Genomic DNA, 57428 nt, shown 5'->3' on the forward strand with positions numbered 1-57428 from the left:
GAGCAAAGACAAAAAAAGTGAAGATGAAGTCGGCCGCTGGATGACTTCCGTAACGAAACCAGTAGACAACAGGAGCCGTGAAGAGATTCTGGCGCGTCTGAAAAACGATCCCCGTCTGAAACGGCCATCACCAATCCGAAAGTGGTTTCCGGCCGGAGTGGCCGCTGCGGCGCTCCTGGCTGCCGGCATACTTATCCCTTCGATGATGGATGAAGGCCGGGATATGAGCATCCAGGACGCGGCAACCGAGCATTCAGAGGATGCGGCACAGATGACTGCTGAATCGGATAGCCGGCCGGAATCCGGTGCAGTGGAAGAAAACAGTGCGTTGTCGGATAAGGGACCGGAAGAAACGGCTGATCTTTACAGTGCGAACTTGTCCATGTCCGGACCTGTCATCGGAGCGGTTTATCCTGATAAATTGGAAGGTCTCGTTCCATTCCGTATCGGCCTTGTCGAAGCGGCGAATGTGATACCCGTGACATTCCTGATCTCAGAAGAGACGATAAAGTCGGATTTCGGCGGTGATATACCCGGACAGGTCGACCTCTATAACCGGTATGCACCACAGATTGATGAAGAGGGCCTTGGTTTTGATGACTACCATCCGTATGACGGAACGATCAGTGGCGTGGATGGGGAAGTGACACTGAACCTGACCGACACACATTCCTACGACATCGCAAGCGCTGCAATCGGGGCATTCACAGAGTCGGTGCAGGCTACGTTCAGAACTGAAAAGTCGGTGTTCCTGATGGAGGACGGAACTCCTGCAGAATTCGGCCAGGTCGGCCCGCTGCCGGAAATTCCTCCGGATAAGGAGGGGGCAGTGTACTTCGCCTATGAGAAAAGTGACGGCTCCACTGTCCTTGCACCGGACCGGCACCTTGACGCTGCTGATGCAGCCGAGGCGATCAGCCTGATGAAGGACCGGACAAATGATCTGTATAAGCCGGTCGTTCCGGAAAATGCCGATTTTACAGTAGACCTGCCCGTTGATGCCGATGTTCTGACAGTAAGCTTCAAAGAACCGTTTGATTTCAACGGGATGGAAGAACAGGATGCCGCAAAGATGATCGACGGCATGGCATTGACCGCGGCAGAATATGATCTCCGTATCCGCTTTGAGAATGCCATTAATCCTCCTGGCGGATACCGCCTTGAAGAAACGCTTCCGCTTCCTGCTGGTCCAAACGGAATAAATTTGAATATAGACAACTGAAACGAGCACGTTTTCCATTATTATTTGCTTAATTTAGGACAGAACAGTTTACAAATCATTTGCTTTTTCGTATGATAGGTTTGTAATAAAAAATAACCATATATGATTCATCTTCGGGGCTGGGTGAAATTCCCGACCGGCGGTGATGGGGCATATGCCCCTAAGCCCGCGAGCCGCAAGGCAGGATTTGGTGCGATTCCAAAGCCGACAGTAAAGTCTGGATGGGAGAAGGTGAAGGCACGGCCGTTTCTGTCTGTATTTTATACGGATAGGTAACGCCTATTAAGCTTGCCTTTCTCCCCTGGACGGATTACCGTTCAGGGGTTTTGATTTGGGGCAGGTGTTTAGGAGCCGTCGTCCTTCCTTCGTTGAAGAGGATCAACAGAAGGAGAGAAAGTGTCATGAAGAAAAATTTGCGCCTGCGGTCCATGATCGCGATCGCCATGCTGAGCAGCATTTCGTTTGTGCTCATGCTGTTCAACTTCCCGCTGCCGCCGTTCCCTGCATTCCTGCAGGTCGACTTCAGTGAAGTGCCGGCCATTATCGCGGCAATCACAATGGGACCGGTTGCCGGTATCCTCGTTGAACTGCTTAAGAACGTCCTCGACTGGCTTTTCTCGGGAAGCCCGACAGGTGTACCCGTCGGCCATATGGCCAACTTCGCGACAGGCGTCCTGTTCATCCTGCCGGTCTGGTGGGTGTACCATCGCCTCTCGAATGCAAAAGGCATGACCACCGGCCTGATTCTAGGCACGATTTCGATGGCGGTCGGCATGAGCCTGCTGAACTACGTGCTCTTCCTCCCGCTGTATGTGAAGTTCATGAACTTCCCTGTTATGTCGGGTGAGGAGCTTTACCAGATGATCGTACTCGGAATCCTGCCATTCAACCTGCTGAAGGGGATTATCCTCGCAGCCATCATCCTGCTGCTGTTCCGCAGCATGCATCGGTGGATCGAAAAACAGCGCGCCGTTTACCTGGGGTAATCCTCCTGAGCGGCCAGCATCAACTTTACCTAATCAAGGACTGATCCGGATAACACCGGATCGGTCCTTTTTCATTTTGACCGGGTGATCTCCCTGAACCCAAGCGAGAAGAGGCGTGCCCTCAAGTTTGCGTACGAAACCGGGAAGTTCGCGTACGAAAAGAGGCGAGCCCTCAAGTTTGCGTACGAAACCGGGAAGTTCGCGCACGAAAAGAAGAGTGCCCCTCAAGTTTGCGTACGAAACCGGGAAGTTCGCGCACGAAAAGAAGAGTGCCCTCAAGTTTGCGTACGAAACCAAGAAGTTCGCGTACGAAAAGAGTTGTGCCCCTCAAGTTTGCGTACGAATCCAAGAAGTTCGCGTACGAAAAGAGTTGTGCCCCTCAAGTTTGCGTACGAATCCAAGAAGTTTGCGCATGAAAAGAAGACCACTCCATGTTTGCAAATGAAACCAAGAAATAGTTTGCATACGAAAATGAAAACTGCAGACAAAGGAGGGATACTCACTTTGTCTGCAGTCTGCCGGGATATTCGGGTCAGTCTTCGTACTTAAGCGGATCGCCGTCAAACGGGGCATCCGCAATCTTGATGGAATCTGTCGGACAGCCGTCGAGGGCGTCTTCCATGTCCTCGATGAGCAGCTCTGGCACTTCGGTTGTGCCCGTGTTATCATCTAGGATAACAAATGACAGGCCCATATCATCATAGTCATATATATCAGGGGCGGCTGCGCCACAGGCCCCGCATGCGATGCACGTATCCTGATCGACGATCGTGTATTTCGGCATATTGGGTCTCTCCTTTTATCAGTTGAATCTTTTGTCCCACGATTCACGGGACAGTTTTTGCTTTAAACTAATCATAACACTTTATCCAGCGGAGGCGTGCCATGAGCTTTGATGACATTTTATTGAACATCATCAGCCGGCTTGACGGCGAGCGTTACAAGCATGCCGCCTTCCATCTGATGAAGGGCAAGCGTTCCGGCCAGACGCTGCAGGATACGGAATATTACGGGCTGCATCCGTTTTTCGGGATGCTGCCTTCTTTGCATGCAATGGATTTTGACCGGGCCTACCGCAGTCTTCTTGACTCGGGATTCATCGAGGAAAAAGAGGATCGCTCGGTTTTCCTGACCCCATCAGGCAGGGGCCGGGCTTCAGAAATGTCCCCGACCCGGCTGAACGGCTGGGCCTACAGAGGGATGGAAAAAGTATTTTTCGCAAGGCTCGCGCTCACGGTTCAGACTGTTTCACATCTGTCTGCGGGCGATAAGACGTTCATGCCGGTGTCCGCCGATCCGGCCGTCCAGCGCGACGTCAGAAGACTCTTTACATCCGTCCTGAAAGGGATCAAGCCTAAAGACATCGCTTTTGAAATCCGCTCATCGCTGGAGACCACCGGAATGGAAGAGGCCAGGCTTGCCAGGCTGGTGGCGCGCCTCACCGGCAAGGGCATGTCGGGCATGACGTGGCGCCAGCTGTCCGAGGTTACGGGCATGACTGAGATGGACCTGAAAGTCGAGTGTGTGGAATCCCTACATATATGGCTGGATACGATCTTCGCCCATCCGTCGCCATTGCTGTCCGAACTCGCCAAAGGCGTCAGGACTAGCAGCCCGCTCACCGGTTCTGCCGAAAAGACGGCTGAGTTGTACCGGGCGGGGATGACAATGCCTGAAATCGCAACGCGCAGAAATCTCAGAATGAGTACGATTGAGGACCATTTCGTCGAAATTGCGATTAACGATTCTGATTTTCCATTGCATCATTTTGCAGCAGACGAAGAGGTCAAGGCGGTCAGACAGGAAGCGGACCGCCTTTCCACCCGCAAGCTGAGCGTTCTGAAAAAGGCATTTCCGGAGTTAAGCTACTTCCAGCTTAGGCTGATCCTGGCGCGGCTCGGAAAGGAGGGGAATGAAAGTGAACGAGATGATTCAGCAAGACCTGACCGCCCTGCTCAAACGGGTAACCGGATTTGATGCATTCCGCGAAGGGCAGGAAGAGGTGGTCCGTTCGGTGATCAACGGGCACGACACCATCGCAGTGTTGCCGACCGGAGCGGGGAAGTCACTTTGCTACCAGCTGCCTGTCCATGCAATGGGCGGAACGGTGCTGATTGTGTCTCCACTCCTTTCCCTCATGGAGGACCAGGTTGCCCAGCTGAAGATGAACGGTGAAAAGCGGGTCGCGGCATTGAATTCCTTTCTGGCGCCCAAGGAAAGATCTGCAGTTTTAGCCAACCTGGGCAAATACCGCTATCTCTTCACCTCGCCGGAAATGCTGGTACAGCCCCATATTTCCGACCGGATCAAACAACTGGAACTGGCTTATATCGTTGCCGATGAGGCGCATTGCATCTCTCAGTGGGGCTTCGACTTCCGTCCGGACTATCTCAGGATGAGGGAATGGCTCGGGTCTCTCGGTGAACGGCCGCCTGTGCTTGCCCTCACGGCTACTGCTTCCGAAAAGGCTATTCAGGATATCGCGGACTATCTCCTGATGAAGCAGCCAAAGTTATTCATCCACCCGCCTGACCGGCCGAATATCGCGATGGAACTTGTCCGTCAGGAAAGCCGTGAGGAAAAGACAAAATGGATCCTGAATGCCCTTACCGGATGGAAAGGGCCCGGCATTATTTATGTGCAGTCCAGAAAACGGGCCGAAGAGCTCGCTGAACTGCTGAGGCTCCGGAATATCCGGGTTGCAGCATTCCATGCGGGCATGGAGGGCGAAGACCGTATCCTAGTCCAGCAACAGTTCCTGACCGGAGAACTTGAATGGATTTGCGCAACGAATGCATTCGGCATGGGCATCAATAAGCCTGATATCCGGTGGATCATTCATGATCAGCTGCCCCCTTCGGCGGCCCAGTATATTCAGGAGATCGGCAGGGCCGGAAGAGACGGAGGCCAGTCACTGGCAACGCTCCTATACACGGAGACCGATGCAGATAAAGCGGCTTTTATTGCCTTGGATGACCTTCCTGAACCGGAGACAGTCCGTTTTATCGGCAAATGCATATCGGAAGGCATGGAACTCAAGGAAGCCGGAGACCGTGCCGGATTGTCGGATACCGCTTTGCGTGTCGTCTCTTATTGGCTGGGCAGGCTCGGAACCGATAAAGCGGCAATCCAGATGGAGGAGCTGGCTGCAGGAAAACGGAAAGAGATATTCTCGATGGTCCGCTTTGCGGAAGGGGGAGGGTGTATCCGTTCCCGTATTCTCGCACTGTTCGGTTATGCCCCGGCCACCCGGCCAGTCCACTGCTGTTCAGATTGCGGATTTGTGGCCGATCAATTTCTATCCGCAAGGACAACTGTCGACAACGCTTCGGGCCTGCTGGGCTGGAAAGAGCGGATCGACGGTTTACTGGGAGTGGGAGAATAACGTTTACTTTTCCGACAGCATTCGGCATAATATGTGTACGTACCTTTTATTGGAGGGTGACGGCCATGACGAATGACGATTTCAGGCAGAAGTTCGAGCAGCACCGCAAAGAAATCGCGGTAACTGATGATGCGGATGACTTGGACAAGCCGGTGACAAGAGCAGAACTGCACGGCCGCAAGGAACCGTCAGCCAAGAAAAAACAAAAGGCCGGTAAAGCGACGGGCAAGAAAAAAAGGCCAAAAGGCAGCACACTGATCAATACGCTCCTTATTTTATTCATGTTGATTCCCATTTCGCTATTTATCTATGTTTATAAATTCTATGACCCTATTGAAGGCGGCAGCGCGGCTGAGCTCGAGCAAAATCTCGAGATCGAGACGTCCATCGCGGGTGATGGAGCCGAGCCGCCTGAAGAGACTTCCGCTATCGCAGATCAGGAAGAAAAGCAGAAGCTCGAAGAACAGAAACAGCAGGAAGACCAACAAAAAATCGAGGAACAGAAAAAGCTCGAGGAACAAAAGAAACTGGAAGAACAGAAAAAACTCGAGGAACAGAAGAGACTCGAGGAGCAGAAAAAACAGGAAGAACAAAAACGCCTTGCTGAACAGCAGCGTATTGAAGAGCAAAAGCGCAAAGAAGAGCAGGCCCGAATTGCCGAACAGAAAAAGCGTGAAGAGCAGGAACGCCAAGAGAAGGAAAAACAGCAGGCCAGTCGCGGTTCGCATACCGTACAGCCGGGTGAGACTCTTTACCGGATTTCCGTGAATATTTACGGTTCCGGTGATGGCGTGGAAAAGATCAAGCGCGCGAACGGCCTTTCTTCAAACGAAATTTCGGTCGGACAAACACTTATCATCCCGTAAATAGCCGGGATTAAAGGAATGACCGGCCCATCTGACGAATAAAAATAGCCAGGAAACAGATTCCATGAGGATGAGGTGGGACAATGTTTGTACGAAGCGTTATGATTCCAAAAGAAAAATGTGTGACCGTTCAGATCGGCGAATCGCTCGAAAATGTCCTTCAGCTGCTCCGGCGCGAGGATATCGATGCATTGCCGGTGCTGGATGGTGATGAATACAAAGGCATTGTCAACCAATATCTGACGTACGAAGCCTATTTCCATTCCGGAAAAGATAAGGAATCCTATCTTGCGGAGACGACTCTGAACGATATCGCCATCCGCAAGGACATTACACTTTCGATTGATGATGTGTTTGAAAAATCATTTGTTGAGATCAGTGATTTTCCGATCATCGCAGTTACCGAGGGGGAAAAGTTTCTCGGAATTGTCACACGCCCAGACATTGTAAATCAAGTGAAAAGTGCATTCGGCATGCGGCGGAAAGGGGTCCGAATCACATTCACTTCTGTCGAGACGGAAGGCCAGATTGCCCGGCTCGGAGAACTGCTGCACAAATACCATGAAACGGTCATTTCTCTGATCACCTTTGATGAAACAGACAAGCTTGTCAGGCGGATTGTCCTTAAGGTTGAACAAAATGACAATCTGGGACAGTTTATGAAGCAACTTGAAAAAATCGGTTTCCGGGTACTGCACATCCATGAGGAAGACTGAACGAATTTCATAGTAACCGGCAGTGGCCTGCGGTGAAGCGACCCGAGCCATTGCCGGTTGCTTTTTTTATCGGGCCATTGTGGCAGAAAAAGCAGTGCGCAGAACAACTGCGGCCTGTTTTTTTGCATACTTTAGCAATATGAAATAAGGGCTCCGGCAGCCAGCGAAACAGGAAACAACTCCGGGAGTTGATGTATATGGAACTAAAGACTGCGGCAGCTATTCTGGCAGCAATGGCGGGCGCTGTGCTCGTGCCGATGTATGCCAGCGCCAAATGGGCTGTGCTCAGGAAACATGAGGCCATCATCCATGCTGATAATGATGATGTGGGGCCTACCCTATTCTTTATATCGGATATCCATCGCCGGCGGGTTTCCAGAAAACTTGTCAGGCAGGCAGGAGGTCCGTTTGACGCGGTGATCATCGGCGGCGATCTGGCAGAAGGCGGCGTGCCGGAAACCCGGATCCGCAACAATATCAAACGGCTATCTGCTCTCGGACCGATTTATTATGTCTGGGGGAACAACGACCGTGAAGTTGGAGAAGCTTTGATCCGTGCCGCTGTCTCCGAGGCGGGCGGAATGGTGCTGGATAACGAGTCTGCAGAACTGATGGCCGGTTCTGTCCGCTGGATGATTGTCGGAACCGATGATACCTCGTCCCATAATGTAGATGTCAATAAAGCATTCCGGGATGTGCAGCAGGGAGATGCGGTCGTTTTCATCTCACACTCGCCAAAAGTGTTTGAAATGCTCGGTTCCAAGAATCCGGAAGTGCGGATGGCCGGACATACCCACGGCGGACAAATCCGGCTCGGGCGGTTCGGGATGCTTGAAAAGGGCCGCTTTCGGTCGGATAATGGACAGGTGGAGCTCGTGAGTAACGGCTACGGGACCTCCCTTGTGCCGCTCAGGCTTGGTGCGCCTGCTGAATGCCATATCATCAGGCTCCGGGCAGAAAAGAAGGAAAGTACTGGAGAGTTGTAATCATGAATCAGGAAGAAGCAATTATCATCGGGGGAGGGCCATGCGGAATTGCCGCCGCAATCGCACTGCAGGATCAAGGCATCCGGCCTCTCATCATAGAAAAGGGCAATGTGGTCAATGCCATCTACAATTATCCGACCCACCAGACCTTTTTCAGTTCGAGCGAAAAGCTTTCAGTCGGAGACATCCCATTCATTACGGAGCGACTGAAACCGAAGCGGAACGAAGCCCTTGTCTATTACCGCGAAGTCGTCAGGAGAAAGCAGTTGCGGGTCAACCGTTTTGAACTGGTGGAAAGCGTTGGAAAAGTGGAAGGCGGGTTTGTCATTAAAACCGATAAAGCACATTATCGCACCCCCGTTGCGGTTGTTGCGACAGGTTATTACGACAATCCGAACTACCTTGGCATCCCCGGGGAAGAACTTCCGAAGGTATTCCACTATTTCAAGGAAGCGCATCCGTTTTTCGATACGGATGTTCTGGTCATCGGCGGCAAAAACTCCGCAGTCGATGCAGCGATTGAACTCAACAAGGCCGGAGCCCGGGTTACGGTCTCCTATCGAGGCATGGACTATTCCCCGAGCGTCAAGCCTTGGGTGCTGCCCGAGCTGGAGGCACTCGTCCGGAGCGGCGCTGTCGATATGCATTTTGGTACGGCTCCTGTCCGCATTACCGATGGCAGTGTGGAACTTCAGGACAGTGAGGGCAACGTAAGCGCCTTGCCGAATGACTTTGTGTTCGCCATGACGGGTTACCATCCTGACCATGCGTTTTTGCGGGATATGGGCATCGGGATCGACGAAGAGACCGGTCGCCCGCAATACGATCCTGAAACGATGGAAACGTCGGTGCCCGGTCTTTTCATTGCCGGCGTTATTGCCGCAGGCAACAACGCAAATGAGATCTTTATCGAAAATGGCCGGTTCCACGGAGGCCTGATCGCCAGGAAAGCAGTGGAATATTTAAAATGAAATACCGGTCTGCATGGGTTCTCCCAAGCAGACCGGTATTATTGTTACTTTATAATATTGTTATGTAAACTAACCGCGAGCTGCTTTGTATCCTACCTGACAGATTCAGTCAATGACCCTTAAATGATTCGGCTATCTCTTCCGGGGTGATACCGGACGAAAGAGCAAGCAACAATTGGATCCGCGCTTTTTGTCCGCTGAGGCCATGAGCGAAAATGACACCCTCTTCATGTAACATTCTTCCACCGCCTTCATAGCCGTATACCGGTTGGGCAATGCCATTGAAGCAGCGGGAGACGAGTACAACAGGAATTTCGTCAGTGAGGAGCCGTTGGAGGCCGGGCATGAGAGAAGGTGGGACATTGCCCTGCCCGAGCCCTTCAAGAACGATTCCTTCATAGCCGGCATCTGCCGCATGAAAGAGGAATTCAGAATCCATTCCGGCATACACTTTCAGGAGTGCCACCCGACCGCCCAGCTTATCAACATTGAAACGGGTGCGCATCAGGGGAGCATGATGATAATGGATATGTCCGTTTGTCACGATCCCAATCGGTCCGTACTGCGGACTCTGGAAAGTCGAAACATTCGAAGTGTGGGTCTTCGTCACATTTTGTGCGGTATGGATTTCATCATTCAGGACGACAAGGACCCCTTTTCCCTGTGACCCGTCATCGGAGGCGACACGGATGGCGGACAGGACGTTATGGACACCGTCCGACCCGATTTCATCCGCGCTCCTCATGGCGCCGGTCAACACGACAGGTATCTTCAGATCAAGCGTCAGATCAAGAAAATATGCCGTCTCTTCAAGCGTATCCGTACCGTGAGTGATCACCACGCCGTCCGCCGGCTGCTCAAGGATTGTACGGGTGATCAGCTCTTTCAGCTCCAGCATGTGCGCAGGGGTGATGTGAGGGGAAGGTAGGTTGAACGCATCGATTTCGATGATTTCATCCGCCAGCCCGAGTTTGTTGATCTCGCCCAGAAGAGGGTTGTGCAAGCCGGGCATCACGGCGCCCCGTTCATCGGTAGTCATAGAAATCGTTCCGCCCGTATGGAGCAGCAACAAGGTTTTTGTCATTTTGGTCCTCCCGGTAGATTTTGTCATGTTAAAATAGGATGATGGAAGTAGTTCGCAAGGAGGGGTAGACGCCCATGTTTATGCTTCTGACGGTGGCGATCGCCCCGGGCCTCGCGCTGTTCAGTTACTTTTATCTGCGAAAGCAAATCCATAAAGACCCTTCGCGCAGCCTGCTGCAGACCTATGTTTATGGCATGATGCTGACATTCCCAATCCTCTTCATCCAGTATGTATTCGATGAAGAAAGGGTTTTTGGGTCCGCTTTTATCAATGATGTCCTTTTCACCAGCGGACTGGAAGAGTTTTTCAAGTGGCTTGTCTTGCTTGTTGTCGTCTATTCACATGTGGATTTTGAAGATCCCTATGACGGAATTTTGTTCGGTGCATCTGTGTCGCTCGGGTTCGCCACAGTCGAGAATATTCTTTTCCTGCTTACATTCGGCATGGACGAAGCACTGATCCGGGCGCTTCTTCCCGTCTCCAGCCATGCGCTGTTCGGTGTCGTGATGGGCTATTACCTCGGGCGCGCCAAGTTCGTCGAAGAATCGGGAACGAAGCCGATGCTTTTCCTCTCATTTTTCGCCGCATTTGGCCTTCACTTTGTATATAACTCACTCGTCATGGCCGGGAATTTCAGAATGTACTTATTGATTCCGTTTATGCTCTTTCTCTGGTGGTTCGCGCTGAAGCGCGTCAAGCGTGCCCATACGCTGAGTGTTGACCAATACATCCAAAAACAGCGCACCATGCGCTAACCCGGCCAACCGCCGGGTTTTTTTGTGTCTGTAAAGGGCAGAATTTTGATGGCAGAAAAGGGATGTATTCGTCTGTTGCAAACTGAACTTCCATGATTTATGTGCTGCCTGTTTATAATCCCCCTATTTTTGCACACGCTATGCAAAAGACCCTTCCGTAAAATTCCGGACTGGGCGATGCAAAACACACAGGAGGGATACATGTGCAATTGAAATCGGCGCGCCGAAAGCGCAGGCCCGTCCTGGCGGTGCTGGTTCTGGTCATGGCGCTGTCCGTCCCGGCCGGCAAGGACGCATTCACTGCGCAGGACATCGGTCGCGGGGCTTTCGGGGATGATGTCATCGAGCTTCAGGCCCGCCTGCAATGGACAGGCTTCTACGACGGGAAGATTGACGGGAAGTTCGGATACGGAACTTACTGGGCGCTGCGCAATTTTCAGCAGGCATACGGTTTGCCCATTGATGGCGTTGCCGGTGCCGGAACAAAAGAGAAATTGGTATCTGTATCAAAATATCACAAAGACTTTGTCATGGACAATATCGCTGCGGGCAAGGCATTCACTCATTACGGCGGCACCCCGCTTGACGCGCAAGTCAAGGGCGGAGGAGGCGGTGGCTCCGGAGGTGGAGGACAGGCTGCCAATACACCTCCAGGATACAGTGATCAGGATATACAGCTGATGGCCAATGCGGTTTACGGCGAGGCGCGGGGAGAACCGTATGAAGGCCAGGTCGCCGTTGCTGCGGTCATCCTGAACCGGCTGGAGCATGCGGACTTTCCAAATACCGTGAGCGGAGTCATCTTCCAGCCGCTGGCCTTTACCGCCGTGGCTGACGGCCAGATATGGCTCACTCCTAATGAGCGGGCAAAGGAAGCCGTCATCGATGCCATCAACGGTTGGGATCCTACGGAAAACGCCATCTACTACTTTAATCCGGTAACAGCAACAAGCGAATGGATCTGGTCCAGGCCTCAGATCAAAAAAATCGGGCAGCATATCTTCTGCATGTGAGGGGTTCCCATGAAAAAATTGATATTTATACTTGCCTATACTGCTGCAGCCCTGGCCATCTTCTCCTGGTCCGCCTCGGCGAAAAATGAAAGGCTGACCCTACTTCTGAATGGCCAGTATACTGACAAACTGACCGAAGCGACCGAGCAGATGAACGAACTGGAACAAGAAGTCAGGAAGGTTCTTCTATACCAAGACCATACGGCAGCCGAGGAACCGCTGGGCAACATCTGGCGATTGTCTTCCGAGATCAGGAATAACATTTCATCCTTGCCGCTTGACCGGGAGTTTTCTTCAGAGTGGATGAATTACCTGACACGCCTCGGTGATTATGCTGATCTGGCATCGACAGGAGCGATTCCGCAAGAAAAGTGGGGGAAGGCGCTTGGAAATGCTGCGGCCAATCTGGACCAGTTTTCCACTGAATGGTCATCTGCGACGCAGGGGATGTTCGCCGGCGGCACGGGTCCCGAAAACTGGTTTGCCCAAGTGGAGAGTGAAAAGCCCGATAAAAGGTGGGCGGATCTCGGGCAGGCCGTCAAAACCTATTCTGAGAGTGATTTCCCGCTGACCGCCAGTGAGCATGACGAACAAAAGAAAAAGGATCTGGAACATCTGGAGGATCAGCCGATCAGCCGTGATGACGCACTCAGCCGTTTCAAGAAACTATTCCCTGAATACGAGGGCGCCACTGTACATGTAAGCGAGAGTGAGCCGGATGCACCATATCCGTTCTATCATATCCGCTTCCAGGACGGTGCCAGGATCGGATATGCCGACTTTACCGTGCGCGGCGGGCATCTCCTTTCCCTTCTTGTGGAACGTCCGTCAGGGAAGGGGACGATGCCAGAAGCGGAGATCCGAAAGCTTGCCGAGGATTTTCTCCGCCAGCTGGGTTATGAAGATCTCGTTTATGAGGAATCCAGGGAAAACAGTCATTTCTGGCACCTTAGCTTCGTGCGGATCGATCCGGATACCGGCGGTAAGGTATTCGCAGATGGGGTCCAGGTGAAGCTCGCAAAGGATAACGGAGAAGTGCTTGGCGTCAATGCGATGGAATACATTCAGAAAGAGGTGCTCGAGGCTCAGCCGGTCAAGCCGTTTGATCCGGAGGAATTCTTCACGGACGGGACCCAGGTCCAGTCTGAAGAGCTTGGATACACGGCCAACCGAGAGCTTGTCCAGAGGCTTTGCCACCTCCTGGTCGTCACGAAAAAGACCGGAGGCAGAACTGACACCTACCGGCTCATGGTCGATACGGAGACCGGGGAAGTGCTCAAGAGCGAATTGCTGCGCTAAACTGTTGAAAAGTCCCTGCCATCGGGGGCTTTTCATTTTTTGTTATGGTACAATGGGGTCGAATTGACTTGAGGAGAGTTGGAATACATGAAGAACGAAATCCGCATTGCAATCGACGGACCCGCCGCAGCGGGAAAAAGCACAATTGCGAAGTTAGTAGCTGAAAAATTAGGCTATACATATATCGATACGGGCGCAATGTACCGGGCGCTGACGTATAAAGCGATTGGAGCGGGCATAGATTTGGACAAGGCCGCCGAAGTGGAAGCTCTCCTTCCGGGGACCGAAATTGTCCTTAAGGCCGGTGCCGATGGACAAACAGTCTGGTTGGATGGCAGGGATGTTTCAGCTGAAATCCGCACAGATCCTGTAACGAACGGCGTTTCCGCCGTCTCGGCACATGCAGGGGTCCGTACCTATATGGTCGATGCCCAGCGCCGGATGGCGGAAGAGGGAGGTGTCGTCATGGATGGCCGCGATATCGGAACGGCCGTGCTGCCTGATGCGGAGCTGAAGGTCTTCATGACGGCAAGCGTAGAGGAACGGGCGCGCCGCCGACATGCGGAGAACCTGAGACGTGGATTTGACTCCTCCCTTGAACAGCTGGCGGGTGAAATCGCACTACGCGACAAAAAGGACAGCGAACGCGAAGTGTCACCGCTTGTCCAGGCTGAAGACGCCGTGCTCCTTGATACGACCTCGCTGTCGATCAATGAAGCTGCAGATGCCATCCTGGAACTTGTCAGGGAGAAGGTGGACTGATGGACTTTTACCATTTCGCCAAGTCAGTCGTCTATGGCGTACTGAAGCCACTGTACCGGCTGGACGTGAAAGGAACCGAACACTTCCCGAGAGAAGGTGGGGTCCTCGTCTGTGCGAACCACATCTCCGAGCTGGATCCGCCGGTAGTCGGGATCACAGCGCCGCGTCCAATTAACTTCATGGCCAAGGCGGAGCTTTTCGAAGCCCCCATCCTGAAAAACCTGCTGCCGAACCTTCATGTCTTCCCGGTCAAACGGGGACTCAGCGACAGGAACGCGATTCGTACGGCGGTCGGTCTGCTGAAAGACGGACAAGTTGTCGGCATGTTTCCTGAAGGAACCCGGAGCAAGGACGGCACCCTCGGCAAGGGCTTGTCCGGAGCCGGCTTTTTCGCATTAAAGGGCGGCGATGCGGTTGTCGTTCCCTGCGCGGTCATCGGCCCGTACCGGCCGCTTCGGAAAGTCAAGATCCGTTACGGCAAGCCGCTTGATATCACTCCGTTCAGGGATCGGAAAGCAGGGGCCGAAGAAGTAACAGAAGCGATCATGGAAGAAATACGCCTGCTGATTGAAAAAGAAAATTCCGGCAAATAAGCTTAATATTTTGTTTTTACAGGCGTTTTCTAATAAAATGGGGTCAGGAACCTTTATGGAGGAGGACTTAGGCATGAGTGAAGAGATGAAAAACATGGAGCAACATATGGAAGAGCAAGAGATCCGCGATTTCAAAACAGGAGATCGTGTAACGGGGAAAGTCGAAAAGATCGAAGATAAATCGGTGACGGTCACGATCCCCGGAGCACCGTTTGACGGTGTCATTCCGATCAGCGAACTGTCAAGCCTCCACATAGAAAAGGCATCCGATGCAGTCCAGGTTGGCGACACCCTGGAACTCATCATCCTCAAAGTAGAAAACGATAATGAGAACTTTGTTCTGTCGAAGCGCAAAGTCGACGCCGAAGCTGCTTGGGATAGCCTGAAGGAACAGTTTGACAACAATGAAACAATCACTGCCGATGTAAAAGATGTCGTCAAGGGCGGTCTTGTGGTGGATCTAGGAGTCCGCGGCTTCGTACCGGCTTCCCTTGTGGAAGACCATTATGTGGAATCCTTCGAAGATTACAAAGGCCGTGAGATGACGTTCAAGATCGTGGAAATGGACAAGGAGAAAAATCGCCTCATCCTTTCCCACCGTGCTGTCATCGAGGAAGAAAAGAATGCCCAGAAGGGTGAAGTCCTGAGCAACATCCAGGAAGGCGATGTCATCGAAGGGACTGTCCAGCGCATTGCATCATTCGGTGCATTCGTCGATATCGGCGGTGTAGACGGGCTCGTCCATATTTCCCAAGTCGCACATGGTCACGTCGAGCAAGTGAGCGATGTCCTGTCAGAAGGAGATAAAGTGAATGTCAAGGTCCTGTCCGTGGACCTGGACAACGAACGCATTTCGCTTTCTATCAAGGAAACCCTTCCCGGACCATGGGAAGACATTGAAGAAAAAGCACCTAAGGGCTCCGTGTTGGACGGCGTCGTGAAGCGCATCGTTTCCTACGGTGCTTTCGTAGAAGTACTCCCTGGTGTTGAAGGGCTCGTCCATATTTCCCAGATGGCCCGCCACCATATCGGAACTCCTCACGAAGTTATTGAGGAAGGCCAGACCGTGCAGGTGAAAGTCCTCGACGTCAACAAACAGGACAAGCGTCTTTCCCTCAGCATCAAGGAAACACTTCCTCGCGAAGAACGGTATGAGGCACAGCCTGAAGAATACGACATGCCGGAAGAATCCAAAGGCTTCTCGATCAGTGACGTGATCGGTGATCAGCTAAAAGGTTTCCGGGACTGAGTTTAAGTCAATCCAGTGAATAATCCGGGCGGTGATGGCGAACTTTATGCCATCACCGCCTTTTTCAATGAAACGGAACCTTAGCTGAACCCTGTTTTATTTAGCATCACAATCAGCATTGCTCCTCTTCCCGTCTGACGTCCGTAACATAAAAAACAGTCCCGCGTGCCAAATGTACAAAAAAGCTGTAATATCAAGGTTCTGTGACACCGGATGTTATCATCTGTTTACTGAAACGTTTTATTGTATAATGACACAAGAAGAAACCGGAAGGGTGGAACTGATGACCAAACCGATTGTAGCGATCGTCGGGCGGCCGAACGTCGGCAAGTCAACGATCTTTAACCGCATCGTCGGAGAACGTGTCTCGATCGTCGAAGATGTCCCTGGAGTGACGAGAGACCGGATTTATAGCGCCGCAGAGTGGCTGAACCACGAATTCAATATGATTGACACGGGGGGCATCGACATCGGGGACGAGCCGTTCCTCGAACAGATCCGTCAACAGGCGGAAATTGCGATGGACGAAGCTGATGTCATCATCTTCCTCGTTAATGGACGCGAGGGAGTGACAGCAGCGGACGAGCAGGTGGCGAAAATCCTGTACCGGACCAAAAAGCCGGTTGTCCTCGGGGTCAACAAAATCGATAACCCGGACATGCAGAGCATGATCTATGATTTCTATTCGCTCGGTTTCGGCGAGCCATTCCCGATTTCCGGTTCCCATGGTCTTGGCCTGGGGGATTTGCTGGATGAGGTCGTCCGGAGTTTCCCTGATCCGGAGGAAGAAAAGATTGAGGATGACGTCATCCGATTTTCCCTGATCGGCCGGCCGAACGTCGGAAAATCCTCGCTGACAAACGTATTCCTCGGCGAAGAAAGGGTCATCGTCAGCGATATCGCAGGCACAACGCGTGATGCGATCGACTCCGATTTTGTCCATGAAGGCCAGAAGTATAAGGTCATCGACACAGCGGGCATGCGCAAGAAAGGCAAAGTTTACGAAACAACAGAAAAATACAGCGTCCTCCGAGCGCTCCGTGCGATCGAGCGCTCCGATGTCGTCCTGGTCGTCCTCAACGGTGAAGAAGGCATCCGTGAGCAGGACAAGCGGATCGCCGGCTATGCGCATGAGGCAGGGCGCGGTGTCATCATCGTCGTGAACAAATGGGATGCCGTCGAGAAAGACGAGAAGACAATGAACAGGATGACTGAGGAAATCAGGAGCCACTTCCAGTTCCTTGATTATGCGCCGATCGTCTTCGTATCTGCGAAAACGAAACAGCGCGTATTCGGCATCCTTGAGACGGTCGACATGGTTAGTGAGAACCATGCGCTGCGCATCCAGTCCAGTATCCTGAACGAGGTAATCGAAGATGCCGTGACGCGGAATCCTGCTCCGTCCGATAAAGGACGCAAGCTCCGGATCTATTACATGACACAGGTCCAGGTGAAGCCTCCGACATTCGTCGTATTTGTCAATGATCCGGAGATCATGCATTTCTCCTATGAGCGGTTCCTTCAGAACAAGCTCCGAGAGGCATTCGGTTTCGAGGGGACGCCGATCCGCCTCATCACAAGAAAACGCAGCTGATGACGGAAAGGATTTGAACGCAATGACCAAAGTCGCCGTGCTTGGAGCCGGCAGCTGGGGCACCGCCCTCGCCGCCGTTCTCGCTTCCAATGGGCATGACTGTACGCTATGGTCCCGCCGCGCGGAACAGGCGGAAGAAATAGCAGAAAAACATACAAACGAGCAGTACCTGCCGGGGGCTGTGCTTCCGGATACGCTGAAGGCTGACCACAATCTGGCCGGAGCCGTGGCCGGAGCTTCCATCATCGTCATGGCCGTTCCGACAAAGGGCATCCGGGGAGTTTGCCGGGACCTGAACAGCCTCCTGGAAAAACCGGTTCTTTTCGCCCATGTTTCCAAGGGGATCGAACCGGATACGCACAAGCGGATCAGCGAAGTCATGGAAGAGGAGCTGGACGGGGAATTCTGCCAAGGCATCGTCGTCCTCTCCGGCCCGAGCCATGCCGAAGAAGTAATCCGAAACCAGCCCACAACCGTAACCGTTGCTGCCAAAAACACGGAACACGCGAGAAGAGTTCAGGACCTGTTCATGAACCAGTCATTCCGCGTCTATACAAACGATGACGTGGTAGGTGTGGAAATCGGCGGTGCGCTGAAAAACATCATTGCTCTTGCGGCGGGCGTGACCGACGGACTCGGCTATGGCGACAATGCCAAAGCTGCCCTCATTACGCGCGGCCTTGCCGAGATTACCCGTCTCGGAGTGGCGATGGGTGCCAATCCGCTTACTTTCTCCGGCCTTTCCGGCCTGGGTGACCTGATTGTCACCTGTACGAGTGTCCATTCCCGAAACTGGCGGGCCGGCAATATGCTCGGCAAAGGCAAGAGTCTCGATGAAGTGCTCGACAGTATGGGAATGGTCGTCGAGGGTGTCCGGACCACAAAGGCCGCTCATCAGCTTTCCAAGGAATGCGGCGTGCCGATGCCGATCACGGAAGCCCTTTACGCGGTCCTGTTCGAAGGCCAGAAGCCCATCGATCGGGTGGAACTCCTCATGGGCCGCATGAAAAAACACGAAACAGAAGATCTCGCCGGTTGGTCCTGAAAACTGACCGGTCCTGAAAGGTGGACCCGTTTTGTCATCCCTGGATAAAATGTGGCTGTCATTTTACGCGATAGGAGCCATGTTCGTCTGCATACTCCTCGTCACGATCAGCCGCAACAAGATTAAAAACAAATTGTTAAAATTCATATTCAGTGCCACTGCATTCCTGCTGCTTCTCTTCGGATTCTTCTCTATGGTCTACCTCGTATTCAACGGACCGACGGGAGGATGAGCGGCATGAAAAAAACATGGCTACTCCTTATTGCCGCAACAGTGGTCCTGCTGTCCGGATGCATGCTTCCGGACAGTGAGAAGGCTGCCGGCACTATCCCTTACGAAGAGCAGTTGAATTCCGTACAGTCCGCGGTCGAGCAATACCGTGAGAAGAGCGGGGGCCTGCTGCCGATCAAAACACGCGACCAGGACGTGGACGCGTTTATCAAGTATCCGATTGATTTCTCCAAAATTTTTCCGGCACATCTTGAGAAGATTCCCTCAAACGCTTATGAGACCGGCGGGATTTTCCAATATGTCCTGATGGATGTTGAAGAAAATCCCACAGTCAAGCTCGTGGACCTGAACGCTCCCGAGCGGATTCGTGAGTTGAATCTCAGGAAGGGCGTAAACGGACATGTGCCGATCGAGGAAATGCTTACAGATCAGGTGTTTCTTCCGAACTTCTCCGCAATGGGCCTTCGTGAAGCACCTAAGGTGAAGAGCCCGTACAGTGACCGGGAATTGCCGATTGTACTGTCCTCGGACGGCAACTTCTACATTGACTATACAGCCGACCTCCATGACGCGATCTCGGCAGGTGCTGCCGATGTCGAACCTGGAGAGGATATCCGGCATATTCTTTATGACAAGAACCCGATCCTTCCGGCGTACAGCCTGCCTTATACGGTGGATGAAGAAGGAAATGTCATCTTCATGACCGAGAAATAGTCCGAGCGCTTCGTGCATCTGCATGAAGCGCTTTTAGTGTGCATACAATGAATTGCGCAGAAAAGGAGGGCGAAAGGTTTGAGCGAAGCATTGTATGAAGAATTGGCAAAACGAACCGATGGGGATATTTATATCGGCGTTGTCGGCCCGGTGCGGGTCGGGAAGTCGACGTTCGTAAAACGGGTCATGGAAGAAGTCGTCATTCCGAACATGGTCGAGGAAGGGGACAGGACCCGAGCGCAGGATGAACTGCCCCAGAGCTCCCCCGGCCCGGTCATCATGACTGCCGAGCCGAAATTCGTCCCGGCACGGGGGACAGGCATCTCGGTCGGTGACGGTGATCTGACGTTCCAGATCCGGCTTGCAGACTGTGTCGGCTATGTGATCGACGGGGTAAAAGGGCATATGGATGAGGACGGGCCGAAATACGTCCACACTCCATGGCACAACGAACCCATACCGTTCGAAGAAGCCGCGCGCATCGGGACTGACAAGGTGATCCGTGATCATTCGACCATCGGCATCGTCATGACGACAGACGGAACGGTGAACAACATCCCGAGGGCTGCCGCGCTCAAGGCGGAAGAGGAAATCGTCGGCAAGCTCAAAGAGATCGGCAAGCCATTTGTCATCGTCCTGAACAGCCGGATGCCGGCCCACTCGGAGACAGTGGCTCTCCGGGATGAGCTGACGGATAAGTACGGAGTGCCTGTCATCGCCATCAGTGCCGACCAGCTGAATGCGAATGAGATTCAGCTGATCCTTCAGGAGGCATTGTTTGAATTCCCGATTTCCGAGATTGAGCTTCAAAAACCGGAGTGGATGGATGTCCTGGCGGATGACCATGATCTGAACACGGCAATCCGAAGCCGCCTGGACGAGGGGCTGACTGCCGTATCCAAGATCCGTGATGTCCAGCGGCTTGCCGCCTCCATCCAGGAAGAAGACTTTGTCCGCCGTGCAGAGGTTGTCAGTGTCGATGCCGGACAGGGCAAAGCGAACATACGCGTCGAAACCGAGGACGGTATCTTCCACGAAGTGTGCGATGAGATGATGGGCGAGCCGATCCGGACAAAAAAAGACTGGCTGCTGTTCATCCGGGATGCGGTCAAGTCGAAGGAAGCTTTTGGCCAGTATGAAGACGCCATCGAATCCGCCAAGAAAACCGGCTACGGCGTCACCCTTCCAGTCATGCAGGACTTTGAACCGACACCTCCTGAGCTCATCAAGCAAAACAACTTTTTCGGTGTCCGGATGAAAGCCAAAGCCCCTTCGCTCCACATCATGAGGATCGACATGGAGGCCGAATTCTCACCGCTCATCGGATCCGAATTCCATAGCCTGCAGCTTCTCAAGGACCTGAAAGAGGCCTATCTCAATGACAGGGAAGCCCTGTGGTCGACCCAGCTGTTCGGCACACCTCTGCATGAGGTGATGAAGGAAAGCATTCGCTTCAAGACAACTGCGGTACCGGAACGAGCCAGAAACCGGATTCGGGAAACAATGGAACAGATGGTCAACGACGGAAACAAAGGTATGGTCACGTTCATTCTCTGAACTCATCCCGGCACCCATGGAGGTGCCTTTTTTGAGTTGGACAGATCCCACCCGTCCTGATAGAATGTCAGTCTTAGGCAAAGGGCCCGGCAATCGGCGTCTCTACTGCATTCCGGGCATTGTTTGTGTCATTTTTTGAACGAAAAATGACAATCGGGCAGTTTAGCAGCCCTGATTCGGGGGAAGCATGAAAAACAGGGCCGCCATTGGCCCGGAATGCCCGTGAAACCGGTTGCGGTGCGGGTTTCGATATGATACAGTTTGAACATGCTTAAGCAAACTTTCTCTTTGGGAGGAGGTGAATGGTATGAACAAGACAGATTTGGTGAACTCTGTGGCGGAAGCGACAGGTCTCTCCCGCAAAGATGCGGTCAATGCTGTTGAATCCGTATTCAGCACAATTTCCGATGCACTTGCTAAAGGCGAGAAGGTCCAGCTGATCGGTTTCGGCAACTTCGAAGTACGTGAACGTGCTGCCCGTAAAGGACGCAACCCGCAATCGGGTGAGGAAATCGAAATCGCTGCGAGCAAGGTTCCTGCGTTCAAACCAGGGAAAGCTCTCAAAGATGCGGTAAAATGATATCCTGACTACATAGGACGGTCCCACTCTTCCGGTTCCGGAAGAAGGGGGGCCGTCCTTTTAGTTTGGTATAAAAGGCGGGTATGAAGTCCCGCATTCCGGCTGAACCGGCGAATTGTACCCGGACTCCGGTTGTGCTAACATTTAGGAATGATGCGGAGAGGAAGCCGGTGAGGCTTCTGCGCCGTTTGCGGCGAGAGTGTTTCCGTATATGGAGGGACGAAAATGGGAAAAGTGGACCATGGCAAGATCGAGGAAGCGGTCCGGCTGATTCTTGAGGCGGTCGGGGAAGACCCGGAACGCGAAGGTCTGTTGGATACGCCGAAACGTGTGGCCAAAATGTATGAAGAAGTGTTCTGGGGCATTGGTGAAGATCCAAAGGAATATTTCAAAACAGTTTTCCACGAGGATCACGAAGAGCTGGTCCTCGTCAAAGATATTCATTTTCAATCAATGTGTGAACATCACCTGCTCCCTTTCTATGGAAAGGCTCACGTGGCCTATATACCGCGCAATGGTGAAGTGGCCGGGCTGAGCAAGCTGGCCCGCGCAGTCGAGGCGGTCTCCCGCAGGCCACAGCTGCAAGAGCGGATCACTGCGGAAGTGGCGGATGCACTGGCGGAAATGCTCGATCCGCTGGGTGTATATGTTGTGGTGGAAGCAGAGCATATGTGCATGACAATGCGCGGCATCAGGAAGCCGGGATCAAAGACAGTCACGGCATCTGCACATGGAATCTTCGACCAGGACGACAGCAAGAGGGCGGAAATCATTTCGCTTATCAAGATGTCCTGACGCCCGGCATTTTGCGGGCCCATTCCCCACTATGATATGATAGGAAAGATTATAGATAGGAGACTGAACATGGCACAAAACGAGTTTGTCGTCATCAAAGCCAAGGAAGACGGTGTCCAGGTAATCGGCCTCACCAGAGGTGCGGATACCAAATTCGGTCATTCGGAGAAACTGGACAGCGGCGAGGTTCTTGTCGCCCAGTTCACAGAGCATGTTTCAGCCATTAAAGTGCGGGGAGAAGCGGAAGTGCTTACCGCACATGGCATGGTGAAGGGCGAATCACGGAAATGACGGGCAGCCGTCCGGTTTCGGGCGGATGGGGAAAACTTTCAGATCCGTGCGGAAATGGAGCGGCGGAAGATGAATCCAACAAGTTTACATACAGAAGCAGAACTACTCAAAGACGAAATCAGCCGGCGGCTGGCCAACCGTACGCTCCTTAAGTACACTGGGCGGCCGATAGTTCCCGAGCCGGTTCTGATCTCTCTTCTGCTCCCGAAGATTTTCGGGGAAAAGTGGGAAGAAGAGGACCGGTTGTCGGCTGTTGCAGCAGGCGCGCTTTATGCTGCTTTTTCCGCGCACGATTCAATCGGGCGTGAAGCTTCGGAAAGCAGGCAGGGCCAGCTCACTGTACTGGCAGGCGATTACTACAGCGGGATCCATTACCGGATTCTGGCTGAAGTCCCTGATCTCCGGATGATCCGCAGGTTCTCCGGTTCGGTTACAGAAATGAGCGAGCGGAAGATCAGGCTGTTCGAACATCGCGAGGGGGAGCCCCCGAACTTTCTGCTGTCTTCTCTCGAGACGATTGAAGCCGCGACGGTTTCGGCGTTCCTGATGGGGCGGGGCTATGCGGCCTATGAGGCAGCGGCGCGCCATGGATTGACTGCGGCAAGGCTTAATTTTGAAATCAGCAATCTCCACGACGGGGAACATACGCCGTTTCTGGATGCCCTCCTCCGTTCGGAGGGCATCGGCGGCGACCCGGCGGCTGCGGCCCGGATACTGGACCGCTGCCGCCGGTTTCATGCAGGCCGGCTAATTGAAGAAACCGGACTGATTGGGAAAAGGGGAGGCCCGGACATTATGGCGATCGCCGAAGTCTATGGGGTCAGCGAACCGGCATCCATTCAGACGGGAAAAAAGGATTGAGCAGTTTGGAGACACAAAAAGAGCGACGGGTCCATGACGTGTTTGAAAAGATTTCGGACAACTACGATACGATGAACTCGGTCATCAGTTTCCAGATGCATAAGTCATGGCGCAAGGAAATGATGAAGAAGATGGATGTCAGGGAGGGGGCTTCCGCACTCGATGTTTGCTGCGGCACCGGTGACTGGACCATTGCGCTCGCCGATGCGGCCGGTCTTTCGGGTGAAGTGACCGGCCTGGACTTTTCCGCCAACATGCTGAGCGTAGCAAAAGAAAAGACCAAAGACCGCCCGAATATCAGGCTTGTTGAAGGGAATGCCATGGACCTCCCGTTCCCGGACAACAGTTTTGACTATGTCACAGTCGGTTTCGGTCTCCGCAATGTTCCCGATCTCCGGACGGCACTTTCCGAGATGCACCGGGTACTGAAGCCGGGCGGGATGATCGCCTGCCTGGAAACCTCCCAGCCGACATTGCCGGGGTACCGGCAGGCGTTCAAACTCTACTTCAACAACATCATGCCGCTCTTCGGCCGTATGTTCGCGAAGAGCTACAAAGAGTACCAGTGGCTGCAAGAGTCCGCGGAGACCTTCCCGGATGCGCGGGCACTGGCAGGCGTCTTTGCTGAAACCGGGTTTGAAGGCATCCGCTACAAGCCGTTCAGTGGAGGAGCGGCAGCGGGGCATATCGGCTACAAACGGAGATAACGAGAACAAAAAGCGGGGAAGGTTTTTCTCTTGGAGAAGTTGAAACTAAAGTCCATCTATTCAGAGTTCCGTACGGACCTGGAATTTATAGAGAGAGAACTGAACCGGTCGGTCCACTCGGCGTCCCCCATGCTGGAAGATGCCTGCCTGGCACTCATCGGTTCGGGAGGCAAGCGGATCCGCCCGGTCTTCACGCTTCTTGCGTCGAAGTTCGGGGACTACAATCCGTCAGTCACGGCGAAGGCAGCCGTACCACTTGAGCTGATCCATATGGCTTCGCTTGTCCATGACGACGTCATCGATGATGCCGATCTGCGCCGCGGAGAACGGACAGTGAAGTCGATTCACGGTAACCGGGCGGCTATGTATGTCGGCGATTTTCTGCTTGGCCGGTCTCTCGAAATCATCGGCGAACTGGATTCCCAAGAAGTTCACCGAGTCCTGTCACGGACGATGATTGAAATCTGTGTAGGTGAAATCATCCAGATCGAAGACAAGTTTGCTGCAGAGCAGAATCTGAGGGATTATCTTCGCCGGATCAAACGAAAAACCGCACTTCTCATCTCTTCCAGCTGTGAACTGGGAGGTCTTGTGGCAGGGGCGGACCCGGCGACGGTCAGGAAACTGAAGCGTTTCGGCTACTATGTCGGAATGTCCTTCCAGATTACGGATGACCTGCTCGATTTCACAGGTACGGAAAAACAATTGGGCAAACCCGCTGGAGGCGACCTTCTCGCGGGCAATATCACGCTTCCGGCAATATACGGTCTGCGCGATCCTGAACTCCGTCCTTATTTGCTTGATGCCCTTGGTGGCGGTCTGGATAAGGCCGGTGTAGCCAAGCTTCTCGGCTTGATGAGAAACTCGGAAGCGATCCGCGAATCGGTGCGCATCAGCGACCTCTATCTGGAGAAAGCGCTCCGTGAAGCGGAAGCCCTGCCCGACATCCCGGACCGTGATTCTCTGATTCGGATCGCGAAATTTATCGGAAAACGGAAATTCTGACCAATCGGGCACAACTTTTGTTGAAAGTCATACAGGTGCAGTGGTAACATTTTGGAGGCGGCATCGCCGCACACCCTCAACTCACAAGGAGTGTACAAGAAAATGGAAAAAACATTTCTAATGGTCAAGCCTGATGGCGTCCAGCGCAACCTGATCGGCGAGATCGTCAGCCGTTTCGAAAAGAAAGGCTTCCAGCTTGCTGGCGCAAAGCTGATGCAAATTCCACAAGAACTCGCTGAGCAGCACTACGGCGAACACAAAGAGCGTCCATTCTTCGGCGAACTCGTTGAGTTCATCACTTCCGGCCCAGTGTTCGCGATGGTTTGGGAAGGCGAAAACGTCATCTCGACAGCCCGTCTCATGATGGGTGCGACAAACCCGAAAGAATCTGCACCGGGCACGGTCCGCGGCGACTACGCAGTCACTGTGGGCAAAAACATCATCCATGGTTCCGACTCCCCTGAAAGTGCGGAGCGCGAAATCAACCTGTTCTTTAAGCAGGAAGAACTGGTTTCCTACGAAAAGCAAATCAATAACTGGGTCAACTGACCCTGATGCCCGGCGCATGCCGGGTTTTTTTATTTCCGGTGATTCTTCAGAGCAGATAAATAAGCATGGCTGTGGACTTTCTTAAAACTTTATTCTGGGGATAAATGACAGTTGAAATAAAGACTTTTCGCCTTTTTAAAAAAGAGAGCGTTTTCATTTGCGGATAGTGATTAAACCCTTGTGTTTTCTGCGAAAATCCAAATGATTCACACGATGGGTTGTGTTATAGTGGTAAGAAAATTAAATGTATTTAGAGCCTGGGGGGAGCAGAAATGAGATATTTGACAGCGGGAGAATCCCACGGTCCACAGCTGACCGCAATTATAGAAGGACTGCCATCCAATCTTGAACTGACGGCGGAGTCCATTAACGGTGACCTTGCCCGGAGGCAGGGCGGTTATGGCCGCGGCCGTCGGATGCAGATTGAAAAAGATACAGTCGACATCACGGCAGGTGTGCGCCACGGAAAGACGATCGGAGCACCGGTTGCGCTGACCGTGACGAATGATGACTGGAAGCACTGGACAAAGATCATGGGAATCGAGCCCCTTCCGGAGGATGTCGATCCGGACGAGATCAAGCGCCGTGTGACACGGCCCCGTCCGGGACACGCTGACCTTGTCGGCGGCATGAAGTATGGCCACCGTGATCTCCGCAATGTGCTGGAGCGCTCATCAGCCAGGGAAACGACTATGCGTGTTGCTGCAGGTTCCGTTGCCAAGAGTTTCCTGAAGGCGCTTGGCATCGAAGTGACGGCACATGTTGCAGAAATCGGCGGTGTAAAAGCCGACATGACCCTCCGCAACGGCAAGACGGTCAATGAGATCCGCGAAATTGCGTCTGCAGATGACGTTTATTGCATTGATCCGGCAGCATCGGAAAAGATGAAGCAGGCAATTGATGACGCAAAGGCGGCCGGCAACTCAATCGGCGGCGTCGTGGAAGTCATTGTCGACGGCTGCCCTCCCGGAGTAGGCAGCTATGTTCAATACGACCGCAAGCTGGATTCGAAAATTGCAGGAGCCATGGTCTCGATCAATGCGTTTAAAGGCGTCGAGTTCGGCCTAGGTTTTGAAATGGCACGGCTTCCGGGCAGTGAAGTCCATGATGAGATCGAATGGACGGAAGAATCCGGTTACCGTCGCCGCACGAACAACCTCGGAGGTTTCGAGGGCGGCATGACAACAGGCATGCCGATCGTGGTGCGCGGCGTCATGAAGCCGATCCCGACACTCTACAAGCCGCTGGAGAGCGTCGACATCGATACGAAAGAGCCGTTTAAGGCGAGCATCGAGCGATCTGACAGCTGTGCGGTGCCGGCGGCGTCCGTCGTCGCAGAACATGTCGTCGCATGGGAAGTGGCCAAAGCCATCTCCGAAACATTCCACAGTGACACGATCGAAGGGCTCCGGAAGAACATCAGGGAATTCCTCGATTACTCACGGGAGTTCTGACATGGAAACGGTCAGGGTCGATACACAGGATCGCAGTTATGATGTAACAGTGGGTCCGGACGCGCTGCAGGGGCTTGAAAGACTTCTTGCTGATGCGGACCGGGTCGCTGTAATTGCGGATGAAAAAGTGACAGCCCTGCATGGGGAACATCTTCGTGCAGCGCTTGGCGGAAACCGAAAGGACGTGGCTTGGCTGGATGTTCCGGCTGGCGAGTCCTGCAAGACGCTCGAGTGGTTCGGGCGAACGCAGCAATTTCTCCTGGATGCAGGATGCACACGCAAATCGGTATTGATCGCGTTTGGCGGGGGCGCATGCGGCGACCTTGCCGGATATGCGGCAGCCGCCTACATGCGCGGAATCCGGTTTATCCAGTGCCCGTCAACGATCCTTGCTCACGACAGCTCTGTCGGCGGAAAAACCGCGATCAACCTCCCCGGGGGCAAGAACATGACGGGGGCGTTCCATCAGCCAATTGCAGTGCTGTATGATACGAATCTTCTCCGGACGCTTCCTGAAGGAGAAGTCCGCTCCGGTATGGCGGAAGCGGTCAAGCACGTGCTGATTTCATCCCGGGAAGATGCATTGGAGCTGCTCCGCACGCTCGAGCTTGACGAAATGGGCGAAGAGGAACTGATACGGCTCATCGTCCGGGGCATCCGCGTGAAAGCGGAAATCGTCGGCCGCGATGAGCGGGAGGGATCCGTCCGCAAATTCCTCAACTTCGGGCACACATACGGCCACGCGGTCGAGGCGGCCGCCGGCTATGGCGGAATCACGCATGGCGAAGCCGTCATGATCGGGATGGTCTATGCGCTGATCCTGAGTGAACAGCAGGCCGGTGCAGGCAGGGAACTGACCGATGCTCTCCAGGCATTTGCCGAACGGAACGGCTATCCGCTGAAAAAAATCGCGGATCATCCGTTTGAAAAACTGCTTGGCTACATGAAAAAAGATAAAAAAGCTTCCTTCGGAGACCTTCATTTCGTCCTTCTTCCGGAAGCAGGTGCACCGGATGTCCGCAGCGTCACGGAAGAGGACTGCAAGAAGGCTGACAAGGAACTCAGAATACGCATGGGGGTGGAACCGGAATGATGGTGAGGGGCATCCGAGGTGCGACATGCATCACGGCAGACGATGAACAGCAGATCATGCAGGAGACCGCCGCCCTGGCAAAGGAAATGGCGGAACAGAACGGATTGGAACCGGAAGAGATTGTCTCGGTGATCATCTCGACGACGACAGACATTTCTTCCGGATTCCCGGCCAAAGCTGTCCGGACGATGGAAGGCTGGGAGTATGTACCGGTCATGTGCACCCATGAAATGGATGTACCCGGGGCGCTCCCGCTTTGCATCCGTCTGCTCATGCATGCAAATACTGCAAAGACACAAAAAGAAATCAGGCATATCTACTTGAACGAAGCGGTCCGCCTGCGTCCGGACCTGGCCGGAGCCGCTGCACGAAAGGAGGAAGCGAGATGAGGTGGAATCCCCGACTGGAAGGCATGAGGGCTTACGAGCCCGGCAAGACGATCGGAGAGGTCAAGCGGGAATTCGGCCTTGAACGCATCGTCAAGCTCGCTTCCAATGAAAATCCATTCGGCTGCTCAGCAGAAGTAAAGAAATTCATCGCAGAATCTGGGCTGGAGACTGAACTTTATCCTGACGGCTATGCGACGGAGCTGCGGGAAGCGCTGTCCAATCAACTTGGCATCAGCCCGCGGCAGCTTCTGTTCGGTGGGGGCTCGGACGAGCTGATCGTCATCCTTTCCCGTGCCCTCCTATCGGAAAACGAGAACACGGTCATGCCGTGGCCGTCATTTCCCCAGTATCGCCATAATGCAAGGATTCAGGGTGCGGAGATCAGGGAAGTTCCCCTTCACGAAGACTTCAGCCATGATCTCGAGGGCATGCTGAAAGCAATCGATGAAAATACTTCGATTGTGTGGCTGTGCACGCCGAACAACCCGACCGGCGGCATTATCCCGCACGAAGAACTGAAAGCTTTCATCCAACAGGTACCGGAGCATGTGCTCGTTATTGTCGACAACGCGTATCATGAATTTGTAACGGATCCGGCATATGCCGATCCGCTTGCTCTTGTCGATGAGTTCCCGAATGTGCTCGTTTTGCGCACTTTCTCGAAAGCTTATGGGCTGGCGGCATTCAGAGTCGGTTATGCAGTCGCGCGTGAAGAAGTCATTGCAAAGCTCGACCCTGTCCGTCCGCCATTCAATACGAACGTCCTCGGCCAGCAGGCCGCTGCCCGCGCGCTTGCTGACCAGGAGTTTATCGCAAGGACACGCCAGCAGAACGGGGCGGGCAAGGACCAGTACCGCCGTTTCGCAGAGGCACACGGATTAAACTGTCCGGTCTCAGAAGCGAATTTCGTGCTGTTGGAAGTAAAGGGGAGCGCGGATGCCGCAGCGGATGAGCTGCTGAAGCGCGGCTATATCGTCCGGAGCGGAGACAAACTCGGCACGCCGGGTTATCTGCGCATTACCGTGGGAACGCAGGAAGATAATGCGGGCCTGCTTGCCGCGCTTGAACAAGTGCTGGCACACGGAGTGCCTGAAGCGTAAGCAGTGTTTGATGGGAGTGTTGGGTTTTGTCAGAGTTAAAAGCTGCGATCATCGGCCTCGGCCTGATCGGGGGATCACTCGCCCTTGCGATCCAGCGCCACGGGAATGTCACGGTCACAGGTTTTGATGCCGATCCGGTGACGCTGCGTGAAGCGCAGACGCTCGGGGTGGTTCACCATACGGCAGGATCGGCGGCAGAAGCCGCCGAGGGCTGTGATTACATATTTTTTGCCACGCCCGTCAATGAGACGGTGCGGATGCTGAAGGAAGCTGCCGCGGGCTGGAAACTGAAAGAGGGAGCCATTCTGTCCGATACGGGGAGCACTAAAACCTGGATCATGGAAGAGGCGGGCGGCTTCGCCGGCGGCAGCGCAACCTTTGTCGGCGGCCACCCGATGGCAGGCTCACACAAAAGCGGGGTCCGGGCGGCCCGTGAGCACCTTTTTGAGAACGCCTATTACCTGCTGACCCCTGCAAGCAAGGAGGATGCGCCGGCTGTCAGGAAGCTGGAGGAGTTCCTCAGTGTGACTAAAGCAAAGACTGCGGTCGTGAGTGCAGAACAGCATGATGCCATGACAGCCGTGGTCAGCCATTTCCCGCATGTCGTCGCGGCATCGCTTGTGCGCCGGCTTGAAGAGGAGACCGAAGAGATGCCGTTTACCCGTGAACTGGCTGCGGGAGGGTTCCGGGACATTACCCGGATCGCTTCTTCCGATCCGGTCATGTGGCGCGACATCACCCTGCAAAACCGTGACGAGCTGGTGGGCCAGATTAATCTGTGGATCGAAGAGATGACCCATGTCCGGGACATGATCGAATCGGGTGACGCAGAGTTGATCCATGATTTTTATGGCGGGGCGAAAACCTACCGGGATGCCCTGCCTGCAAAGTCCCAGGGGGCGCTCTACACCACATTCGACCTGAACGTCAACATCCCGGACAGCCCGGGTGCGATTTCGGAAATCGCCGGTTATCTGGCGGATGCAGGCATCTCAATCACGAACGTGCGGATCGTCGAATCGCGGGCAGACGTATTCGGAATCATGGTCGTCAGCTTCCAGACGACAGAAGACCGGGAACAAGGCCGCAGGCTGCTGAGCGACCGGACAAATTATGATATCTACATCAGTTAATGGGGCAGGAGGCCGGAACTTATGGATAAGATGACATTGAATTACCCGCATGTACCGCTCCGAGGCACGCTCGACGTGCCGGGGGATAAATCCATCTCTCACCGGGCTGTCATGTTCGGCGGGATTGCCAAAGGGCGTACGACAGTCTCGGGCTTTCTGCCTGGAGAGGACTGCCTGCGCACTATTGAATGCTTCCGTCTGCTGGGAGCGGAAATCAGCCGTGACGGAACGGATCTGGTGATCGACAGTCCCGGCATCGGCAGCTGGAAGGAGCCGGAGGACATCCTATATACCGGGAACTCCGGCACGACGACCCGCCTGATGCTGGGGATTCTTGCCGGATCCGGCGTTCACTCCGTGCTGGCGGGGGATGAATCAATCGCGCACCGGCCTATGAAACGTGTTACGGGGCCGCTCCGTCAGATGGGGGCGGATATCCGGGGCCGTGAAGGTGCCCAGTATACGCCCATCTCCGTTCTTGGCGGGCCGCTGCAGCCGATCGACTATGAAATGCCGGTTGCGAGTGCTCAGGTCAAGTCGGCGATCCTATTCGCCTCGATGCGTGCTGACGGCACGTCGGTCATACGTGAAAAGGAAGTGTCCCGCGACCATACCGAACGAATGATGCGCAACTTCGGGATGGAAGTCGGGACCGGTAACGGTGTCATTACCCTGCGGGGTGGCCAGGACCTGGTCCCTGCACACGTGGACGTGCCGGGCGACATCTCGTCAGCAGCCTTTTTCCTCGCTGCAGGTGCCATGGTGGCCGACAGCGACGTGGTGCTAAGGAATGTCGGCCTGAACCCGACACGTACAGGCATGATCGACGTCCTCGAAGAGATGGGTGCCGATTTTACAGTGGACGAGGCAGACTCGGATGATTCGGAGCTTCGCGGTACGGTTACCATGCGTTCGTCTGCACTGAAGGCCGTGGAAATCGGCGGTGATCTGATCCCGCGCCTGATCGACGAAATTCCGGTCATCGCCCTGCTGGCCACCCAGGCTTCAGGAACGACCGTGGTCCGTGACGCGGAAGAACTCCGGGTCAAGGAGACGGACCGCATCGCGGCAGTTGCTGAAGAACTGAACAAGCTCGGAGCGGACATCACCCCTACCGAGGATGGCATGATCATCAACGGGCCGACGAAACTGTCGGGAGCGGTCCTCGATTCGAGGGGGGATCACCGCATCGGCATGATGGCCGCGGTCGCCTCGCTTGTTACAGATGGCCCGCTGGAACTGCAAGGTCCCGGATGCATCGCTATTTCCTATCCGGAATTCTTTGGCCACCTGGAATCCCTCCGCGGAGAATAAGCTCCCCGGAGGGGCTTTTTTCTTGTGAAGGAAGCCCTGCATCCAGTAGCATTGAAGTATGAAAAACGCGGGGACGGGTGAATACTGATGGAGACAATTGAACAGCTTCAACAATATATTCTGGATGGTGATTTCAAGAAAGCGGAGTCGCTCGTCCTTGAGATCGGAGCTTCATCCGATATGGAGACGCGATACATGGCAGCGGGAATCCTGTCCGAGTACGGCTTCCTGCAGGAGGCGGACACGCTTTATGAAGGCATGATTTCTCTCATGCCTGACGAGGCGCAGCTGAAAATCGACCGGGCGCAGGTGCTGATCGAGCTCGGAGAGGAAGACGATGCCCTCCTTCTGCTTACATCGGTCGGTTCACGGGAGGAAGAGTACCCGCAGGCACTTCTCGTTCTTGCAGACTACTACCAGATGTCCGGCATGGCGGAAGCAGCACTCAGAAAAGTTGAGGAAGCCTCAGAGATCCTGCCGGATGAGCCCGCGGTGAAGTTCGCCAAAGCGGAGCTTCTGCTCGACGGCGGACGGTATGCGGAGGCTGCAAGGCTCTACAAGGAGGTCCGGCAGTCCGCCGGAGAAGTGGCAGGTATCAGGCTTTCCGACCGCATAGCGGAAGCCTACGCCGCCGGAGCGGCCTATGAAGAAGCACTGCCGTATTATGCGGAATCACTTGAAGATTCAAGGACGCCGGATATGCTGTTCGGCTACGCGTATGCCGCCTACCAGAGCAAGCAGTATGCAGAGGCTATCAGGACGCTGGAAGAACTTAAGGCGATGGACCCTGACTACTTTTCCGCTTATGCCCTTCTGGCACAGGCGCAGACGATGGAAGGGGAGGACGAAGCCGCCTACACGACACTTCGTGAAGGTCTGTCCCGGGACAAATATGACAAGGAGCTTTATTTGTCCGCGGGTAAGCTGGCACTCAAGACCGGCAGGCAGGACGAAGCCGAAACCCATTTCCAAGAGGCGATTGCACTCGACCCGGAGTATATGGAGGCGCTCCATGCGCTGATGTCGCTGTATGATCACCAGGAACGCAATGGAGAGATTATCGCGATGATCGGTGAGCTGCGGGAAGAAGGCCGTGACTGGCCGTCACTTTATCCGTTTGCGGCGTCCGCGTTTGAGCGGGAAGAACAATACAAAGAGGCATATGAATTTTACCGGCTGGCATATAATGATTTCAGGGAGGACCCGCATTTCCTCGAGAAATTTGCCCTTTTCCTTCTGGATGAAGGAAAAAGGGAAGAGGCCATCGAATTGATAAAGCAACTCGCCGTCCTAATGCCGGACGATCCGAGATGGTCTTCATTCCTGGAAATGGAAATGTAATGGGAAAGGAGGGGATGGTGTGACAGCGTCAGTCCCGGTCGCCGAGAAAAAGGAGTTTGTCAGGTGGTTTCTGAAAACCTACCATTTAAAACGGCGGGAATGCGTGTGGATCCTGAATTATCTCCTGAGCCACGACCAGCTTCTCAACCATGTGCGCTTTGTCGACGAGGCTCACTACTGCCCGAGGGCGATGGTCATGTCCACAACCGACTCGGACGGCATCCCGTTCCGTTTTTACAAAGGGAACCTGATGACGGCGGATGCCGAGAAGTCGTTCCACGACCTCCGGCTCCATCCGGATGAGAACATGTACCTTCAGCTCAACTTCCCGAACCGGCATGCATGTCCGGAATATGCGGCAGTGCTGGAGGACAATCCGTTTGTGCCGGAGTATATCAGGATCAGCGACAAGGACCGCCGGGATGCGGAGCAGCTGCTTGAAGAAAGCGTCCTCGCTTTCCGGGAAGAACAGCTACTCCGCCAGATCGACGAAGCGCTTGACAAGAACGACAAAGAAAAATTCTTCGCCCTCTCCAAGGCTCTGCAGTCTATCAAGGAGGTCGGCGCCAAATGACTTCATCGACCACGATGAAGTCTTTTTCTTTTGTAATAGGAAATAATTAAACTTCACTCTGTGGATCACCATGATTCGAGTGTCGGCCACGTCCAGCTCCAGCGCCCAGCAAACTTCACACTTCTCCACTACGATAAGTCAACATCAGCTCGTCCCTCACCGTGTTTCCTTTTTCTCCTTGCGAAGTGTTCCAGATTGTACGTTGCTGAACGGGCGCTTGCGCTTTTGTACATTATTTGTGGTAAAGTGAGGAAGCGAAGTATGTATTGATGGAAGCTTTGGGAGGAGTTATTCAATGAACTGGACCGCTAACGACATCGATTTGTATATGCAGCAGCAGGAGTATATCGACACCGCACTTATACCGCTGGTCCATATCGGCGGCGGGGGAGCGATGAAGCAGAGCGCCTCTTCGGCGGAGTTCCTCTTGAACCTGTCCGCCTTCATCGAACGGCAGTTCAAGGGGCGTGTCGTGCTGTTCCCGCCTTTCAGCTATACCGATGGCAATGACAGGGAGCGGCTTGCGGCTGAATGGGGGTCCTCGGTGTCGGACATGCCGTTCAGGCATGTCTTCTATCTGACCACCGACCCGTCCTGGTCCCGTGAAGGTATCATTGAAGATGCGATCTGGATTCCGTCCATTCCGCTCGAGAGCATGGACAAAAAACTGAAACAGTCTGTTCTTGAGGATCAGGTCCGTCAGATCATCCCTGTTCTGACCTCAAAGTGGGCAAGTGAATAAAGCCGACAAAAAAAGTTCACAATCTACATGTACCGCCAAATGCTTTGTTGAATTTCGATTTTGATTGGGATATCATAGATATGTCCTAGCTAAGCTATTCAGTAAAAGTTTGTCCGATGGACTGAACCTTTAGTAAGAGGGGGGAACATGATGAGCAATACTCGAGTTTCACGACGCCAATTCCTGAACTACACGCTGATGGGCGTCGGCGGATTCATGGCTTCCGGAATGCTCATGCCAATGATCCGTTTTGCAGTGGACCCTGTCCTCGAAGCCGGCGCTGCGGGAGATTTCATCCCGACAAGCCAAAAGGTGAGCGAGCTGACAGAAGAGCCGGTACGTGTTGACTTCACGTATGACCAGGTTGACGGCTGGTATGAGTCCGAAGTGACCGGTACCGCATGGGTTTACAAGGACGGCGACAAAGTCGTCGCGCTTTCGCCTGTATGTAAGCACCTCGGATGCACAGTCAACTGGGGCGGGGATTCAGCCCACCCGAATCAATTCTTCTGCCCATGCCACGCGGGCCGCTATGAGAAGAACGGCCAGAACGTCCCGGGCACACCGCCGATCGGGCCGCTGGACGAGTTCGATGTAAAAATCGAAGACGACCTGCTCTACCTTGGGGCAACAAAACCGAATACGTTGATTTAATCTAGTTAGGGGGTAAGACAACCGTGCTGAACAAGATCTACGATTGGGTGGACGAGCGGTTGGACATCACGCCGATCTGGCGCGATATCGCCGACCATGAAGTACCTGAGCACGTAAACCCTGCGCATCACTTTTCTGCATTCATTTATTGTTTCGGTGGCCTGACGTTCTTCATTACGGTCATCCAGATTCTGTCCGGAATGTTCCTGACTATGTACTACACGCCGGACATCGAAAATGCATGGAGATCCGTTTACTATCTTCAGAATGAAGTAGCATTCGGCGAAATTGTGCGCGGTATGCACCACTGGGGAGCATCTCTCGTTATTGTCATGATGTTCCTCCACACTCTTCGGGTATTCTTCACAGGCTCCTACAAGAAGCCTCGTGAGCTTAACTGGATGGTCGGGGTCATGATCTTCATCGTTATGCTCGGCCTCGGCTTTACGGGCTACCTGCTCCCTTGGGACATGAAGGCCCTGTTCGCAACGAAAGTCGGCATCGAGATCGCCGCTTCCGTACCGTTCATCGGGGAATGGATCAAGGTCCTCCTTGCAGGGGATGCGACGATCCTTGGTGCACAGACACTGACACGCTTCTTCGCGATTCATGTCTTCTTCCTGCCGGCCGCTCTGCTCGGACTGCTCGCAGCGCACTTCATCATGATCCGGAGACAAGGTATTTCCGGTCCGTTGTAAGAATGGCGGACACTACGATCCTTAAAGAGGAGGGGACACTATGCATCGCGGTAAAGGGATGAAATTTGTCGGGGATTCCCGTATCCGTTCTTACGAGAAGAACCGGATCCCTAAAGACTATTCAGAGTATCCAGGCAAGACTGAGGCGTTTTGGCCGAACTTCCTTCTGAAAGAATGGATCATCGGCGCAGTCTTCCTTGTTGGCTACCTGATCCTAACGGCCGCACATCCGTCGCCACTCGAGCGGCAGGCCGATCCTACAGACACGGGTTATATCCCGCTGCCTGACTGGTACTTCCTACAAATGTACCAACTTCTGAAATATGAGTTTGCATCCGGCCCATGGAACATCGTTGGTGCCATCATCATGCCGGGTCTTGCCATCGGCGCACTCCTGCTTGTACCGTTCATGGATACATCGAAGGAACGCCGTCCGTTCAAGCGCCCGCTTCCTACAGCTTTCATGCTCCTCACACTGTTTGCGATGATTTACCTGACTTGGGAATCCGTCGCCAACCACGACTGGGAAGCAGCAAAGGCACAAGGTGAAATCGTCGAGGAAGCAGAGTTTGACACGTCCGATCCGGCCTACGAGATTTATATGGGCCAATCGTGTGTCACTTGCCACGGCGAGAACTTCGAAGGAACACCGGCTGGCGTACCGCTCGCAGGTTCCGGCCATACCGCTGAAGAGATTGCGGACATCGCCGTGAACGGTGTTGTCAAAGACGGCCAGCAGGTCATGCCGGCTGACGCATTCAACGGCAGTGAAGAAGAGCTCCAGCAGCTTGCTGAGTTCCTCTCGACTGTCACACAGCAATAATTCCGAAAGAAAGAGCCAGGAAACTGGCTCTTTTTTCTTACCCGGAGGTTCCCATGCATTCAGTGATTCCATACATCCGCGCGGTCCTGGAAGACCGGCGCTTTCTTATCATGCTGTTCCTGATCAATCTCGGCGGCACGATCTACGGCTATATCTGGTATGAGTCCCAACTGAGTATCACAGAACCGATCTTTCTCCTGTTCGTCCCGGACAGCCCGACAGCCAGCCTGTTCTTTACCCTGGCAGTCGGCGCGTGGATCTGGGGAAGGCACTGGAAGCTGATCGAGGCACTCGCACTGATCACACTCGTTAAATACGGCCTTTGGGCAGTCGTCATGAACATCTGGACACTTGTGGAAGTCGGTACGATCGGTGCTACGGGCTGGATGCTTGTCGCTTCCCATTTCCTGATGGCGGTCCAGGCGGTCCTCTATCTGCCGAAGTATACGTTCGGAATCTGGCATATCGTGATTGCAGCGATTTGGACACTCCATAATGACGTGATTGACTATGTGTTTGGACAGATGCCGATCTATGGCCGGATCATGGAGCACATCCGCGTCATCGGCTACTTCACGTTCTGGCTGTCGATGGCCTGCATCGCGCTGGCGATTTATGCCTGGCACCGCCGGTCCGTTTCAGTTGCGGCAGGGGCATCGGAGCCGGTAAAATAAAGAGAGAGACAAAAGGGAGGAAGACGAATGTTCCTGATCTACCTGATCATCATCATTGCACTGCCCCTCTATTCGCAGTTCAAAGTCAAAAGTACGTACAACAAGTATGCTCGCGTCCGCTCCACATCCGGCATGACCGGAAGGGAAGTGGCACGGCTGATTCTTGACCGAAACGGTCTTGAAAACGTCAAAGTGGTTGAAACCCAGGGCGTCCTGTCCGACCACTATAATCCGATGACCAAGACAGTTGCGCTTTCCTCGGACAACTACCATAACGCTTCCGTTGCCGGCACGGCTGTCGCAGCCCACGAAGTCGGTCACGCCATCCAGGATGCGCAAGACTATGCCTTCCTGCGCTTCCGTCACCGGCTTGCGCCTGTCGCGAACATCACGTCCAACGCGTCTTGGATTTTCATCATGGCCGGTCTCTTCTTCTCCAGCATGAACAATCTGCTTGGAATCGGGATCGTGCTCATGGCGGTCGGTGTCCTGTTCCAGATTGTGACGCTTCCCGTCGAATTTAACGCTTCCAGCAGGGCAATGAATACGATTGTCGAGTTGGGAATCATCAGGAACGAAGAAGAGCCGCACGCGCGAAAAGTGCTGAATGCCGCTGCACTCACCTATGTTGCAGCAGCAGCCGTCGCTGTCCTCGAACTTGTGCGCCTGCTCCTGATTTTCCAAAACCGCGAATAACAGATGAAAAGCACCCCGGCATTTCTTCACGGAATGCCGGGGTGCTTTCGTCAGTTTTCAGTTTGGTGCAGTCGGCCGCCAGCGTCAGTCCAGCGGCTTTTTTTCCTCATCCAGCGTGAAGCCTTCACCCATGACGTCATGGACATCGGTGACGGAAACGAATGCGGACGGATCGACACTATTGATGATATTCTTCAAACGGACAATCTCGTTTTTGCCTACGACGCAGTACAGGACTTCGCGTTCCTGCTTGGTGTAGTGACCACGTCCTTTCAGCACAGTCACGCCTCGGTCCATCTCCTGTGTAATCTTGTCCGCGATCTCATCCTGCCATTCGGAGATGATCCAGGCACCGCGCCCCGAGTATGCGCCTTCCTGGACAAAATCGATGACCCGTGCGCCGACATAGACGGCGACAAGTGTGTACATCATCTTCGGCATTGTCAGGTAGGTTGCCCACGATAGGAGGATGACACCGGCGTCAAAGATGAACATCGTGCGTCCCATGCTCCATCCGTAGTACTTGTTCGCCAATCGGGCGATGATGTCTACGCCTCCGGTCGTCCCGCCGAACCTGAAGATGATCCCGAGCCCGATCCCGATGAAGACACCCGCGAACAGGGAGACGAGGAGGAGGTCATTCTCCATGTTGATGTCGTATTGGTAATCCGTGAAGATGCGCAGGAAAACCGACACCGCAACTGTTCCCACAACCGTATAGATAAACGTTTTCCGGCCGAGCAGTTTCCAGCCGATAAAAAACATCGGCACGTTCAGGACCAGGTTCATGATCGCCGGGTCCAGGTCGAAGACGAACAGGAGGATCAGCGTCAGACCTGTGAATCCACCCTCCGCAAGCTCATGCTGGATATTGAAATGGACAAGGCCGAAACTGAAGATGGCCGCGCCAATCAAGATCATGATCAGATTTTTCAATTTGATTCCCCGGAACAAAAGCAACACCCCTTCGGAACAAGTGTGTCCCCACAACCAGTATCCTTTATTCAATTAGTTTTGACAATAGAGCAGGGGATTATATACGATTGACGAAGGAGTGATGGACGAATGAATGAATCCCGTACGATGAAGGACATGCAACAAGAAGTGGATCGTTACATATCCCAGTTTAAGGAGGGGTATTTCCCGCCGATGGAAATGCTCGCAAGGCTTACCGAAGAGCTGGGCGAGCTGTCGAGGGAAGTGCAGCATGTGCACGGAACCAAAAAGAAAAAGCCGGGGGAAGCGGAAAAATCCCTCGAAGAGGAGACAGGCGATTTGTTTTTTGTCCTCGTCTGTTTTGCGAATGCGAATGGTATCGACCTTGACCGGGCACTGGCCGGGGTCATGGAGAAGTTCAACCGCCGCGATAGCGGGCGCTGGACAAAAATTGGGGAGGAATGATGATGATCCGTGTAGCAGTAGCTGGTCCGCGCGGACGCATGGGGGCGCTTGCGGTCGAGACGATGATCACAGGAAAGGATTTCCTGCTGGTCGGCGTCCTGGACAGAAAGATGGCGGAAAAGGCGGACACGCTGGCAGGCGCTGTACCGATCTATACAGACATGGCCACTCTCGCGCAGGAGGCCCAGCCGGATGTACTGGTCGAACTGACCAACCACGAATCGGTCTATCCGCATACAAGGGATGCGATCTTGAACGGCATCCGACCCGTAGTCGGGACGAGCGGACTCAAGGAAGAGCAGATCACCAGACTTTCTGAGCTGGCCAGTGAGCGGGGAATCGGCTGCATCCTGGCGCCCAATTTCTCGGTCGGGGCGGCTCTTCTCATGAAGTTTGCTTCGATGGCCGTGAAGTATATGCCGGATGCCGAGATCATCGAAATGCACCATGATGGAAAGAAAGACTTTCCTTCCGGTACGGCGGCGCTCACAGCGAGGATGATGGCTGATTCGAAGGGCGTTGGTCATAATCAGCCGGATGGCCGGGGTACGGATATTTCCGGTGTCCCGGTTCACAGCGTCAGGCTCCCGGGGCTGCTTTCCCATCAGGAGGTGCTGTTCGGCGGCGAGGGGCAACTGCTTACGCTCAGGCACGATTCCTTCAGCAGGCAATCCTACATGTCCGGAATGACGCTTGCCGTGAAGGATGTTATGAACAGGGACCGTCTCATTGACGGACTTGATAAGATCATCGGGTAACAGGAGGGGTTGGAATGAATATCGCACTGATCGCACACGACAGGAAGAAAGATGACCTGATCCAATTTGTCATCGCTTACCTGCCCATCTTCAAAGAACACGCTTTGTTTGCGACAGGCACGACGGGCAAGCTGATTGCCGAGGCGACGGGACTGGACATCCACCGGTTCCGGTCGGGACCTCTTGGAGGCGACCAGCAGATCGGGGCAATGGTAGCGGAGAACCGCCTGGATCTTATCGTCTTCTTCCGTGATCCGCTCACGGCTCAGCCTCATGAGCCGGATGTTTCCGCACTCCTCCGGCTGTCGGATGTGTACAAGGTGCCGCTCGCCACGAATATGGGAACGGCGGAAGTGCTGCTCCGGGGACTGTCCGAAGATCACTTGGACTGGCGGCTCAACAAGAACCCGGACGGCGGTGCCGGCGCATGAGAAAGCTGAAAATTGGAATCACCTGTTATCCATCTCTTGGAGGCTCGGGAGTAGTAGCGACCGAACTCGGCATTTTGCTGGCTGAACGTGGCCACGAAGTCCATTTCATCACATCGGGCCGGCCATTCCGCCTTTATATGGACCAGCCGAATATCAAGGTGCATGAAGTCGAAGTCGGCCAATATGCTGTCTTTAAGTTCACGCCTTATGATATCGCTTTGGCAAACAAGATTTCTGAAGTCATCATTGAAGAGGAACTGGATATCCTGCATGCCCACTACGCCGTCCCCCACGCCATCTGCTCCGCGCTGGGGCGTGATATGGCGGGTGTGCCCATCCCGATCATTACAACGCTCCACGGGACGGATGTGACGATCCTCGGCCATGACCGGACACTCGCGGGAACAGTTAAATATGGGATCAACAAGTCGGATATGACGACGGCAGTTTCCCATTCTCTGAAACAGGAAACGTATGAGCTGATCAGGCCGTCTAAGGAAATCCGCACCATCTACAACTTTATCGACGAAAGGCAGTACCGCCCCGTCGACGCCCATCATATGAAGGCCGGGCTCGGCATCGCGGAATCGGACAAGCTCCTGATCCATGTATCCAACTTCCGGAAGGTCAAGCGTATTGAAGATGTGATCCGCAGCTTCTCGATCATCAACCGGGAAGTCCCGTCGAAACTTCTCCTGGTCGGCGACGGACCGGAGGCTGAGGCAATCCATGCACTCGTTCAGGAAGAAGGGCTTGGGATGGAAGTGCTATTCCTCGGGAAGCGCGACGACCTGCCTGATCTGTTTTCAATCAGCGACCTGAACATGCTCGTTTCGGAAAAAGAGGCATTCGGCCTTGTCCTCATCGAGGCAATGGCGTGTGGCGTGCCGTGTATCGGCTCTGATATCGGGGGAATTCCGGAAGTGATCGAAGACGGGAAAAACGGTTTTATCCGGCCTCTCGGCGACATTGAGGGGTATGCGGAGTCCGCAATCCGTATTTTGAAAGATCCGGAGCTGGCTGCAAAGTTTTCCGAAGATGCCATGCGGTCGGTGCGTGAACGGTTCAGCTCGGAGCGGATTGTCCGAGAATACGAGTCGGCTTATTACGAATTGCTGGAGCGTAAGGAACCGTGACGGATCCGCATTGGACCTCGGCATTTGAAATAGTGGAACGTCTCAGGGAAGCGGGGCATGAGGCGGTGATTGTAGGGGGAGCGGTCCGCGACCGGCTGATGGGCCAGCGAGCCCACGATGTTGATGTCGCGACTGCAGCGCTGCCCGAAGAGGTCAAGGCGATCTTTCCTAAAACGGCTGATGTCGGCATCGCGCACGGGACGGTCATGGTCCTCGATCCGTCCCCTCCAGTCGAAGTGACAACCTACAGGACCGAGGGGACCTACACCGATCACCGCAGGCCGGACAGCGTAGAGTACGTGACCTCGCTGAAAGAGGACCTGCGGCGTCGGGACTTCACCATGAATGCCATCGCCATCCGCGGCGACGGCTCCCTTTTTGATCCGTTCGGTGGAGAAGAGGATATCCGGCGTGGGATCATCCGGGCCGTCGGAAATCCAGGTGAGCGTTTTGAGGAAGATGCGCTGAGAATGCTCCGTGCTGTGCGTTTTGCCGCGAAGACGGCTTTCACGGTCGAACCCGGCACGAAAAAAGCGATCACCGCACATGCGGCAAGCATTTCCCATGTCTCTGTAGAGCGCATCAAAATAGAAATGGATAAAATCTGGTTAAGCGGACGCTCGGGACTGGCAGCCCGGCTAATGCAGGAGACAGGACTGGCAGGACAACTGCCGATGATGGGTCGGGCATTTGCCCCGGGGAATGCCGTCATCTGGGACAAGTTCGGCAATCCGGATGAACCTGTCGAGGGCTGGGCGCTGCTTGCGCTCCTTGGCGGTGAACCGGATGGAAATCCGTACAAGCTGTCGAACACGGAGAAGCGGGCGGTGCGTGAGATCCTCACTGCATGCCGGATCCGTTCGGAGCGCCCGCTAAGCCCGCTGGACGCCTACCGGCTGCCTGAATACGCACTTTTGGCGGGGGCAAGGTTCGCCCATCTGACGGGTATGACTGATGAGCCGGATGATCCGTCCGCCCTCGCCAGGATGAAAAATGAACTTCCGATCCGGTCGCTCAAGGACCTGGCCGTCACTGGGAATGACCTGATCGGCTGGTATGGCAGGAAGGGCGGCCCATGGGTGAAGGAGTGGCTCGGGAACATCGAGGAAGCGGTCGTCACCGGGCGTCTCATGAACACCCGGGAAGACATCAAAGGATGGTTTTTAGATGGAATCGAAAGTGAAAGATAAAGAAAGCCTGCTCAGGCGGCTTATGGTTGCCGGCGGGGAGCCGGTCTCCGGGCAGATGCTGGCCGATGAGGCTGGTGTCTCCCGTACCGCTGTCTGGAAATGGGTCCGGGAACTTGAGGAGGATGGCTATACCGTCCGCTCTGTCAGAAAAAAGGGATATGTGCTGGAGGCATCTCCGGACCGGCTGAGCCCCGCGCTGATCAGGCAACACCTGAAGGATGACCCGTTTGTCAAAGACATCATCCATTACGAATCAGTGGCTTCGACGATGCCGCTGGCCCATAGGGAAGCGCAAAACGGCGCCCCGGACGGAACAGTGATTGTGGCCGAAGAACAAACGGAGGGCAGGGGACGGCTCGCCCGGCCATGGTCTTCGGCGGCGGGAAAAGGAATCTGGATGAGCGTCATCCTGAAGCCGGATATCCCGCCGCACCGGGCGCCGCAGTTTACACTGATCGCAGCGGTGGCCATCTGCCTGGCCATCCGAGAGACGGCGAATATAGAAGCACGGATCAAGTGGCCGAACGACCTCCTGGTCGGCAGGCGCAAAGTGACGGGCATTCTGACGGAACTTCAGGCCGACCCCGACCGTGTCCAGGCGATCATCATCGGTACCGGCATCAATGTGAACCAGGAACCGGATGACTTCCCGGCCGAGCTGGCAGACATCGCGACATCGATCCGCATCGAATCCGGACAGCAGGTGGATCGTGCGGCGCTGGCCGCGGCAGTATTGAGGAACCTCGGGAAATATTCCCGGCTTTATATTGAGGAAGGCTTCGCCCCCATCAAAGAGCTCTGGGAAAAGAACTCAGATACTATCGGCAGGAAAGTGAATGCCGTCATGATGAGGGAGACGGTCACCGGCACGGCCATCGGCATCACGGAGGACGGCGTGCTGGAGATCCGTACAGAAGACGGCAGCATTCGCGGCATTTATTCCGCAGACATCGAGCCGGCAGAATAACCTCTTGCGCCCGGAAACCGCTTTCTGCTATATTGAAGGCGGAGAAGGGCGGTATCGTAACTGAACTGCACCTGAAACAAGCTGAAAGACCGGAAAGAGCGAATCAATCCTCAATTGGGATGGATCGCCGATAGACTTGTTCCGCCTTGATCCGAAAAAGACAGGGACGGAGAAGACCGGAATGCATATTCAGCCCTTCTGCCATTTTTTGGCGGGAGGGCTTTTGGTTTTCTCCCGAAAGGAGAAGAACGATGAAAACCACTTCAGATCTGCTGAAGAAAAAGAAGAACGGCGAAAAGATCGCGATGCTGACGGCGTACGACTATCCGACGGCGAAAATGGCTACTGAAAATGGAATCGATGTTTTACTCGTCGGAGATTCCCTTGGAATGGTCGTACTGGGTTATGAATCGACTGTGCCGGTAACGTTGGATGATATGATCCATCATGGAAAAGCGGTCCGGCGCGGTTCGGGGCTCACGTTCATGGTGGTGGACATGCCCTTTGGAACTTATCACGGCAGCCCCGACAGGACGCTTGAAGACGCGGTCCGGCTGTTCCGTGAAACAGGCGCGGATGCGTTGAAGCTGGAAGGGGCGGGTATCGTGACAGATGCCATCAGGCGTCTCGTTTCCGCGGGTATCCCGGTCGTCGCCCACTTGGGGCTCCTGCCGCAGTCAGCGGGTGTGACAGGGGGCTATAAAGTGCAGGGCAAGACGGCTGAAGATGCACTCCGCCTGGTCCGTGAAGCGAAGGAAGTGCAGGAAGCGGGTGCCTGCATGCTCGTCCTTGAATGCATTCCTCACCAGCTTGCCGGCCGGATCACCGGAGAACTTTCCATTCCCGTGATCGGAATCGGAGCCGGAGCGGAAACAGACGGCCAGGTGCTCGTCTTCCATGATATGATCGGCTACGGCAGCCACCATGTGCCGAAATTCGTCCGACAGTTTGCAGATGCAGGAAAGCCGATCCGTGATGGGATCGCAGCGTATTCCGCAGCCGTCGGAGACGGCTCCTTCCCTGCCGAAGCGCACCGCTTCACGATGAAAGAAGAAGAGGCCGGCAAACTGTATGGAGGCGATCCTGTTGAAGCACATTGATAAAGTCGCAGACATGGCCGCAGTATCGGGGCGCCTGGCTTCGGAAGGGAAGAGCATCGGATTCGTCCCGACGATGGGCTATCTGCATGAGGGGCATTTGGCTCTTGTTGAGGAAGCCAGGAAAGAAAATGATATTGTGATCATGAGCATCTTCGTCAATCCGGCACAGTTCGGTCCCGGAGAAGACTACGACAGCTATCCGAGGGACCTGGAGCGGGATGCGGCGCTTGCAGAAAAAGCGGGAGTCGACATCCTGTTTCATCCGTCGCCTGAAGAGATGTATCCGAAAAAAAGCGATATCCGGATCCTGCCCGGCAAACAGGCGGACGTTTTGTGCGGTGCGAGCCGTCCGGGGCACTTTGACGGTGTCCTGAAAGTGATCACGAAGCTGTTTCACCTGATCCGGCCGGAGCGGGCCTACTTTGGACAGAAGGACGCCCAGCAACTTGCTATTATCGAAACATTTGTCAGGGACTATAACTTCCCCGTCGAAATCCGGCGCGTACCGACTGTCAGGGAAAAGGACGGGCTCGCAAAAAGCTCACGGAATGTCAGGCTGACACCGGCAGAACGACAGGAAGCCCCGTCCATTTATGAAGCCTTGCGTAAAGGGAGCAGGATGCTCCGGGAAACGGGAGATGCTGATCGCGCACTTAAAATTGTGCGTGATGAACTCGCACTTATCCCTGGCGGAAAGACCGATTATGCGGAAATCCTAGAGTATCCGTCACTCCGGCCCCTTACTGCGGAATCGCAGGAAGCGATCGTCGCCACAGCGGTGCAGTTTTCCGGCGCGCGCCTGATCGACAACATACTGGTCGCGATGGAGGATAAAACATGCTGAAAATCATACTGAACGGCAAAATCCACCGTGCAACTGTCACGGAAGCCAACCTGAACTATGTAGGCAGCATCACCATCGACCGAGACATCCTGGACGCGGCCGGCATGGTGCCGAACGAAAAGGTCCAGATCGTCAACAACAACAACGGCGCCCGCTTCGAAACGTATATTATAGAAGGCAGCCGCGGTAGCGGAGTCATCTGTGTGAACGGTGCCGCCGCCCGACTTGTCCAGCCGGGCGATATCGTTATCATCCTGAGTTATGTCAACGTGGATTCGAAAGAAGCGGAACAGCATACGCCGAACATCGTGCTGATGGGCGAAAAAAACCGGGTCGATGCCGTTATCGGACACGAGCCGGAAGCGACGATCTATTGAAATGCGGACTCCCGGGCCACAGGCTCCGGGAGTTCTTTTGTTCCGCAACGGAATGAACCAGCTTTAGGCGGCCGCGAGACGATTCAAGTCCGCTGGTTGTGGTACAATTTCCGTAAGACACCGACGGACAGCGAGATGATAAAGATGGATGGAAAACGATATGCGGTCGTGGATCTTGAAACGACCGGACATTCACCGAAAAGTGGAGACCGGATTATCGAAATCGGGATGGCGCTCGTGGAAAACGGCAGGGTGACAAAAACGTATGCCACGTTCCTGAAGCCCGGACGGAAAATCCCCGCCTTCATCAGCAGCCTGACCGGCATCCGGGAAAAGGATGTGGCAGACGCACCGCTGTTCGAGGACCGGGCCGCGGAAATCCGGGAATGGCTGGAAGGCTGTGTGTTCGTCGCGCATAATGTTTCGTTTGATCTGCCGTTTCTGCAACACGAATTCCGGCGGGCAGGACTCCCGAAATGGAGCGGTGAAACTGTTGATACAGTGGAGCTTGCCAAAATCATCTGTCCCTCGGCGCCGAGTTTCAAGCTGCAGGATATAGCAGCGGAATTCGGCATCGGTCTGGAAAATGCCCACCGTGCCATAGAAGACGCCGCAGCGACCGCGGAACTCCTCATCCGGCTTCAGGAAGAAACAGACAAGCTTCCTGAGCCGACGCTGTCCATCCTCCACAAGCGGTCATTCCGCCTCAAGTCTGATCTGAGCTCCCTCTTCTATGAAGCGCTCAAGAAAAAGAGGAGACATGTCGCGAGGGAGAAAGGCCACTTTATATGGAAGGGTATCGCAATGAAAAATCCGATTCCGCAAAAGAATCGGGTTTCTGCTGACATCGGATATCCTGAAGGCAAAGATGCAAAAAAGACTCTTTTCCGCCATGCGTTCGAAAATTATGAGGAGCGGCCAGCGCAGTCTGCAATGATGGATGCTGTTTACGGTTCTCTTGAGTCTAAGACCGAGATTGCTGTCGAGGCCGCGACCGGCATCGGCAAGACGTTCGCCTACCTGCTGCCGGCAGCCGTGCACTCTGTACGGGAAAGACGGCCAGTCGTCATCAGCACCCATACCAATCATCTGACCGAACAGATCATCGGACGTGATATGGAAAAAGCGGAGCGGGCCGTCGGAGTGCCGCTTCGCACGGCTCTACTGAAGGGAGTCGGTCATTATATCGACCTTGAAAGGTTTGCGGGCATTTTGGCGGCGGAAGATGAGTCCTATGACGAGACCCTTGCCATTTTGCAGGTAGTCGTCTGGCTTGCCGGTACGGAGACGGGAGATATGGAAGAACTCAACGTTTCCGGCGGGGGGCGGCTATTCCTTGACAAGATCCGGAAATACCGTGCGGCTGTCCGGGATAACGGGCTTGAGAATTCCGATTTCTATCTCCGGTCGCTGCACCGTGCACGGAATGCGGACCTGATCATCACCAATCATGCCATGCTTCTCTCTGCACAGGACCGCAGCCATTCACCGTTTCCGAATATATCAGGAATGGTCATTGATGAGGCACATCAGTTCATTACAGCAGCCAGGGCACATGCGGAGACTCTTTTCTCTTACACGGACTTTAAATATACACTCGGGCAGATGGGCAAACCCGGCGAGGGCCTTCTGCAGGACCGGTTCGTTTCGCTGTCCCGCAAAACCGGCATGCCCGGAGAACGCGAAGCCGTGCGTTCCGGAGAAATGTACGACCGGGCGATGGACGCTTTTGATGCCGCATTTGAAGGAATGCAGTCTCTGATTCAGGCTTTGGGTTCAGACCGTCCGCATGAGCAGAAGCGGACATTTGCGCTCGCCGATCTCGAACCGCTTGTCCTGCTCTGCAGGGAGGCGGGAGAATTGCTGTATGCATACCTTGACAAGGTGGCTGAACTCACCGGACCGCTTATGAATGGAGCGGGGGAGAAGTACCCGGAAGAAGCCCGTTTCTATTCAGAGTGGCAGCACTGGGTCCGTGAAATCCGCCTGCAGGCCGCCGGTTGGATGGAGTTGTTCGGCCCGGCTGGTCTGGATGATGCGGCTGCATGGATCGAGGCGGATATGAGGAGCATTCCCGGCAGTCTGAAAATTGTGCGCCAGCCGGCGGATGTCTCCGGATTGATCCGGCAAGCGGTGAAACCCGATGGCCGGTTCGGTGTAATCTGGACATCCGGGACACTTTCGCTGCCTGGGCGGGAGCGGTTCATCGCTGATCAGATCGGTCTTCCCAAAACGGTGGAAATCCAAAAGTTCGCCGCACCCCCCGAGTTTTACCGTGGCGCGAAAATGTATATCGTGAGCGATATGCCTGACATTCTTAACGTGCCGCAGCAGGAATATATCGAATCAGTTGCGGATGCGGTCGTCCAGGCAGTCATCGCGACAGGGGGCAGGTGTTTTGTACTATTCACCTCTCATGATATGCTCAGAAAAACGTATGAACTGATCGTGGACAGCGAACTGCTTGCAGAGCACATGCTGATCGCCCAGGGCATTACGCCGGGTAGCCGGATGCGCCTCTTGAAATCATTTCAGCGCTTCAGCAATTCCGTCCTTTTCGGAACCGACAGCTTCTGGGAAGGAGTAGACGCACCGGGTGATGCGCTCGCCGCTGTCATCGTTGTCCGCCTGCCATTCAGTTCGCCTGAGAACCCTCTGTTCAAGGCACGTGCAGCCAGAATTGCCGCATCCGGAAAAAATCCGTTCCAGGAACTCTCCCTCCCGGAAGCCATCATCAAATTCAGGCAGGGATTCGGACGGCTGATCCGCTCGTCATCAGACCGGGGCGCATACATCGTTCTTGACCGGCGCATCGAGAAGAAGTCGTACGGCCATGATTTTATCCGTGCACTTCCGCCGGTTCCGGTCGAGAAAGTAGGTCTCGGTGATATGGTGCTTGAATTGGAAAGTTGGTATAATGACGAAGTATGAATACAGAAGGCGGGTCAAATATGGAAAGCAGAATCGAAATCGTGAATACGTTGAAAATCAAGCATCAGCCGGATCTGTACAAAATCGTTGATGCGCTCAATCGGACATTAAAGGAAGATGACCTGATGTTCGGCCTGGCGCTTGATCCGGATGATCAGGAAACAGCCGTATTCACGATATACAGGACGTGACAGCGTCATGAAAAACCGGAAAAGGTTCAGCATCATCCTCGTGCTCGCATTTATCACGCTGATCGGTGTCATTCTCTTTTATACCGCTCAGAAGCCGATCGGCAACGCGGAGGAAAAGGCGGAAACGCGTGCCATCGATGAAGGTTATCTAGCGGAAATTTCCAGGTCATACCCGGTCAATGGCTCCGAGCCGTCGATTACAGTTCTCGGCAAGAATAAGGACGGAAAGCCGGCAGCAGTATTTGTTCCGGACGGTACAGAAGGGGAAATGCATTCCGTGCTTTTGAAGGACGGCATCGGTTCGAGGCAGGCGCTTGATGTTGTACGGGAGGACATGGATGTCCGCAAAGTCCTGCATGTGCATCTTGGCAATGATGAAAGCGGGCTGTTCTGGGAAGTGGCCTTTACCGGGCCGGATGATAAGCTGAACTATGTTCATCTCAATTTTGGAGATGGCAAAGTACGCAAAAAAATATTGAACTTATAGGAAGGGGTTCCCGGCATGGAGCGCAGACTCGCAAAACGTACAGAAACGCTTACGCCATCGACAACGCTCGCGATCACGGCAAAGGCGAAGCAGATGAAAAAAGAGGGCATCGATGTCATCGGACTCGGTGCCGGGGAGCCGGATTACAATACGCCGGATCATATCATCGAAGCAGCGTATGCCTCGATGAAGGAAGGCAAGACGAAATATACGCCGGCCGGCGGCCTTCCGGAGCTGAAGGATTCGATTATCCGGAAAATGTCGCGGGACCACGGACTTACATACAAGCCATCCGAAGTGATGGTCGGCATCGGGGCGAAGCATGTCCTCTATACGCTCTTCCAGGTCATTCTTGACCCGGGCGACGAAGTGATCATTCCTATTCCTTATTGGGTTAGCTATCCCGAACAGGTCAAGCTCGCGGGCGGTGTGCCTGTCCATGTAGAGGGATCGGTTGATTCCGGATTTAAAATTACGGCGGAGCAGCTGAAAGAAGCCGTATCGGAAAAGACGAAAGCGTTCATCCTGAACTCACCGAGCAACCCTTCTGGCATGATCTATACGGAGGACGAGCTGCGCGCCATCCTGGAAGTGTGCAAGGAAGCGGACATCTGGATCATCTCTGATGAAATTTATGAAAAGCTGATTTATGGTGACGCACAGCACGTTTCCGTCGCAACGCTTTCGGAAGATGCGAAAGAGCGCACAATCGTGATCAACGGCGTCTCGAAATCCCATTCGATGACTGGCTGGCGGATCGGTTACGCGTGCGGCGACGAAGCAGTCATCAAGGCGATGACGGACCTTGCGAGCCACTCCACTTCAAACCCGGTCACGACGTCACAGTATGCGGCGATCGAGGCCTATGACGGCTCGTGGGATGCGGTCGAAAAAATGCGGGAAGACTTCGGAAAGCGGCTTGAAGCCGTTTATCCGCTTCTCTCAGATATCCCGGGATTCAAGGTGTTAAAGCCGCAGGGCGCGTTTTACCTGCTCCCGGATGTCTCGGAAGCTGTGAACAAGACAGGCTTTGGAGACACTGACGCCTTTGTCCGCGCACTTCTTGAAGAGGCGAAAGTCGCCGTTATTCCAGGCAGCGGATTCGGAGCCCCGGATACGATCCGGCTCAGCTATGCGACAGAACTCTCACAATTCAAGGAAGCCGTCCGGCGGATCCGTGAATTTGTGGAAGCGCGCTGGCAAGACTGAACGAAAATACGGAGGGTTTACTTTATGGATAAAATCATGATCAAAGAGATGCCGCAGCATGTAGGAGAAACGGTCCGCATCGGCTGCTGGCTCGCGAACAAACGCTCAAGCGGGAAGATTGCCTTCCTTCAGCTCCGCGACGGTTCCGGCTTCGTGCAGGGTGTCGTCGTCAAGGCTGATGTGGAGGAAGAAATTTTCTCTACAGCGAAATCGATGAATCAGGAAACGTCGATGTACGTTACGGGAACTGTTGTCACTGACGAGCGTTCCGCGTTCGGATACGAACTCCAGGTAACCGGCATCGAAGTGATCGGAGAAGCGGAAGACTACCCGATTACACCGAAAGAGCACGGCACGGAATTCCTGATGGACAACCGCCACTTCTGGCTCCGGTCCAAGAAACAACATGCCATCATGAAAATCAGGAATGAAATCATCCGGGCAACTTATGAGTTCTTCAATGAGCGCGGATTTGTGAAGATCGACCCGCCGATCCTGACAGGTTCCGCACCGGAAGGAACATCGGAACTGTTCCATACCAAATACTTCGAAGAGGATGCCTTCCTGTCACAGTCCGGCCAGCTTCATCTGGAAGCAGCCGCGATGGCACTGGGCAAGGTATTCTCGTTCGGTCCGACATTCCGCGCCGAAAAATCCAAGACGCGCCGGCATCTGATCGAATTCTGGATGATGGAACCGGAAATGGCGTTCACGGAACACGCGGAGAGCCTCGAGGTTCAAGAGCAGTATGTCTCCCATCTCGTTCAGTCCGTGCTGAAAAACTGTAAGTTGGAACTCGGAGTACTGGGCCGCGACACATCGAAACTCGAGAACGTACAGGCACCGTTCCCTCGCATTTCCTACGATGACGCCATCGAGTTCCTTCATGAAAAGGGCTTTGACGATATCAAATGGGGCGACGACTTTGGCGCGCCGCATGAGACGGCCATCGCAGAACACTACGACAAGCCTGTATTCATCGTCAATTATCCGACGGCGATCAAACCGTTCTATATGCAGCCGCATCCGGACCGCGACGATGTCGTTCTCTGCGCTGACCTGATCGCGCCTGAAGGCTACGGCGAAATTGTCGGAGGTTCCGAGCGGATCCATGATCATGAACTTCTGAAGCAGCGGATTGAAGAGCATCAGCTCGACCCAGAAGCCTATGCATGGTACCTCGAACTCCGCAAGCAGGGCTCCGTGCCGCACTCCGGCTTCGGTCTCGGCCTTGAACGTACGGTCGCCTGGATCTCCGGTGCGGAACACGTGCGTGAAGCGATTCCGTTCCCGCGTCTGTTGAACAGGCTCTACCCATGAGAAAGATGAAGGAGGTTGATTCGGTGAACAGTCAGGATCGGCTCCGCATCTGGATTGAGCAGGGGAATGTCTCCATTTCCCAGCTCTTTTTTAGCTCTTACAGGCAAGTGGGCATCCGTGACCTTGATGCCTTGCTCGTCCTGCAGCTGATGTCATTTGCAGAAGAAGGACAGGGTTTGCCCGGACCGTCCGATTTGGCGGTGCGGATGTCCCTTTCGGAAGAAGAGATCGGGCACGGCCTCCAGCGCCTCATGCAGTCCGGCTTGCTGACAATCGAGCGGACAATGGACGACAAGGGATTGCTGAATGAAAACTATTCCCTTCAGCCCCTGTGGACACGGCTTGTTGATGTTCAGGTCCTCGGCTGCTCCGGCGAGGAGGAAGAAAACCGGCAGGCGGAAGAAGGCGAGATTTTCGCGATGTTCGAGCAAGAGTTCGGACGTCTTCTTTCCCCAATGGAATGCGAGACGATCTCGATGTGGTTTGACCAGGACGGCCATTCCGCCGACCTGATCAAGGCAGCACTGCGCGAAGCGGTGATTGCCCGGAAGGTAAGCCTCCGCTACATCGATCGGATACTGTTTGAATGGAAAAAGAAAAATATCCGGACCGTCGAAGAAGCAGAGGGGGAGGCACGGAACTTCCGTGGCCAGTCCCAGCCTCCGCGCCATGCGGCCGGAAATGAAACCAAACGGAAAGTCCCGTTCTACAACTGGCTGGAAGAACGGGACTGAAGGGCGGACAACAACCGGACGGCCGGCTCCCGCTTCTTAAAGGGAGCCGGCCGTTTCAGAAAGGACCGGGACATGCTGACGAAAGCACAATGGAAGGTATGCCGCGACGAAATAGCGGATATGTATCCTGACGCGCACTGTGAGCTCGTACACGACAATCCGTTCGAGCTGCTGGTCGCAACGATGCTGTCTGCCCAGTGCACCGACGCGCTGGTCAACCGGGTGACAAAAGATCTCTTCAAAAAGTACAAGCGGCCTGAAGATTATCTTGCAGTTCCGCTCGAGGAGGTCCAGAACGACATCCGGTCGATCGGCCTCTTCCGCAACAAAGCAAAAAACATTCGGGCGATGAGTGAAATCCTGCTTGAAAAGTATGGGGGCATCGTTCCTGACGACCGGGATACACTGACGACGCTTCCCGGTGTCGGTCGCAAGACTGCAAACGTCGTCGTTTCCGTCGCTTACGGCGTGCCCGCCTTTGCCGTCGATACCCATGTGGAACGGGTTTCCAAGCGCCTCGGAATCAACCGCTGGAAAGACAGCCCGATGGAAGTGGAACAGAAACTGATGCGGTGGACACCGGAAGAAGAGTGGTCCCAGACCCACCATCAGCTTATATTCTTCGGCCGCTATTTCTGCAAAGCGAAAACTCCGGAATGCGGCATCTGCCCAATCCTCAACATGTGCAGGGAAGGGCGCAAGCGCATGGGGCTCAACAAAAAAGACGAGGAAATGGAATGAACACAAAAACCGGAATTGGCGATAAAAAGGCCATTCCGTTTTTTTTTTTTTGAGTATTAGATTCAGCGAGGATTTATGGATGGAAAGTGGGGAGCGTCCCGGGTTTGCGTACGAATCCAAAGAGTTCGCGTACGAAAAAAGGCGTGCATCCACTAATCGGCATACAAAAAAACGTCCATGCGGTCATTCCGCATGGACGTTTTCTGATTATGGACTTCCGGTTCCGCCGGTATCGCCGTCTCCGGAACCATCACCGCTGCCGGGTTCGGTCTGGCCGCCTTGGCCGCCGCCTCCAGGAGTCTGTCCCTGGCCGCCGCCCTGGTTGCCTTGACCTCCGCCCTGGCCATTATTCGGATTGCCTTGGTTGCCGGATCCGCCACCCTGGCCTTGGCCGGGGTTCTGGTTGCCAGGGTTTCCGGCGTTTCCGCCTTCTCCCTGTTCATTCTCATCCGGCTCTTGTTCATTTTCATCCGGTTCCTGCTCGTTCTCTTCAGGTGGCTGTTCGTTTTCTTCAGGTTCCTCCGGCTGCTCCTCCTCAGGCGCACCGCCGATCTGGAGTGAGACCGTCGCAGGCGGGCTGCTGGCATCTCCTGATCTGGCGACGACAGAGAAGGTATAGGTCCTGCCCGGTTCGACGCCTGTGGCCGCTGCGGCGGTATCGGTCGTGGTCGTCAGGTTCTGGGCACCACCGCCATCGACACTGTACGTGACGGCGAACTCGACACCGTCACCGCCTTCGTGGTTCCAGCTGAGCCGGACGAGGTTCTGTGCCTCATCATAGTCCGCGTTCAGGCCGGTAGGAGCCGGGAGGGTTTCTGTTGTTTCCTCTTCTTCTTCAGGTTCATACGTCTTGGACACACGCTCCGGCACCGTACCGCGGACGAACAGCTCTGTGCTCTTCCGGTCGGATGGTGTCCAGTCGCTCGCAAGGCGGAGCGGGTCCGTGCCGATCTCAATCGTCGCTTCGACGACGGATTTCGGTTTCTTGAAGGAAGTGTGTTCACCGCGTTGGGCGAGATCACCTAGGATTTCAGAAAAGGCTCTCTGAGGGAACCAGCGTTCTTCCCATTCTGTAAGCGGTGTGTAATAGTCCTCATGGCCGGTCCAGACTGCGATGGAATATTCCGGAGTATATCCGACAAACCAACTGTCTGGGACTGCCATGTCTTCACCGCTAAATCGCTCTTCAAATGTCTTTGTATCATAGTTGGTCGTTCCGGTCTTGCCGGCAACATCCAGACCATGAGAACTTACATTTTTGTATGCTGTTCCCTGGGAGTTCTTCACTACATCTCTGAGAACATCCGTAATCATATAGGCGGTGGAATCCTTCATGGCACTTACCGGCTTAGGACGCAGATCACGTTCTGTTTTGCCATCGCGGAGTACGACTTTATTGATGGTGTATGGCTCTGTGTACATCCCGCCGTTGCCGAATGCGGCATACGCGCTGGCCATCTGAAGCGGCGAGGCGCCGACTCCACCGCCCAAAGCAGAAGATGAATTAGGGTTTTCTACATTGATACCAACTTTTTTTGCAAACCCAGCTGCCTTTTCGGCTCCGACTTCTTCAAATGTAGATACAGCCGGAACGTTTTGGGACATATAAAGTGCCTTTCGCATCGTCATTTTACCACGATAACGACCGTCAGCATTTCTTATGATCTGGTCGCTTCCCTTGTAAGTCCTGCGTTCATCATTGACCGTTTGGCCGGTTGACCAGTCAAGATACTCGACGGCCGGACCGTAGTCAAGAATCGGCTTGATCGTTGATCCGACGGAACGGCTGCTGACAAGTGCAAGATTTTTGTCACCGGTCTTGTAATCGGGACGCCCGGCAATCGCTTTAACGGCTCCGGATTTAGTATCGATGACTGCTGCACTGGAAGATGCTTCACCAGGAATTTTTTCGTGAGTGATGGTGGCTTCCACTGTTTCTTGGGCAGCCGGATCCAATGTAGTGTAGATTTTCAGGCCATCCGCAATGGAAAGGTCATGTTCTTCTAGCTCTTCGCGAACCATATCGACGAAGGCTGCATATTTGCTGTTGCCATGGTGTTTCTGTTCCTCAGGCGGAATCAACCCTTCTGTGACAGGCACTGCTTTTGCCGCGTCCGCCTCTTCTTGGGCGATCTTACCGTGCTGGACCATCAATCCAAGGACGATGTTCCGGCGCTTTTCGGCCCGTTCGGGATGACGGTAAGGATTATATCGGTTTGGACTTTGAGGCATTCCGGCGAGAAGGGCTGCCTCATGCAACAGAAGTTCTTCCGGTTCTTTTCCGTAGAACTGATCTGCCGCCGTACCGAAGCCGTAGATATTGTCGGTCATGAGTACTTTGTTGAAGTACATCTCGAAAATTTCTTCTTTTTCATATTTCTGCTCAAGCTGGAAGGCAAGCCATGCTTCCTGGGCTTTCCGCTTCAGCGTTTTCTCGTTCTGGAGGAACGAGTTTTTCACGACCTGCTGGGTGAGTGTGCTGGCGCCCTGTGCGCCAAATCCATCGCGGAAGTTGGCAAGCACCGCGCCGCCGAGACGCCAAAGGTCCATCCCGTGGTGCTTGTAGAAACGCACGTCCTCAGTTGCGAGGATGGCATCTTCCATAAGTTTCGGAATCTGTTCGTATTCCACAAATTCCCGGTTTTCGGGCCCAAGTGTAATGAGCGGTTCTTCCGAGCCTTCCACATACAGCTCAGAAGCCAGCGGATCCTTCAGCGATTCCTCATCCAGTTCGGGCGCGGTCGCGGCGTAGAACGTGAACAGTCCGACGCCGAATACGAAACCGATGACCGCGAGAAGGACAGCGACTTTCAGGATCTTTTTCCAGAGCGGCTGTTTCTTTTTGCCCGCCGGTTTTTTGGAGCTTTTCCTGTCCGACTTGCGGGACTGCTCCTGCTGTTTCCGCCTTTGGGAGCGGGATTGAATATGGTCACTCATAGGTTTTCCTCTCTTTCTGTTGCGTTAAGAAATGCCTAATTTCGCGATGGCTCCCAGGTAGTCGAGCCTCGGCCGGAATCCGGCATGGAACTCGACAGCCTCCTCCTCCAATTCAGTGATTGGAATTGATTTCCGGCCTCCGTCTTCCATCCGCTTCCATGCACGGTCGACCA

The 57428-nt window shown here is 54.2% G+C and carries 61 protein-coding genes and 1 riboswitch (2 of these 62 cut by a window edge); of the genes, 56 read left to right on the plus strand and 5 right to left on the minus strand.

All coding sequences use genetic code 11. The features are described from left to right. Together AC6CHQ_RS10550 and AC6CHQ_RS10555 are read left to right on the plus strand one after the other, a co-directional pair. Nucleotides 1–1222 carry the 3' portion of a hypothetical protein gene (locus AC6CHQ_RS10550; protein ID WP_092048758.1) on the plus strand. It extends 2 nt beyond the left edge of the window, so the window shows 1222 of its 1224 coding nt (coding positions 3–1224); only part of the start codon is in view: it crosses the left edge, with 1 base visible at nt 1; the stop codon is at nt 1220–1222. A 105-nt stretch (nt 1223–1327) separates the two neighbouring features. Then, nucleotides 1328–1459: riboswitch (FMN riboswitch) on the plus strand. A gap of 164 nt (nt 1460–1623) precedes the next feature. Then, on the plus strand, nt 1624–2208 hold the full coding sequence (locus AC6CHQ_RS10555) for an ECF transporter S component (RefSeq protein ID WP_092048755.1): 585 nt from the start codon (nt 1624–1626) through the stop codon (nt 2206–2208). Nucleotides 2209–2740: 532 nt separating this feature from the next. On the opposite strand, the gene AC6CHQ_RS10560 is transcribed toward AC6CHQ_RS10555, so the two are convergent. After that, the gene (locus tag AC6CHQ_RS10560) at nt 2741–2992 is read right to left on the minus strand and encodes a ferredoxin (RefSeq protein WP_251239775.1); all 252 of its coding nucleotides are present in this window, start codon (nt 2990–2992) and stop codon (nt 2741–2743) included. Between the two features lie 101 nt (nt 2993–3093). Between AC6CHQ_RS10560 and AC6CHQ_RS10565 the strand changes: the two genes are divergently transcribed. The 6 genes from AC6CHQ_RS10565 to AC6CHQ_RS10590 all read left to right on the plus strand — a co-directional run bounded on the left by AC6CHQ_RS10565 (nt 3094) and on the right by AC6CHQ_RS10590 (nt 9132). After that, complete coding sequence (locus AC6CHQ_RS10565; protein ID WP_251239776.1) at nt 3094–4185, plus strand: YpbB family protein; 1092 nt, start codon at nt 3094–3096, stop codon at nt 4183–4185. Then, entirely contained in the window at nt 4136–5593 is a 1458-nt protein-coding gene (locus tag AC6CHQ_RS10570) for a RecQ family ATP-dependent DNA helicase (protein WP_424237112.1), read from the plus strand. Before AC6CHQ_RS10565 ends, AC6CHQ_RS10570 begins: the two co-directional genes overlap by 50 nt. A gap of 65 nt (nt 5594–5658) precedes the next feature. Continuing rightward, on the plus strand, nt 5659–6459 hold the full coding sequence (locus AC6CHQ_RS10575) for a LysM peptidoglycan-binding domain-containing protein (RefSeq protein WP_498081525.1): 801 nt from the start codon (nt 5659–5661) through the stop codon (nt 6457–6459). 83 nt (nt 6460–6542) lie between these two features. Beyond that, nucleotides 6543–7175, plus strand: a complete 633-nt coding sequence (locus tag AC6CHQ_RS10580; RefSeq protein ID WP_498081526.1) for a CBS domain-containing protein — start codon at nt 6543–6545, stop codon at nt 7173–7175. Between the two features lie 197 nt (nt 7176–7372). Then, nucleotides 7373–8161 (plus strand): metallophosphoesterase, encoded by a 789-nt coding sequence (locus AC6CHQ_RS10585; RefSeq protein ID WP_177168210.1) that lies wholly within the window; start codon nt 7373–7375, stop codon nt 8159–8161. Between the two features lie 2 nt (nt 8162–8163). Next, nucleotides 8164–9132 (plus strand): YpdA family putative bacillithiol disulfide reductase, encoded by a 969-nt coding sequence (locus AC6CHQ_RS10590; protein ID WP_251239779.1) that lies wholly within the window; start codon nt 8164–8166, stop codon nt 9130–9132. A gap of 109 nt (nt 9133–9241) precedes the next feature. On the opposite strand, the gene AC6CHQ_RS10595 is transcribed toward AC6CHQ_RS10590, so the two are convergent. Continuing rightward, the gene (locus tag AC6CHQ_RS10595) at nt 9242–10216 is read right to left on the minus strand and encodes an asparaginase (RefSeq protein WP_498081527.1); all 975 of its coding nucleotides are present in this window, start codon (nt 10214–10216) and stop codon (nt 9242–9244) included. A 74-nt stretch (nt 10217–10290) separates the two neighbouring features. Here AC6CHQ_RS10595 and prsW point away from each other — a divergent pair, with 74 nt between their 5' ends. From prsW to AC6CHQ_RS10755, 32 genes are all read left to right on the plus strand, one after another. After that, entirely contained in the window at nt 10291–10971 is a 681-nt protein-coding gene (prsW, locus tag AC6CHQ_RS10600; protein WP_092048736.1) for a glutamic-type intramembrane protease PrsW, read from the plus strand. Nucleotides 10972–11234: 263 nt separating this feature from the next. Then, complete coding sequence (sleB, locus tag AC6CHQ_RS10605; RefSeq protein ID WP_092050670.1) at nt 11235–11984, plus strand: spore cortex-lytic enzyme; 750 nt, start codon at nt 11235–11237, stop codon at nt 11982–11984. A 9-nt stretch (nt 11985–11993) separates the two neighbouring features. Further along, on the plus strand, nt 11994–13283 hold the full coding sequence (locus AC6CHQ_RS10610; RefSeq protein WP_092048733.1) for a PepSY1/2 domain-containing protein: 1290 nt from the start codon (nt 11994–11996) through the stop codon (nt 13281–13283). A gap of 87 nt (nt 13284–13370) precedes the next feature. Then, entirely contained in the window at nt 13371–14045 is a 675-nt protein-coding gene (gene cmk, locus AC6CHQ_RS10615) for a (d)CMP kinase (protein ID WP_092048731.1), read from the plus strand. Further along, on the plus strand, nt 14045–14638 hold the full coding sequence (locus AC6CHQ_RS10620) for a lysophospholipid acyltransferase family protein (protein ID WP_092048729.1): 594 nt from the start codon (nt 14045–14047) through the stop codon (nt 14636–14638). Before cmk ends, AC6CHQ_RS10620 begins: the two co-directional genes overlap by 1 nt. A gap of 94 nt (nt 14639–14732) precedes the next feature. Beyond that, nucleotides 14733–15887: a 30S ribosomal protein S1 gene (gene rpsA, locus AC6CHQ_RS10625; protein ID WP_092050668.1), complete on the plus strand. Its 1155-nt coding sequence runs from the start codon at nt 14733–14735 to the stop codon at nt 15885–15887. Nucleotides 15888–16170: 283 nt separating this feature from the next. Beyond that, entirely contained in the window at nt 16171–17481 is a 1311-nt protein-coding gene (gene der, locus AC6CHQ_RS10630; RefSeq protein ID WP_092050666.1) for a ribosome biogenesis GTPase Der, read from the plus strand. A gap of 22 nt (nt 17482–17503) precedes the next feature. Then, a complete protein-coding gene (locus AC6CHQ_RS10635) occupies nt 17504–18526 on the plus strand; it encodes an NAD(P)H-dependent glycerol-3-phosphate dehydrogenase (protein WP_498081528.1) in 1023 nt (340 codons plus the stop codon). 31 nt (nt 18527–18557) lie between these two features. Beyond that, nucleotides 18558–18758 (plus strand): DUF2768 domain-containing protein, encoded by a 201-nt coding sequence (locus AC6CHQ_RS10640; protein WP_251239783.1) that lies wholly within the window; start codon nt 18558–18560, stop codon nt 18756–18758. A 5-nt stretch (nt 18759–18763) separates the two neighbouring features. After that, nucleotides 18764–19471: a YphF family lipoprotein gene (locus AC6CHQ_RS10645; protein WP_498081529.1), complete on the plus strand. Its 708-nt coding sequence runs from the start codon at nt 18764–18766 to the stop codon at nt 19469–19471. 78 nt (nt 19472–19549) lie between these two features. After that, on the plus strand, nt 19550–21028 hold the full coding sequence (gene spoIVA / locus AC6CHQ_RS10650) for a stage IV sporulation protein A (RefSeq protein ID WP_251239785.1): 1479 nt from the start codon (nt 19550–19552) through the stop codon (nt 21026–21028). Between the two features lie 307 nt (nt 21029–21335). After that, a complete protein-coding gene (gene hbs, locus AC6CHQ_RS10655) occupies nt 21336–21608 on the plus strand; it encodes a non-specific DNA-binding protein Hbs (RefSeq protein WP_008297005.1) in 273 nt (90 codons plus the stop codon). A 225-nt stretch (nt 21609–21833) separates the two neighbouring features. Continuing rightward, nucleotides 21834–22403, plus strand: a complete 570-nt coding sequence (gene folE / locus AC6CHQ_RS10660) for a GTP cyclohydrolase I FolE (RefSeq protein ID WP_092048715.1) — start codon at nt 21834–21836, stop codon at nt 22401–22403. Nucleotides 22404–22472: 69 nt separating this feature from the next. Beyond that, nucleotides 22473–22694 carry a trp RNA-binding attenuation protein MtrB gene (gene mtrB / locus AC6CHQ_RS10665; RefSeq protein ID WP_092048712.1) on the plus strand — a complete coding sequence of 74 codons (222 nt, stop codon included), beginning with the start codon at nt 22473–22475 and terminating at the stop codon, nt 22692–22694. A 69-nt stretch (nt 22695–22763) separates the two neighbouring features. Beyond that, a complete protein-coding gene (locus AC6CHQ_RS10670) occupies nt 22764–23555 on the plus strand; it encodes a heptaprenyl diphosphate synthase component 1 (RefSeq protein ID WP_177168209.1) in 792 nt (263 codons plus the stop codon). Nucleotides 23556–23560: 5 nt separating this feature from the next. Beyond that, nucleotides 23561–24262, plus strand: a complete 702-nt coding sequence (locus AC6CHQ_RS10675; RefSeq protein ID WP_092048708.1) for a demethylmenaquinone methyltransferase — start codon at nt 23561–23563, stop codon at nt 24260–24262. Nucleotides 24263–24292: 30 nt separating this feature from the next. Next, a complete protein-coding gene (locus AC6CHQ_RS10680) occupies nt 24293–25267 on the plus strand; it encodes a polyprenyl synthetase family protein (protein WP_092048705.1) in 975 nt (324 codons plus the stop codon). 102 nt (nt 25268–25369) lie between these two features. Beyond that, nucleotides 25370–25816, plus strand: a complete 447-nt coding sequence (gene ndk / locus AC6CHQ_RS10685) for a nucleoside-diphosphate kinase (RefSeq protein WP_035001220.1) — start codon at nt 25370–25372, stop codon at nt 25814–25816. Nucleotides 25817–26088: 272 nt separating this feature from the next. Further along, nucleotides 26089–27270: a chorismate synthase gene (aroC, locus tag AC6CHQ_RS10690; protein ID WP_092048703.1), complete on the plus strand. Its 1182-nt coding sequence runs from the start codon at nt 26089–26091 to the stop codon at nt 27268–27270. A gap of 1 nt (nt 27271) precedes the next feature. After that, nucleotides 27272–28363: a 3-dehydroquinate synthase gene (gene aroB / locus AC6CHQ_RS10695; protein ID WP_251239789.1), complete on the plus strand. Its 1092-nt coding sequence runs from the start codon at nt 27272–27274 to the stop codon at nt 28361–28363. Further along, the gene (gene aroH, locus AC6CHQ_RS10700; RefSeq protein ID WP_092050664.1) at nt 28363–28752 is read left to right on the plus strand and encodes a chorismate mutase; all 390 of its coding nucleotides are present in this window, start codon (nt 28363–28365) and stop codon (nt 28750–28752) included. The genes aroB and aroH overlap by 1 nt, the downstream gene beginning before the upstream one ends. Beyond that, nucleotides 28749–29852 carry a histidinol-phosphate transaminase gene (gene hisC, locus AC6CHQ_RS10705; protein WP_498081530.1) on the plus strand — a complete coding sequence of 368 codons (1104 nt, stop codon included), beginning with the start codon at nt 28749–28751 and terminating at the stop codon, nt 29850–29852. Before aroH ends, hisC begins: the two co-directional genes overlap by 4 nt. Before the next feature lie 26 nt (nt 29853–29878). Next, nucleotides 29879–30985, plus strand: coding sequence for a prephenate dehydrogenase (locus tag AC6CHQ_RS10710; protein WP_092048696.1), 1107 nt, complete (start codon nt 29879–29881; stop codon nt 30983–30985). 21 nt (nt 30986–31006) lie between these two features. After that, nucleotides 31007–32299, plus strand: coding sequence for a 3-phosphoshikimate 1-carboxyvinyltransferase (gene aroA, locus AC6CHQ_RS10715; RefSeq protein WP_251239792.1), 1293 nt, complete (start codon nt 31007–31009; stop codon nt 32297–32299). An 87-nt stretch (nt 32300–32386) separates the two neighbouring features. Next, a complete protein-coding gene (locus AC6CHQ_RS10720) occupies nt 32387–33640 on the plus strand; it encodes a tetratricopeptide repeat protein (protein WP_251239793.1) in 1254 nt (417 codons plus the stop codon). A gap of 19 nt (nt 33641–33659) precedes the next feature. After that, nucleotides 33660–34214 (plus strand): ReoY family proteolytic degradation factor, encoded by a 555-nt coding sequence (locus tag AC6CHQ_RS10725; protein WP_251239794.1) that lies wholly within the window; start codon nt 33660–33662, stop codon nt 34212–34214. A gap of 295 nt (nt 34215–34509) precedes the next feature. Next, nucleotides 34510–34956 carry a YpiF family protein gene (locus AC6CHQ_RS10730; protein WP_092048684.1) on the plus strand — a complete coding sequence of 149 codons (447 nt, stop codon included), beginning with the start codon at nt 34510–34512 and terminating at the stop codon, nt 34954–34956. Nucleotides 34957–35106: 150 nt separating this feature from the next. Continuing rightward, nucleotides 35107–35610 carry a QcrA and Rieske domain-containing protein gene (locus AC6CHQ_RS10735; RefSeq protein ID WP_498081531.1) on the plus strand — a complete coding sequence of 168 codons (504 nt, stop codon included), beginning with the start codon at nt 35107–35109 and terminating at the stop codon, nt 35608–35610. Nucleotides 35611–35633: 23 nt separating this feature from the next. Further along, on the plus strand, nt 35634–36308 hold the full coding sequence (gene qcrB / locus AC6CHQ_RS10740; RefSeq protein WP_498081532.1) for a menaquinol-cytochrome c reductase cytochrome b subunit: 675 nt from the start codon (nt 35634–35636) through the stop codon (nt 36306–36308). Nucleotides 36309–36348: 40 nt separating this feature from the next. Beyond that, nucleotides 36349–37131, plus strand: a complete 783-nt coding sequence (locus AC6CHQ_RS10745; protein ID WP_498081533.1) for a c-type cytochrome — start codon at nt 36349–36351, stop codon at nt 37129–37131. Nucleotides 37132–37184: 53 nt separating this feature from the next. After that, nucleotides 37185–37805: a lipoprotein heptaprenylglyceryl N-acetyltransferase LhaT gene (gene lhaT / locus AC6CHQ_RS10750; protein ID WP_498081534.1), complete on the plus strand. Its 621-nt coding sequence runs from the start codon at nt 37185–37187 to the stop codon at nt 37803–37805. A 27-nt stretch (nt 37806–37832) separates the two neighbouring features. Next, a complete protein-coding gene (locus tag AC6CHQ_RS10755; protein ID WP_498081535.1) occupies nt 37833–38501 on the plus strand; it encodes a zinc metallopeptidase in 669 nt (222 codons plus the stop codon). Nucleotides 38502–38585: 84 nt separating this feature from the next. Here the strand turns inward: AC6CHQ_RS10755 and AC6CHQ_RS10760 are convergent, their stop codons facing one another. Then, nucleotides 38586–39455 (minus strand): YitT family protein, encoded by an 870-nt coding sequence (locus tag AC6CHQ_RS10760; RefSeq protein ID WP_498081536.1) that lies wholly within the window; start codon nt 39453–39455, stop codon nt 38586–38588. A gap of 111 nt (nt 39456–39566) precedes the next feature. Between AC6CHQ_RS10760 and AC6CHQ_RS10765 the strand changes: the two genes are divergently transcribed. From AC6CHQ_RS10765 to nth, 16 genes are all read left to right on the plus strand, one after another. After that, a complete protein-coding gene (locus AC6CHQ_RS10765; RefSeq protein ID WP_498081537.1) occupies nt 39567–39902 on the plus strand; it encodes a nucleotide pyrophosphohydrolase in 336 nt (111 codons plus the stop codon). Beyond that, nucleotides 39902–40660 carry a 4-hydroxy-tetrahydrodipicolinate reductase gene (dapB, locus tag AC6CHQ_RS10770; RefSeq protein ID WP_498081538.1) on the plus strand — a complete coding sequence of 253 codons (759 nt, stop codon included), beginning with the start codon at nt 39902–39904 and terminating at the stop codon, nt 40658–40660. The genes AC6CHQ_RS10765 and dapB overlap by 1 nt, the downstream gene beginning before the upstream one ends. 14 nt (nt 40661–40674) lie before the next feature. Then, nucleotides 40675–41091 (plus strand): methylglyoxal synthase, encoded by a 417-nt coding sequence (gene mgsA, locus AC6CHQ_RS10775; RefSeq protein ID WP_498081539.1) that lies wholly within the window; start codon nt 40675–40677, stop codon nt 41089–41091. Then, nucleotides 41088–42227 carry an N-acetyl-alpha-D-glucosaminyl L-malate synthase BshA gene (gene bshA, locus AC6CHQ_RS10780; protein ID WP_498081540.1) on the plus strand — a complete coding sequence of 380 codons (1140 nt, stop codon included), beginning with the start codon at nt 41088–41090 and terminating at the stop codon, nt 42225–42227. The genes mgsA and bshA overlap by 4 nt, the downstream gene beginning before the upstream one ends. Continuing rightward, the gene (locus tag AC6CHQ_RS10785) at nt 42224–43417 is read left to right on the plus strand and encodes a CCA tRNA nucleotidyltransferase (RefSeq protein WP_498081541.1); all 1194 of its coding nucleotides are present in this window, start codon (nt 42224–42226) and stop codon (nt 43415–43417) included. Before bshA ends, AC6CHQ_RS10785 begins: the two co-directional genes overlap by 4 nt. Further along, nucleotides 43395–44384 (plus strand): biotin--[acetyl-CoA-carboxylase] ligase, encoded by a 990-nt coding sequence (locus tag AC6CHQ_RS10790; protein ID WP_498081542.1) that lies wholly within the window; start codon nt 43395–43397, stop codon nt 44382–44384. Before AC6CHQ_RS10785 ends, AC6CHQ_RS10790 begins: the two co-directional genes overlap by 23 nt. A 251-nt stretch (nt 44385–44635) precedes the next feature. Further along, nucleotides 44636–45484, plus strand: coding sequence for a 3-methyl-2-oxobutanoate hydroxymethyltransferase (gene panB / locus AC6CHQ_RS10795; RefSeq protein ID WP_498081543.1), 849 nt, complete (start codon nt 44636–44638; stop codon nt 45482–45484). Further along, on the plus strand, nt 45471–46328 hold the full coding sequence (gene panC / locus AC6CHQ_RS10800) for a pantoate--beta-alanine ligase (protein WP_498081544.1): 858 nt from the start codon (nt 45471–45473) through the stop codon (nt 46326–46328). The genes panB and panC overlap by 14 nt, the downstream gene beginning before the upstream one ends. Next, the gene (gene panD / locus AC6CHQ_RS10805) at nt 46322–46705 is read left to right on the plus strand and encodes an aspartate 1-decarboxylase (protein WP_498081545.1); all 384 of its coding nucleotides are present in this window, start codon (nt 46322–46324) and stop codon (nt 46703–46705) included. The genes panC and panD overlap by 7 nt, the downstream gene beginning before the upstream one ends. A 144-nt stretch (nt 46706–46849) precedes the next feature. Next, nucleotides 46850–49636 carry an ATP-dependent DNA helicase DinG gene (gene dinG, locus AC6CHQ_RS10810; RefSeq protein WP_498081546.1) on the plus strand — a complete coding sequence of 929 codons (2787 nt, stop codon included), beginning with the start codon at nt 46850–46852 and terminating at the stop codon, nt 49634–49636. Nucleotides 49637–49656: 20 nt separating this feature from the next. Beyond that, nucleotides 49657–49827, plus strand: a complete 171-nt coding sequence (locus AC6CHQ_RS10815; protein WP_498081547.1) for a YpmA family protein — start codon at nt 49657–49659, stop codon at nt 49825–49827. Between the two features lie 7 nt (nt 49828–49834). After that, on the plus strand, nt 49835–50314 hold the full coding sequence (locus AC6CHQ_RS10820; protein WP_498081548.1) for a cell wall elongation regulator TseB-like domain-containing protein: 480 nt from the start codon (nt 49835–49837) through the stop codon (nt 50312–50314). 15 nt (nt 50315–50329) lie between these two features. Further along, nucleotides 50330–51523: a pyridoxal phosphate-dependent aminotransferase gene (locus tag AC6CHQ_RS10825; RefSeq protein ID WP_498081549.1), complete on the plus strand. Its 1194-nt coding sequence runs from the start codon at nt 50330–50332 to the stop codon at nt 51521–51523. Between the two features lie 24 nt (nt 51524–51547). Further along, on the plus strand, nt 51548–52843 hold the full coding sequence (gene asnS, locus AC6CHQ_RS10830; protein WP_498081550.1) for an asparagine--tRNA ligase: 1296 nt from the start codon (nt 51548–51550) through the stop codon (nt 52841–52843). A gap of 23 nt (nt 52844–52866) precedes the next feature. Then, on the plus strand, nt 52867–53577 hold the full coding sequence (locus AC6CHQ_RS10835) for a DnaD domain-containing protein (protein ID WP_251239807.1): 711 nt from the start codon (nt 52867–52869) through the stop codon (nt 53575–53577). A gap of 72 nt (nt 53578–53649) precedes the next feature. Then, complete coding sequence (nth, locus tag AC6CHQ_RS10840) at nt 53650–54318, plus strand: endonuclease III (RefSeq protein WP_092048630.1); 669 nt, start codon at nt 53650–53652, stop codon at nt 54316–54318. A gap of 207 nt (nt 54319–54525) precedes the next feature. Here nth and AC6CHQ_RS10845 read toward each other — a convergent pair whose 3' ends face one another. Together AC6CHQ_RS10845 and recU are read right to left on the minus strand one after the other, a co-directional pair. Then, on the minus strand, nt 54526–57255 hold the full coding sequence (locus tag AC6CHQ_RS10845) for a PBP1A family penicillin-binding protein (protein ID WP_498081551.1): 2730 nt from the start codon (nt 57253–57255) through the stop codon (nt 54526–54528). A gap of 24 nt (nt 57256–57279) precedes the next feature. Continuing rightward, a protein-coding gene (gene recU, locus AC6CHQ_RS10850; RefSeq protein WP_251239826.1) for a Holliday junction resolvase RecU crosses the window boundary here: on the minus strand, nt 57280–57428 show its end. It continues 457 nt past the right edge of the window; only the last 149 of its 606 coding nucleotides appear in the window; the start codon falls outside the window, past its right edge; it ends in the stop codon at nt 57280–57282.

The organism is Bhargavaea sp. GQ12, from assembly GCF_059758705.1.

Bases quoted from the DNA above. Each gene is read 5' to 3' on its own strand.
- AC6CHQ_RS10555 (WP_092048755.1), top strand. From the start codon at position 1,624: ATGAAGAAAAATTTGCGCCTGCGGTCCATGATCGCGATCGCCATGCTG.
- AC6CHQ_RS10560 (WP_251239775.1), bottom strand. From the start codon at position 2,992: ATGCCGAAATACACGATCGTCGATCAGGATACGTGCATCGCATGCGGG.
- AC6CHQ_RS10565 (WP_251239776.1), top strand. From the start codon at position 3,094: ATGAGCTTTGATGACATTTTATTGAACATCATCAGCCGGCTTGACGGC.
- AC6CHQ_RS10570 (WP_424237112.1), top strand. From the start codon at position 4,136: ATGATTCAGCAAGACCTGACCGCCCTGCTCAAACGGGTAACCGGATTT.
- AC6CHQ_RS10575 (WP_498081525.1), top strand. From the start codon at position 5,659: ATGACGAATGACGATTTCAGGCAGAAGTTCGAGCAGCACCGCAAAGAA.
- AC6CHQ_RS10580 (WP_498081526.1), top strand. From the start codon at position 6,543: ATGTTTGTACGAAGCGTTATGATTCCAAAAGAAAAATGTGTGACCGTT.
- AC6CHQ_RS10585 (WP_177168210.1), top strand. From the start codon at position 7,373: ATGGAACTAAAGACTGCGGCAGCTATTCTGGCAGCAATGGCGGGCGCT.
- AC6CHQ_RS10590 (WP_251239779.1), top strand. From the start codon at position 8,164: ATGAATCAGGAAGAAGCAATTATCATCGGGGGAGGGCCATGCGGAATT.
- AC6CHQ_RS10595 (WP_498081527.1), bottom strand. From the start codon at position 10,216: ATGACAAAAACCTTGTTGCTGCTCCATACGGGCGGAACGATTTCTATG.
- prsW (WP_092048736.1), top strand. From the start codon at position 10,291: ATGTTTATGCTTCTGACGGTGGCGATCGCCCCGGGCCTCGCGCTGTTC.
- sleB (WP_092050670.1), top strand. From the start codon at position 11,235: ATGGCGCTGTCCGTCCCGGCCGGCAAGGACGCATTCACTGCGCAGGAC.
- AC6CHQ_RS10610 (WP_092048733.1), top strand. From the start codon at position 11,994: ATGAAAAAATTGATATTTATACTTGCCTATACTGCTGCAGCCCTGGCC.
- cmk (WP_092048731.1), top strand. From the start codon at position 13,371: ATGAAGAACGAAATCCGCATTGCAATCGACGGACCCGCCGCAGCGGGA.
- AC6CHQ_RS10620 (WP_092048729.1), top strand. From the start codon at position 14,045: ATGGACTTTTACCATTTCGCCAAGTCAGTCGTCTATGGCGTACTGAAG.
- rpsA (WP_092050668.1), top strand. From the start codon at position 14,733: ATGGAGCAACATATGGAAGAGCAAGAGATCCGCGATTTCAAAACAGGA.
- der (WP_092050666.1), top strand. From the start codon at position 16,171: ATGACCAAACCGATTGTAGCGATCGTCGGGCGGCCGAACGTCGGCAAG.
- AC6CHQ_RS10635 (WP_498081528.1), top strand. From the start codon at position 17,504: ATGACCAAAGTCGCCGTGCTTGGAGCCGGCAGCTGGGGCACCGCCCTC.
- AC6CHQ_RS10645 (WP_498081529.1), top strand. From the start codon at position 18,764: ATGAAAAAAACATGGCTACTCCTTATTGCCGCAACAGTGGTCCTGCTG.
- hbs (WP_008297005.1), top strand. From the start codon at position 21,336: ATGAACAAGACAGATTTGGTGAACTCTGTGGCGGAAGCGACAGGTCTC.
- folE (WP_092048715.1), top strand. From the start codon at position 21,834: ATGGGAAAAGTGGACCATGGCAAGATCGAGGAAGCGGTCCGGCTGATT.
- mtrB (WP_092048712.1), top strand. From the start codon at position 22,473: ATGGCACAAAACGAGTTTGTCGTCATCAAAGCCAAGGAAGACGGTGTC.
- AC6CHQ_RS10670 (WP_177168209.1), top strand. From the start codon at position 22,764: ATGAATCCAACAAGTTTACATACAGAAGCAGAACTACTCAAAGACGAA.
- ndk (WP_035001220.1), top strand. From the start codon at position 25,370: ATGGAAAAAACATTTCTAATGGTCAAGCCTGATGGCGTCCAGCGCAAC.
- aroC (WP_092048703.1), top strand. From the start codon at position 26,089: ATGAGATATTTGACAGCGGGAGAATCCCACGGTCCACAGCTGACCGCA.
- aroB (WP_251239789.1), top strand. From the start codon at position 27,272: ATGGAAACGGTCAGGGTCGATACACAGGATCGCAGTTATGATGTAACA.
- aroH (WP_092050664.1), top strand. From the start codon at position 28,363: ATGGTGAGGGGCATCCGAGGTGCGACATGCATCACGGCAGACGATGAA.
- hisC (WP_498081530.1), top strand. From the start codon at position 28,749: ATGAGGTGGAATCCCCGACTGGAAGGCATGAGGGCTTACGAGCCCGGC.
- aroA (WP_251239792.1), top strand. From the start codon at position 31,007: ATGGATAAGATGACATTGAATTACCCGCATGTACCGCTCCGAGGCACG.
- AC6CHQ_RS10720 (WP_251239793.1), top strand. From the start codon at position 32,387: ATGGAGACAATTGAACAGCTTCAACAATATATTCTGGATGGTGATTTC.
- AC6CHQ_RS10730 (WP_092048684.1), top strand. From the start codon at position 34,510: ATGAACTGGACCGCTAACGACATCGATTTGTATATGCAGCAGCAGGAG.
- AC6CHQ_RS10735 (WP_498081531.1), top strand. From the start codon at position 35,107: ATGAGCAATACTCGAGTTTCACGACGCCAATTCCTGAACTACACGCTG.
- AC6CHQ_RS10745 (WP_498081533.1), top strand. From the start codon at position 36,349: ATGCATCGCGGTAAAGGGATGAAATTTGTCGGGGATTCCCGTATCCGT.
- lhaT (WP_498081534.1), top strand. From the start codon at position 37,185: ATGCATTCAGTGATTCCATACATCCGCGCGGTCCTGGAAGACCGGCGC.
- AC6CHQ_RS10755 (WP_498081535.1), top strand. From the start codon at position 37,833: ATGTTCCTGATCTACCTGATCATCATCATTGCACTGCCCCTCTATTCG.
- AC6CHQ_RS10765 (WP_498081537.1), top strand. From the start codon at position 39,567: ATGAATGAATCCCGTACGATGAAGGACATGCAACAAGAAGTGGATCGT.
- dapB (WP_498081538.1), top strand. From the start codon at position 39,902: ATGATGATCCGTGTAGCAGTAGCTGGTCCGCGCGGACGCATGGGGGCG.
- mgsA (WP_498081539.1), top strand. From the start codon at position 40,675: ATGAATATCGCACTGATCGCACACGACAGGAAGAAAGATGACCTGATC.
- bshA (WP_498081540.1), top strand. From the start codon at position 41,088: ATGAGAAAGCTGAAAATTGGAATCACCTGTTATCCATCTCTTGGAGGC.
- AC6CHQ_RS10790 (WP_498081542.1), top strand. From the start codon at position 43,395: ATGGAATCGAAAGTGAAAGATAAAGAAAGCCTGCTCAGGCGGCTTATG.
- panB (WP_498081543.1), top strand. From the start codon at position 44,636: ATGAAAACCACTTCAGATCTGCTGAAGAAAAAGAAGAACGGCGAAAAG.
- panD (WP_498081545.1), top strand. From the start codon at position 46,322: ATGCTGAAAATCATACTGAACGGCAAAATCCACCGTGCAACTGTCACG.
- dinG (WP_498081546.1), top strand. From the start codon at position 46,850: ATGGATGGAAAACGATATGCGGTCGTGGATCTTGAAACGACCGGACAT.
- AC6CHQ_RS10815 (WP_498081547.1), top strand. From the start codon at position 49,657: ATGGAAAGCAGAATCGAAATCGTGAATACGTTGAAAATCAAGCATCAG.
- AC6CHQ_RS10820 (WP_498081548.1), top strand. From the start codon at position 49,835: ATGAAAAACCGGAAAAGGTTCAGCATCATCCTCGTGCTCGCATTTATC.
- AC6CHQ_RS10825 (WP_498081549.1), top strand. From the start codon at position 50,330: ATGGAGCGCAGACTCGCAAAACGTACAGAAACGCTTACGCCATCGACA.
- asnS (WP_498081550.1), top strand. From the start codon at position 51,548: ATGGATAAAATCATGATCAAAGAGATGCCGCAGCATGTAGGAGAAACG.
- nth (WP_092048630.1), top strand. From the start codon at position 53,650: ATGCTGACGAAAGCACAATGGAAGGTATGCCGCGACGAAATAGCGGAT.
- AC6CHQ_RS10845 (WP_498081551.1), bottom strand. From the start codon at position 57,255: ATGAGTGACCATATTCAATCCCGCTCCCAAAGGCGGAAACAGCAGGAG.